At 65.1% G+C, this 57,671-nt stretch carries 50 protein-coding genes and 1 pseudogene (1 of these 51 running past the window's edge); 9 read left to right on the top strand and 42 right to left on the bottom strand.

Translation table 11 applies throughout. From position 1 onward, the window contains the following. From H162_RS0117535 to flgB, 7 genes are all read right to left on the bottom strand, one after another. Nucleotides 1-75, bottom strand: the 5' end (the start) of a protein-coding gene (locus tag H162_RS0117535) for a flagellar basal body L-ring protein FlgH (protein ID WP_026354783.1). Its footprint begins 576 nt before the window's first position; the window shows 75 of its 651 coding nt (coding positions 1-75); its start codon is at nt 73-75; its stop codon lies off the left edge, out of view. Beyond that, nucleotides 72-854, bottom strand: a complete 783-nt coding sequence (gene flgG / locus H162_RS0117530) for a flagellar basal-body rod protein FlgG (protein WP_020654794.1) — start codon at nt 852-854, stop codon at nt 72-74. The genes H162_RS0117535 and flgG overlap by 4 nt, the downstream gene beginning before the upstream one ends. Nucleotides 855-918: 64 nt before the next feature. Further along, complete coding sequence (flgF, locus tag H162_RS0117525) at nt 919-1,659, bottom strand: flagellar basal-body rod protein FlgF (protein ID WP_020654793.1); 741 nt, start codon at nt 1,657-1,659, stop codon at nt 919-921. 133 nt (nt 1,660-1,792) lie between these two features. Beyond that, nucleotides 1,793-3,328, bottom strand: a complete 1,536-nt coding sequence (locus H162_RS0117520) for a flagellar hook protein FlgE (protein WP_026354782.1) — start codon at nt 3,326-3,328, stop codon at nt 1,793-1,795. A 36-nt stretch (nt 3,329-3,364) separates the two neighbouring features. Next, nucleotides 3,365-4,081, bottom strand: coding sequence for a flagellar hook assembly protein FlgD (locus tag H162_RS0117515; RefSeq protein WP_020654791.1), 717 nt, complete (start codon nt 4,079-4,081; stop codon nt 3,365-3,367). Nucleotides 4,082-4,097: 16 nt separating this feature from the next. Then, nucleotides 4,098-4,499, bottom strand: a complete 402-nt coding sequence (flgC, locus tag H162_RS0117510) for a flagellar basal body rod protein FlgC (RefSeq protein ID WP_020654790.1) — start codon at nt 4,497-4,499, stop codon at nt 4,098-4,100. Nucleotides 4,500-4,501: 2 nt separating this feature from the next. Then, nucleotides 4,502-4,921, bottom strand: coding sequence for a flagellar basal body rod protein FlgB (gene flgB, locus H162_RS0117505; protein WP_020654789.1), 420 nt, complete (start codon nt 4,919-4,921; stop codon nt 4,502-4,504). A 159-nt stretch (nt 4,922-5,080) separates the two neighbouring features. On the opposite strand from flgB, the gene flgA reads away from it, so the two are divergent. The 3 genes from flgA (at nt 5,081) to H162_RS0117490 (ending at nt 6,669) form a co-directional block, all read left to right on the top strand. Then, nucleotides 5,081-5,776 (top strand): flagellar basal body P-ring formation chaperone FlgA, encoded by a 696-nt coding sequence (gene flgA / locus H162_RS0117500; RefSeq protein WP_020654788.1) that lies wholly within the window; start codon nt 5,081-5,083, stop codon nt 5,774-5,776. 107 nt (nt 5,777-5,883) lie between these two features. Continuing rightward, nucleotides 5,884-6,195, top strand: coding sequence for a flagellar biosynthesis anti-sigma factor FlgM (gene flgM / locus H162_RS0117495; protein ID WP_020654787.1), 312 nt, complete (start codon nt 5,884-5,886; stop codon nt 6,193-6,195). A 3-nt stretch (nt 6,196-6,198) separates the two neighbouring features. Further along, a complete protein-coding gene (locus H162_RS0117490; RefSeq protein ID WP_020654786.1) occupies nt 6,199-6,669 on the top strand; it encodes a flagella synthesis protein FlgN in 471 nt (156 codons plus the stop codon). Between the two features lie 72 nt (nt 6,670-6,741). Here H162_RS0117490 and H162_RS34135 read toward each other — a convergent pair whose 3' ends face one another. Further along, a complete protein-coding gene (locus tag H162_RS34135; protein WP_156885670.1) occupies nt 6,742-7,011 on the bottom strand; it encodes a hypothetical protein in 270 nt (89 codons plus the stop codon). Nucleotides 7,012-7,124: 113 nt separating this feature from the next. Between H162_RS34135 and infA the strand changes: the two genes are divergently transcribed. Further along, entirely contained in the window at nt 7,125-7,388 is a 264-nt protein-coding gene (gene infA, locus H162_RS0117485) for a translation initiation factor IF-1 (RefSeq protein WP_020654785.1), read from the top strand. Between the two features lie 46 nt (nt 7,389-7,434). Here infA and H162_RS0117480 read toward each other — a convergent pair whose 3' ends face one another. The 3 genes from H162_RS0117480 to H162_RS31175 all read right to left on the bottom strand — a co-directional run bounded on the left by H162_RS0117480 (nt 7,435) and on the right by H162_RS31175 (nt 10,756). Beyond that, nucleotides 7,435-7,884, bottom strand: coding sequence for a hypothetical protein (locus H162_RS0117480; protein WP_020654784.1), 450 nt, complete (start codon nt 7,882-7,884; stop codon nt 7,435-7,437). Between the two features lie 154 nt (nt 7,885-8,038). Continuing rightward, a complete protein-coding gene (locus H162_RS31180; protein ID WP_020654783.1) occupies nt 8,039-8,602 on the bottom strand; it encodes a diguanylate cyclase in 564 nt (187 codons plus the stop codon). A gap of 39 nt (nt 8,603-8,641) precedes the next feature. After that, the gene (locus H162_RS31175) at nt 8,642-10,756 is read right to left on the bottom strand and encodes a putative bifunctional diguanylate cyclase/phosphodiesterase (protein WP_020654782.1); all 2,115 of its coding nucleotides are present in this window, start codon (nt 10,754-10,756) and stop codon (nt 8,642-8,644) included. Between the two features lie 294 nt (nt 10,757-11,050). On the opposite strand from H162_RS31175, the gene H162_RS0117465 reads away from it, so the two are divergent. Beyond that, a complete protein-coding gene (locus H162_RS0117465) occupies nt 11,051-12,112 on the top strand; it encodes a M35 family metalloendopeptidase (protein ID WP_020654781.1) in 1,062 nt (353 codons plus the stop codon). A gap of 327 nt (nt 12,113-12,439) precedes the next feature. Beyond that, the gene (locus tag H162_RS0117460) at nt 12,440-13,525 is read left to right on the top strand and encodes a M35 family metalloendopeptidase (protein WP_026354781.1); all 1,086 of its coding nucleotides are present in this window, start codon (nt 12,440-12,442) and stop codon (nt 13,523-13,525) included. A gap of 49 nt (nt 13,526-13,574) precedes the next feature. On the opposite strand, the gene H162_RS31170 is transcribed toward H162_RS0117460, so the two are convergent. The 10 genes from H162_RS31170 to flhB form a co-directional block, all read right to left on the bottom strand. Then, complete coding sequence (locus H162_RS31170; protein ID WP_020654779.1) at nt 13,575-14,735, bottom strand: patatin-like phospholipase family protein; 1,161 nt, start codon at nt 14,733-14,735, stop codon at nt 13,575-13,577. Nucleotides 14,736-14,926: 191 nt separating this feature from the next. After that, the gene (locus tag H162_RS0117450; RefSeq protein WP_156885669.1) at nt 14,927-15,418 is read right to left on the bottom strand and encodes a hypothetical protein; all 492 of its coding nucleotides are present in this window, start codon (nt 15,416-15,418) and stop codon (nt 14,927-14,929) included. Between the two features lie 205 nt (nt 15,419-15,623). Continuing rightward, nucleotides 15,624-16,160 (bottom strand): REP-associated tyrosine transposase, encoded by a 537-nt coding sequence (locus tag H162_RS0117445; RefSeq protein ID WP_020654777.1) that lies wholly within the window; start codon nt 16,158-16,160, stop codon nt 15,624-15,626. A 161-nt stretch (nt 16,161-16,321) separates the two neighbouring features. After that, on the bottom strand, nt 16,322-17,047 hold the full coding sequence (motD, locus tag H162_RS0117440; protein WP_020654776.1) for a flagellar motor protein MotD: 726 nt from the start codon (nt 17,045-17,047) through the stop codon (nt 16,322-16,324). Between the two features lie 7 nt (nt 17,048-17,054). Continuing rightward, nucleotides 17,055-17,798 (bottom strand): flagellar motor protein, encoded by a 744-nt coding sequence (locus H162_RS0117435; RefSeq protein ID WP_020654775.1) that lies wholly within the window; start codon nt 17,796-17,798, stop codon nt 17,055-17,057. Beyond that, on the bottom strand, nt 17,780-18,508 hold the full coding sequence (locus H162_RS0117430; protein WP_026354780.1) for an RNA polymerase sigma factor FliA: 729 nt from the start codon (nt 18,506-18,508) through the stop codon (nt 17,780-17,782). The genes H162_RS0117435 and H162_RS0117430 overlap by 19 nt, the downstream gene beginning before the upstream one ends. A gap of 156 nt (nt 18,509-18,664) precedes the next feature. Then, a complete protein-coding gene (locus H162_RS31165; protein ID WP_020654773.1) occupies nt 18,665-19,486 on the bottom strand; it encodes a MinD/ParA family ATP-binding protein in 822 nt (273 codons plus the stop codon). Next, nucleotides 19,479-20,954: a flagellar biosynthesis GTPase FlhF gene (gene flhF, locus H162_RS0117420; protein ID WP_020654772.1), complete on the bottom strand. Its 1,476-nt coding sequence runs from the start codon at nt 20,952-20,954 to the stop codon at nt 19,479-19,481. The genes H162_RS31165 and flhF overlap by 8 nt, the downstream gene beginning before the upstream one ends. A 125-nt stretch (nt 20,955-21,079) precedes the next feature. Further along, the gene (gene flhA, locus H162_RS0117415; protein ID WP_020654771.1) at nt 21,080-23,191 is read right to left on the bottom strand and encodes a flagellar biosynthesis protein FlhA; all 2,112 of its coding nucleotides are present in this window, start codon (nt 23,189-23,191) and stop codon (nt 21,080-21,082) included. After that, nucleotides 23,188-24,366, bottom strand: a complete 1,179-nt coding sequence (flhB, locus tag H162_RS0117410; RefSeq protein WP_026354779.1) for a flagellar biosynthesis protein FlhB — start codon at nt 24,364-24,366, stop codon at nt 23,188-23,190. Before flhB ends, flhA begins: the two co-directional genes overlap by 4 nt. Nucleotides 24,367-24,770: 404 nt before the next feature. On the opposite strand from flhB, the gene H162_RS31160 reads away from it, so the two are divergent. Further along, nucleotides 24,771-25,313: a hypothetical protein gene (locus H162_RS31160; protein WP_020654769.1), complete on the top strand. Its 543-nt coding sequence runs from the start codon at nt 24,771-24,773 to the stop codon at nt 25,311-25,313. A gap of 205 nt (nt 25,314-25,518) precedes the next feature. Here the strand turns inward: H162_RS31160 and H162_RS31155 are convergent, their stop codons facing one another. The 21 genes from H162_RS31155 to H162_RS31140 all read right to left on the bottom strand — a co-directional run bounded on the left by H162_RS31155 (nt 25,519) and on the right by H162_RS31140 (nt 55,891). Beyond that, nucleotides 25,519-26,895, bottom strand: coding sequence for a capsule polysaccharide biogenesis protein (locus tag H162_RS31155; protein WP_020654768.1), 1,377 nt, complete (start codon nt 26,893-26,895; stop codon nt 25,519-25,521). A 103-nt stretch (nt 26,896-26,998) separates the two neighbouring features. Beyond that, complete coding sequence (locus tag H162_RS0117395) at nt 26,999-29,020, bottom strand: capsule polysaccharide biogenesis protein (RefSeq protein WP_229452122.1); 2,022 nt, start codon at nt 29,018-29,020, stop codon at nt 26,999-27,001. Nucleotides 29,021-29,082: 62 nt separating this feature from the next. Then, on the bottom strand, nt 29,083-30,117 hold the full coding sequence (locus H162_RS0117390) for a glycosyltransferase (RefSeq protein WP_026354777.1): 1,035 nt from the start codon (nt 30,115-30,117) through the stop codon (nt 29,083-29,085). Beyond that, nucleotides 30,111-31,442 (bottom strand): alginate O-acetyltransferase AlgX-related protein, encoded by a 1,332-nt coding sequence (locus tag H162_RS0117385; protein ID WP_020654765.1) that lies wholly within the window; start codon nt 31,440-31,442, stop codon nt 30,111-30,113. The genes H162_RS0117390 and H162_RS0117385 overlap by 7 nt, the downstream gene beginning before the upstream one ends. A gap of 32 nt (nt 31,443-31,474) precedes the next feature. Further along, on the bottom strand, nt 31,475-32,176 hold the full coding sequence (locus tag H162_RS0117380; protein WP_020654764.1) for an HAD family hydrolase: 702 nt from the start codon (nt 32,174-32,176) through the stop codon (nt 31,475-31,477). Next, entirely contained in the window at nt 32,173-32,904 is a 732-nt protein-coding gene (locus H162_RS0117375; RefSeq protein WP_026354775.1) for a 3-deoxy-manno-octulosonate cytidylyltransferase, read from the bottom strand. Before H162_RS0117375 ends, H162_RS0117380 begins: the two co-directional genes overlap by 4 nt. Before the next feature lie 9 nt (nt 32,905-32,913). Next, on the bottom strand, nt 32,914-34,524 hold the full coding sequence (locus H162_RS0117370) for an aldolase catalytic domain-containing protein (protein ID WP_020654762.1): 1,611 nt from the start codon (nt 34,522-34,524) through the stop codon (nt 32,914-32,916). Then, entirely contained in the window at nt 34,517-38,314 is a 3,798-nt protein-coding gene (locus tag H162_RS0117365; protein ID WP_156885668.1) for a glycosyltransferase, read from the bottom strand. The genes H162_RS0117370 and H162_RS0117365 overlap by 8 nt, the downstream gene beginning before the upstream one ends. After that, nucleotides 38,275-41,691: a class I SAM-dependent methyltransferase gene (locus H162_RS34995; protein ID WP_211223715.1), complete on the bottom strand. Its 3,417-nt coding sequence runs from the start codon at nt 41,689-41,691 to the stop codon at nt 38,275-38,277. The genes H162_RS0117365 and H162_RS34995 overlap by 40 nt, the downstream gene beginning before the upstream one ends. Nucleotides 41,692-41,734: 43 nt before the next feature. Next, nucleotides 41,735-42,328, bottom strand: coding sequence for an SGNH/GDSL hydrolase family protein (locus tag H162_RS0117355; protein ID WP_229452124.1), 594 nt, complete (start codon nt 42,326-42,328; stop codon nt 41,735-41,737). Between the two features lie 169 nt (nt 42,329-42,497). Next, complete coding sequence (locus tag H162_RS31145) at nt 42,498-43,871, bottom strand: alginate O-acetyltransferase AlgX-related protein (RefSeq protein ID WP_020654758.1); 1,374 nt, start codon at nt 43,869-43,871, stop codon at nt 42,498-42,500. 1 nt (nt 43,872) lies between these two features. After that, on the bottom strand, nt 43,873-46,077 hold the full coding sequence (locus tag H162_RS0117345) for a glycosyltransferase family 2 protein (RefSeq protein ID WP_020654757.1): 2,205 nt from the start codon (nt 46,075-46,077) through the stop codon (nt 43,873-43,875). Between the two features lie 92 nt (nt 46,078-46,169). Next, complete coding sequence (gene rfbC, locus H162_RS0117340) at nt 46,170-46,715, bottom strand: dTDP-4-dehydrorhamnose 3,5-epimerase (RefSeq protein WP_020654756.1); 546 nt, start codon at nt 46,713-46,715, stop codon at nt 46,170-46,172. Next, the gene (rfbA, locus tag H162_RS0117335; protein WP_020654755.1) at nt 46,716-47,597 is read right to left on the bottom strand and encodes a glucose-1-phosphate thymidylyltransferase RfbA; all 882 of its coding nucleotides are present in this window, start codon (nt 47,595-47,597) and stop codon (nt 46,716-46,718) included. Continuing rightward, nucleotides 47,594-48,499: a dTDP-4-dehydrorhamnose reductase gene (rfbD, locus tag H162_RS0117330; RefSeq protein ID WP_020654754.1), complete on the bottom strand. Its 906-nt coding sequence runs from the start codon at nt 48,497-48,499 to the stop codon at nt 47,594-47,596. The genes rfbA and rfbD overlap by 4 nt, the downstream gene beginning before the upstream one ends. Then, complete coding sequence (rfbB, locus tag H162_RS0117325; RefSeq protein WP_020654753.1) at nt 48,496-49,557, bottom strand: dTDP-glucose 4,6-dehydratase; 1,062 nt, start codon at nt 49,555-49,557, stop codon at nt 48,496-48,498. The genes rfbD and rfbB overlap by 4 nt, the downstream gene beginning before the upstream one ends. 74 nt (nt 49,558-49,631) lie before the next feature. Beyond that, nucleotides 49,632-51,350: a polysaccharide biosynthesis/export family protein gene (locus H162_RS0117320; protein WP_020654752.1), complete on the bottom strand. Its 1,719-nt coding sequence runs from the start codon at nt 51,348-51,350 to the stop codon at nt 49,632-49,634. Nucleotides 51,351-51,356: 6 nt separating this feature from the next. Continuing rightward, complete coding sequence (locus H162_RS0117315; RefSeq protein WP_020654751.1) at nt 51,357-52,532, bottom strand: KpsE/RkpR family capsule polysaccharide export protein; 1,176 nt, start codon at nt 52,530-52,532, stop codon at nt 51,357-51,359. Next, on the bottom strand, nt 52,529-53,194 hold the full coding sequence (locus H162_RS0117310; protein ID WP_020654750.1) for an ABC transporter ATP-binding protein: 666 nt from the start codon (nt 53,192-53,194) through the stop codon (nt 52,529-52,531). Before H162_RS0117310 ends, H162_RS0117315 begins: the two co-directional genes overlap by 4 nt. Continuing rightward, nucleotides 53,191-53,979, bottom strand: coding sequence for an ABC transporter permease (locus H162_RS0117305; RefSeq protein WP_020654749.1), 789 nt, complete (start codon nt 53,977-53,979; stop codon nt 53,191-53,193). The genes H162_RS0117310 and H162_RS0117305 overlap by 4 nt, the downstream gene beginning before the upstream one ends. Nucleotides 53,980-54,745: 766 nt before the next feature. Then, a complete protein-coding gene (locus H162_RS31140; protein ID WP_020654748.1) occupies nt 54,746-55,891 on the bottom strand; it encodes an MraY family glycosyltransferase in 1,146 nt (381 codons plus the stop codon). Nucleotides 55,892-56,212: 321 nt separating this feature from the next. Between H162_RS31140 and H162_RS0117295 the strand changes: the two genes are divergently transcribed. After that, entirely contained in the window at nt 56,213-57,349 is a 1,137-nt protein-coding gene (locus H162_RS0117295; protein ID WP_020654747.1) for a hypothetical protein, read from the top strand. Between the two features lie 117 nt (nt 57,350-57,466). Continuing rightward, nucleotides 57,467-57,671 (top strand): annotated as a pseudogene (locus H162_RS0117290) (helix-turn-helix domain-containing protein); the annotation flags it as partial.

Raw genomic sequence — 57,671 nt, 5'->3', positions numbered from 1 at the left:
CACGATCGAGCTGGGCGCGGTCGCGCAGCCGGCCAGGACCAGCAGCGCGGCGACGGACAAGAGAAGCGTTTTCATAACTGGGCCAGCTTTTGCAGCATCTGGTCGGAGGTGGTGATCGCCTTGCTGTTGATCTCGTAGGCGCGCTGGGTCTGGATCATGTTGACCATTTCCTCGACCACGTTGACGTTCGAGGATTCGACATAGCCCTGCAACAGGTCGCCGGCGCCATTCGTGCCCGGCACGTTGAGGTTCGGATTGCCCGAGGCGCCGGTCTCGACGTACAGGTTCTCGCCGCGCGACTCCAGGCCGGCCGGGTTGACGAAGGTGGCCAGCTGGATGGAGCCGACCTGGGTGGTGGCGACCACGCCCGGCAGCTTGACCGAGACCACGCCGTCCTTGCCGACGGTAATCCCTTCGGCGTTCGGCGGAATGGTGATGGCGGGCTGGATCACGTAGCCGCTGGAGGTGACCAGCTGGCCGTTCTGGTCGGTCTTGAACGAACCGTCGCGGGTATAGGCCTGGGTGCCGTCCGGCAGCAGGACCGGGAAGAAGCCCGCGCCGTCGACCATCAGGTCGCGCGTGTTGCCGGTCGCCTGCGGGTTACCCTGGGTGAAGATGCGTTCGGTGGCGACGGTGCGCACGCCGGTGCCGACCTGCAGGCCCGACGGCAGGTTGGTCTGTTGCGAGGACTGGGCGCCGGGCTGGCGCACGTTCTGGTACAGCAGGTCCTCGAACACGGCGCGCGAACGCTTGAAACCATTCGTGCTGACGTTGGCGAGGTTGTTCGAAATGACGTCGAGGTTGGTCTGCTGCGCTTCCAGGCCGGTCTTGGCAATAAACAGCGAACGAATCATGGTGTTCTCCTATTGGCGGCAGACGGAACCCGCCACGCACCATAGAATTATGCTGGAGCAACACTCAATTCAAAGCGAGGATCTGGGTAGCTTTCGCAGCGTTATTCTCGGCGTTCTTCAACAGGCTCATTTGGGTGTCGAAGGAGCGCGCCAGGGCGATCATGTCGACCATCGCATCGACCGCGCTGACGTTGCTGCCTTCCAGGGCGCCGCCGGCCACCGCCACCGCCGGATCGAGCGGCGCGGCGCTGCCGTCCTTCAGGCGGAACAGGCCGTCGTCGCCGCGCACCAGGTCAGCTTCCGGCGGATTGACCAGCTTCAGGCGGCCGAGCACGGCCGGCGCGGCCGGCTGCTCGGTGGTCGAGATGGTCGAGATGGTGCCGTCGCCGCCGACCGTCACGGTGGCGTCGGGCGGGATGGTGATCGGACCGCCCTCGCCCGCGATCGTGTTGCCGGACGCGGTCTGCAGCAGGCCGTTCGGGCTCATCTGGAGCGCACCGTTGCGGGTGTAGGCTTCGCTGCCGTCCGCCATCTGGACCGCGATCCAGCCCTTGCCCTTGATCGCCACGTCGAGGTCGCGGCCGGTGACCTGCAGCGGGCCCGACGAGAAGTCGTGGCCGGCGGTCGAGTCGACCACGAAGGCGCGCGTCGGCAAGCCCTCGCCCTGCACCGGCGCCGCGCGGAAGATGTCGAGCTGGGCGCGGAAGCCCGTGGTGCCGACGTTCGCCAGGTTGTTCGCGGTCGTGGCCTGCTGTTCCAGGATGTGCTTGGCCCCGGAGGCGGCGGTGTAGATCAGGCGGTCCATTCGTTGTTCCTTGTTGTGTTGCAGTGACGCGAAGCTTGCTTGGACGCGTGGGCAGCAAAGCTGCCCACCCTACATGTGGCATGCGCCGTAGGGTGGGCGGGTTTCCCGCCCACGCGCTCAACTCACGCCGGCATCAGCGCAGGTTCACCAGCGTCTGCAGCACCGAGTCCTGGGTCTTGATGGTCTGCGCATTGGCCTGGTAGACCCGCTGCGCCGTGATCATGTTGACCAGCTCGGCGGTCAGGTCGACGCTCGAGGCTTCGGTCGCCCCCGCGTTCAGCACGCCGAGGCCGCCCGAGTCCGGGGTGCCGATCATCGGCCCGCCCGAGTCGGAGGTTTCGGCCCAGGCGTTGTTGCCCAGCGGCTCGAGGCCGTTCGGGTTGGTGAAGTTGGCCAGCACGACCTGGCCCAGCGGCCTGGTTTCGCCGTTGTCGTACTGTCCCAGGATCACGCCGTCGCCGCCGGTCGTGAAGCGCTGCAGGACGCCGGCCTTGAAGCCGTCGGCCTTGGTCGTCTTCTCGTTGGTCGTCGTGCCGTACTGGGTGGAACCGTTGAAGTCGATCGTTACCGGCAGGGTCAGCTCGGCGCCGGTCGACGGGAACAGCGGCAGGGTGACGTCGAACTTGCCGGCGGTGCCGGTCAGGGTCTTGTTGAGCGAGCCATTGGTGTCGAACGCCAGCTTGCCGATCGCGACCGGCGGCACCTTGATCGCGCCGGCCATCGCGGCGTCGACCTCGCCCGGGGTGGCGCCCGGGATCGCGGCGGCGGCGGCGGCGGCGGCGGCGATCTCGGTCTGGTTGGCGGCCGTGCCGCCGGCGGCGCCGGCCGCTGCCGTCACCATGGCCGAGGCGGCGGTGGCATAGGCAGCCAGGGCGGCGGTGATGTCGGCCTGCACCGGCGGCACCACCTTGGTCGCGGCTTCCCAGGCGGTGCGCGCGGCGTTCACCGCGGCGAAGGGGGCGCCGGTGCCGGTGGCGGCGGCCGCCACCTTCTGCTTGGTGATCTCGCCGGTATCGCTGGTGGCGTACACGTCCCACTGGCCCGGGCCGGTCTTGACATAGTAGGCCGACACCGCATGGGAGTTGCCGAGCGTGTCGTACACGGTCAGCGGGCTCTGGTAGTTGTAGGTATCCGAGTCGTTCGGATCGAAGGGCGTATTCGGCGGCACCGTGCTGCGCGAATCGAGCTGGATCTCGAACTTGATGTTCTTGCTCGCCTTGGGCGCGAGGTCGGAGGTGTCGATCTTCAAGGGCCCCGGGGAGCCCGCCACGATCTGGCCATTCGCATTCACGCCATAGCCGGTCAGCTTGGCGCTCTGTGCGTTGATGATGTAGCCATCCTTGTCGACCGAGAACTGGCCGTTGCGCGAGTACTGCACCACGCCCGCCGCCTCGACGCGGAAGAAGCCGGCGCCGTTGATGGCGATGTCGAGCGGGTTGTTCGACGCTTCGACGTTCCCCTGGACAAACTGCTGGGCGATGGCCGCCACCTTGGTGCCGATGCCGGGCGAATTGCCGCCCGCGCCGTTGAGCGACTTGGCGTACACGTCGGCGAACTGGGCGGTCGAGCCCTTGAAGCCGACCGTGCTCGCGTTGGCGATGTTGTTACCGATGACATCCAGCGATTTCGCTGCGCCGTTCAAGCCGCTCAGTCCTTGTTGAAATGACATATATTTCTCCTGATACGAGGTGGGTAAGCGGCTTGCTTACAGGATTTGCTTGATGTCGGACATCGTCACCGTGCCCTTGTTGGCCAGGTTCAGCTTGACGCCGGTCTTGGGGTCGATCGTGATGCTGCCCACGCTGTCGAAGGACAGTGTCTTGAAGTCGGTGAGCTTTTCGCCGCCGCGGGTGACCTCGGCCCGGAAGGTGTACTGGCCGTTCGGCAGGATCACCTGCGTCGAGGGCGCGTTCGGGTCCGCCGGGTCGGGCGCGCCGTCCCAGCCGATCGGCAGGATGCCCGCTTCCTGCGCGCCCATGTCGATCGTCGCCACGTCCTTGCCGGTGGCCGGATCGGTGATGATGATCTTGACCTTGTCGGCCGGGGTCCCCAGTTCCAGGCCGAAAACCGCCGCGCCATCCGTCAGGTAGGTGGTATCGCCTTCGACCAGCACGGTCTTTTCGATCAGGTTGGCCGCCTGCATCGATTCCGCGGTCTGGTAACTCCCCTTCAGCGATTCCAGCGTGGTATTCAGCTTGTTCACCCCGGTCACGGTCGACAGCTGGGCCAGCTGGCTGGTCACCTGGGCGTTGTCGAGCGGATTCAGCGGATCCTGATTCTTCAGCTGGGTGACCAGGAGTTTCATGAACTTGTCGGTATCGGCCTGGACGCTGTCGGCCGGAGCCGTCGGCTTCGGGTTCATGCTGTCCATGATGTTATCGATGGACGAACGGGTGTTGGCGCTGTTGATGGTGGTGGACATGAGGACTTATTCTTGATTATTGGCCGATGGTCAGGGTCTTGAGCAGCATGGTCTTGGCCGCGTTCATGGTCTCGACGTTGGTCTGGTAGGAACGCGAGGCCGACAGCATGTTCACCATCTCGTCGACCACGTTCACGTTCGGCATCGTCACATAGCCCTTGTCGTCGGCCAGCGGGTGGTTCGGTTCGTAGACCTGCTTCTGCGGGGACGGATCCTCGACCACTTCGCGCACCCGCACGCCGGTGGCGCCGGAGGCGCTCGGCACCGCTTCGAACACGACCGCCTTGGCGCGGTAGGCTTCGCCGGTGGAACTGGTGGCGCTGTCGGCGTTGGCGAGGTTGCTGGCCGTGGTATTCAGGCGCTGGGCCTGGGCGCTCATGGCCGAGCCCGAGACATTGAAGATATTAAAGAGCGACATGATTACTGGCCCTGGATGGCCGCCAGCAGGCCCTTGATCTGGCTGTTGATCATCGTGATCCCGGCTTCGTAGCGCAGCGCGTTGTCGGCGAACTGGTTGCGCTCGACGTCCATGTCGACCGTGTTGCCGTCGACGCTGCCCTGCACCACGCCGCGGTACAGCACCGGGGTGCCATCCGGCAGCGTGTCGCCGGCCGGCGCGCCGCGCGCGATGTGGCCCTGGCTGGTGGCGGCAAGCGCGCCGCCGGCCTGGCCGCCGCGCGCCAGCGCGCCCTGCAGGGCGCTGGAAAAGTCGATGTCGCGCGCCTTGTAGTTCGGGGTGTCGGCGTTGGCGATGTTCGACGCCAGCAGTTCCTGGCGCTGCGAGCGCAGGGACAACACCGTTTCGTTAAAGCGCATATAGCTGTCGAGTTTGCCGATCATGCCGCCTCCAGGCAGATTCTTGTTGGGACAGCATCGATCATACGGACCTCCGTCTCCACCCAATCGAAGGAGCAGGACGGGCAAAACCCGGTTATTCATAGTTTCGCTACGGAAACCCTTCTTCTAAGATGGCAGTATTCCGGTTCCCACGAGCTTGTCATGAAACCTGCCGTCCTGCTGTTCCTCGCCCTGCCCTTTGCCTGCGCACAGGCGCAGCAGGCTCCTTCGCAGCGCCAGAGCCCGGGCGCCCTGAAGGGCGTGGTCGAGCAATACCTGCAGACCCAGAGCGCGGGCCTGCCCGGCCAGGTGAGCATCAAGGTCGGCGCCATCGACCAGCGCATGAGCCTGGCCGCCTGCCCGGCGCCGGAAGCCTTCCAGCAGCCGGGCGCGCGGGCGTGGGGGAAAACCACGGTGGGCGTGCGCTGCACGGCGCCGACGGCGTGGACCGTGTATATCCAGGCCCAGGTGAGCGTGGTCGCCGACTATGTCGCGGCCGCCGTGCCGCTGGCCCAGGGCCAGCCGATCGAACAGGCGCAGCTGGTCCTGATGAAAGGCGACATCGCGGCCATGCCGAACGGCATCATTACCGACATGGCGCAGGCGCTTGGCCGCACGCCGACCGTGTCGCTGCCGGCAGGCATGGCCCTGCGCCTCGACACCCTGAAATCGAAACCGGTGGTCCAGCAGGGCCAGGCCGTGCGGCTGGTGTCGCGCGGCGCCAATTTCTCCGTGTCGGCCGAGGCGAAGGCGATCGGCACCGCCGGCGAAGGCCAGGTGGTGCAGGTGCGCACGCAGTCCGGGACGGTGGTCAGCGGCACCGCCAGGGCGGGCGGCCAGGTCGAGGTCGTGCTGTAAATAAATGAAATGCCGAAAGCCCTTTTCTGCGCTAAAGTTTGCGGGGTTCGTGCCGTTAATCCAGGCAGATCCCGGAGTTTCCGCTCCGAACAGAGAAGGATGATGCTGTGAAAATCAACGATACTCTCAAGGGCAATCCAGGCCTTCAGCCGACCACGACGCCGGCCAACAACACGCGCGCCGCCGACAAGGCCACGACCGCTGCGCCGACTGCGGCGCAGACCGACAGCGTACGCCTGTCCTCGCAGGGCCAGGCGATGGCCAATGCGGTGGGCGGCAACAACCAGGTGTTCGACAGCAAGAAAGTCGAACGCATCAAGGCGGCCATCGCCGATGGCCAATTCCAAGTCAATTCCGAGAAAGTCGCGGACGGCCTGCTCGAGACCGTGCGCGACTTGCTGCATTCACGCAAACGCTAACCCATGACGACCAGCCCGCACCAGACGCTTCCCACCGAACACCAGCACCTCGCCTCCCTCGTGGAGTTGATGAAAGAGGAACAGCAGTTATTGGTGGCAATTAATGCCGACGGGCTGGCCGAGCTGACACCAAAGAAGAACGCGCTGCTGCAGGAGCTGGTGGCCCTGTCGAAGGGGCGCCATGCGGCGCTGGCGGCGGCGGGATGCGAAGGCTCGGAAGCGGGCATGGAACCGTGGCTGGCCGTGGCCGGCACTCCGGCACTGCGTGCGCAGTGGGAAGCCCTGCTGGACCTGACGCGCGAAGCGAAAGAACTGAACCGCGTCAACGGCATGCTGATCAACAAGCAACTGGCGCACAACCAGGGCGTCCTCAACGCCCTGCGCACCCCGACCGGCGCCCAGACCGGCGCCATCTACGGCGCGACCGGGCAGACGCTGGGCGGCGGACCGTCGAAGCGCTTCGTGGTGGGCTGAGGCTTCCCGCTAATAAGTCGACAACAAGCGCACATACGCCATTTGTTTTTGTGCGCCGCACAAAAAAGCGTGCTACACTTCGTTCTTAGGAAATGCGCCTTTGGTTCTTTCCTTCCCCGTCATCACGGTACGCGATTCCGGGGCTGTCATTCCATATTCATTGGTTACAGACGGAGCATTACGCAGATAGCGTGAGCGTCCGGCGTTCCGCACCTTGCAGATAGCATGGGCTGGAACAGCGATCAGCGCATTGGCATCACATTGAAACGAAGCCCGCAGCATGCGGGCTTTTTTTTCCTCCACGAGCAGAACATGCTCGCCTTTGCAGCGCACGCCGTCCATGCGCCGCCATCTCACCCTTTTCGCGCCGCCGCACCACCGGGCCTTCCTGCCGGACATGCCGCTGCGTATCCCGGGCGCCTCCCTGCCCGACCTCACACCACCGGAGTCCATACATGGCAAAAGAAGAACTGATTGAAATGAACGGCGTCGTTACCGAGATCCTGCCGGATTCGCGCTTCCGCATCGATTGCGAAAATGGCCACAAGCTGATCGCCTATACGTCCGGCAAGATGCGCAAGAATCACATCCGCATCCTTGCAGGCGACCAGGTCAGCCTGGAACTGTCGCCCTATGACCTCAGCAAGGGGCGCATCACCTTCCGCTTCATCGAAAAGCGCGGCGGCCCGGCCAAGCCGGCTTATCGCGGACGTCGCTGACAGGCCGGCCCGGGCGGCGCCGCCTGGCACCCCGGCGCCCGGTTGTTCAATGCGCCGCCGGTCCCATCTTGCGCAGCAAGGCAATATTCGCCCGCTGCTCCCTGGTAAACGTCCCCATCATCTCGGCCGCCTTCTGCTTGTCCATCGAGGCTTCCAGCGCCACGAACATCCCCGCATGCACCATGGCATAGGTGCTCAGCGCGAATTCCTTCACTCCGATCCCGTGTTTGGCCAGCACCGCCTTCGCCCGCGGCTCGGCCTCGATCGCGCGCGCGAACTCGTCGACCGAGACATCGCCGTCGGTCTCGTCCTCCTTCCCCTCCTGCTCGCGCAGCTTTTCCAGCTTCTTGATGTCGGGCCCGGCCGCCTTGAGCTTCTGCACCAGCGCCGGCGTCAGCAGGAAATGCTCTTCCGGATCGGCGGCCCAGGCGGCGGCCCCCAGCAGCGAAAGAACCAGGACAAAAGCAGCGGTCGTTGCAAGGCGTGTGGCAGTCATGGCCGGTCCCCGTCGAGTTATCGTCCGGCGATTATAGGAGCCGCCATGGGCCGCGCAGCGGTCCCGCCGGCGAATCCCCCACGGATGGTGTGACGCGCCGTCCACAGGCCCGGCCTGGCGCCATCCCGGGCCAAGACCGCCGTCAGGGTGCGCTTCAAGCCCGGGCCGGGGCGGCGCCGTCGAAGATCCGGTCGCGCCCTTCCGCCTTGGCCCGGTAGAGCCGGCGGTCGACCAGGTCGAGGAAGCGCCCCAGGCTGTCGTCCGCGCCGGGAAGGATGGTGCCCACGCCCATGCTGGCCGTGATCACGCCGCCGAGGTCGGAGCGGGCATGCGGCAGCTGCTCGCACGCCAGCAGCTGGCGGCAGCGCCTGGCGATATCGCCGGCCGCCTGCGCGTCGGTCGCCGGCAGCACCAGCGCGAACACCTCGCCGCCGAAGCGCGCGCACAGGTCGCGCGGACGCTCGGCCGCCTGCGCGAACGTGGCGGCGATGCGCTGCAGGCACTGGTCGCCCTGCACATGGCCGTAGTAGTTGTTGTATTGCTTGAAGTAATCGACGTCGATGAAGATCAGCGACAGCGGCTCGCCCTGCGCGCACGCCCTGGCCCATTCGGCCTGGTAGATGGCGTCGAACAGGTGGCGGCTCGCGATGCCCGTCAGGCTGTCGCGATTCGACAGGGGGTCCAGGTCCTGCTGGAGCTGGAGGTCGGTCTGGATCATGATGGGGTCCCTGTGCCTGGATTCACGTCTGGCCCTATCCTACGCCGCCTTCGCGGCGCGCAGCAATGCCTCGATGCCCTGCGGCTCGACCGGGCGGCTGAAACAGTAGCCCTGCATCTGGTCGCAGCCGCGCGCCGACAGGAAAGCCAGCTGTTCCGAGGTCTCCACCCCTTCCGCGATCACGTTCAGCTTCATCGAGTGCGCCAGCGCGATCACGGCGTTGACGATCGCCGCGTCGTCCGCATCCCGGGTCAGGTCGCTGACGAAGGAGCGGTCGATCTTCAGGCTGTGGATCGGGAAGCGCTTCAGGCTGGCCAGGCTCGAGTAGCCGGTGCCGAAATCGTCGATCGCCAGCTGCACGCCCATCGCGGCCAGGCGCGCCATGGTCTCGGTGGCCGCCGCCGGGTTTTCCATCAGCACGCTCTCGGTGATTTCCAGGGTCAGGTAAGTCGGATCGCAGCCGGTGCGGGCCAGCAGCTCCGCCACCTGCTGGGCCACGTCCTGGCCCAGGAACTGGCGCGCCGACAGGTTCACGCTGATGCGCACCGGCGGCAGGCCCTGGCGGCGCCAGATGACCTGCTGCGCCATCGCGGTGGCCAGCACCCATTCGCCGATCGGCACGATCAGGCCGGTTTCCTCGGCCAGCGGGATGAAGTCGGACGGCGGCACCATCGGCTTGCCATGCGGCTGCCAGCGCAGCAGCGCCTCGACGCCGCTCACCGCGCCGCTGCCGATGTCCACCACCGGCTGGTAATGCAGCAGGAACTCGTCGCGCTGCAGCGCGCGCTGCAGCGCGCCTTCCATGCGCAGGTGCTCGTAGGCCTGGGCGCCCATGTCGGGCACGTAGAAGCAGTAGTGGTTGCCGCCCTTGCCCTTGGCGCGGTACATTGCGTTGTCGGCGCTCTTGAGCAGGGTCGCGCTGTCGGCGCCGTCGTGCGGGTACATGGCGATGCCGATCGAGGCGGCCGGGAAGACTTCCTGGCCGCACAGCACCAGCGGCTGGAACAGGTTGTCCAGCAGCTTCCGGGCCACGGTCGCCGCGTCGTCCGCCCCGTTCAGTTCCGGCAGCACGACCACGAACTCGTCGCCGCCCTGGCGCGCCACCGTGTCGCTCTCGCGCAGGCTGGCGGCGAGGCGGCGCGCGATCTCGATGATCATCTGGTCGCCGGCCTCGTGTCCGAGGCTGTCGTTGACGTGCTTGAAGCGGTCCAGGTCGATGAACATCACCGCCACCTCGGTGCTGGAGCGGTGCGCATGCACGATCGCCTGCGCCAGCCGGTCCCGCAGCAGCACGCGGTTGGGCAGGCCGGTCAGGGCGTCGTGGCTGGCCAGGCGCACCAGCGCTTCCTCGGCCTGCTTGCGGCGCGAAATGTCCTTCACCACCGAAATGAAGCGCCGGTTGCCGTTCGCGTCGCGCATCATCGAGACGCTGACGTTCACCCATACCGGGCTGCCGTCGCGCCGCAGCAGGCGCTTCTCGCGCTGGTAGTCGTTGATCTCGCCCGCCTTCAGGCGCTTGATCAGGGCCAGTTCGTCGGGCAGGTCGTCCTCGCAGGTCAGCTGCTGGAAGAAGCGCTGCAGCAGCTCGACTTCGCTGTAGCCGAGGATCTGCGCCATCTTGTTGTTCACCCGCAGCAGGCGCCCGTCGGCGGCGATCAGCACGATCCCGACCGCGACCTGGTTGAAGGTCAGGCGGAAGAATTCCTCGCTCTCCTGCAGGCGCAGGCGCGCCTTGCGGCGGAAGGTGACGTCCTGCCCGATCAGGAGCAGCAGCTGCTGCCCGCCCGCCGGCCCGGCGCGGCGGATGTTGAATTCGACGTGGCGCACGCCGTCGGCGCGCCCGTCCAGCGTGACCAGCACGTTGTCCTGCGGCGCGCCCGAGCGCAGCGCCTCGGCCACGCGTTCGCCCAGCCCCGGAGAGGGAATCAGCCCGGCGAGCGGGAGGCCGGCCGCGATCGCGCTATCCGGCGCGCCCAGCAGGTCCGCCATCATGCGGTTCATCGAGCGCACCCGGCAGTCGGCGTCGACCACCACCAGCCCGGCCGGCATGCCGTCGATGACCTGCTCGAGGAAGGCCTGGCGCGCCTCCGCTTCGCCGTCAGCCAGGCCGATCCCGCGCGCGATCATGTCGACCGTTCCCAGCAGCTTTTTCATGCCGGCCTCCGCGCGCTCGGGCAGCAGCGGATGGTGGAGGGGTCCGGCTATCGTTTGGGATGTCATCGGAGAGAAGCCCGCACCCGCAAGGGCCTGGCCATGGCTGAATGGATAGGATCGTTGCATCATAGCAAATGGATCACAATCCAATCTAGTGATCATTCAACAACTGTTGTTTATCCGCCTTATCGCCAGCATGATCATCACGCCCGACGCTGCAAACCGTTGAACTGGCGCAATACTTTATCGTCGCGGGCGGGCCAGAGTGAGTCGTGAACCTTTCAGGGAGGCATCATGACATCGTACCGCCGCGCCACTTCCGCAGTCCTTGTCCTTGGCTTCGCGCAGGCCGCCTGCGCTGCCGTCACGGTCGACCTGGCGCCGCTGCGCCCTGCGGTCGGCCGCGGCGACGACGTGCAGGTGAGGGTCACGCTCACCAATACCTCGAGCGTCGCCCAGCACGTGCTGCGCTGGCGCACGCCGCAGGGCGGCGTCGAGGCGCCGCTGTTCGAAGTCCGGCGCGACGGCGCGCCGGTGCGCTACCTGGGCATCCAGGTCAAGCGCGCGCCGCCCACGGCCGCCGACTACCTGCGCCTCGCGCCGAACGCCTCGGTCACCCAGACCGTCGAGCTGTCGGCGCTGTACGAGATGAACGTGACCGGGGCCTACACGGTACGTTACCACAGCCCCGCCGCGCCGCAGGGGCCGGCGGCCATGCAGGCGGTGGCCGGCGAACTGACCTCGGCGCCGGTCAGCATCTGGGTCGAGGGGCGGCTGCCGCGCGGCAGCAAGAGCGCGCCCGCGGCCGCCACCGCCGCCAGTCCCGGCCTGGCCTTCAGCAAGTGCTCCAACGCCCAGCAGGAACAGTTGGCCGCGGCCGTCGACGCCGGGCGGGCGATGGCCGCCGACAGCCATGCCTACCTGGCGACCCGCCAGCCCTATGGGGCGCGCTACCTGACCTGGTTCGGCGCCCAGGATGGGCAGCGCGGCGCGCAGGATGGGCAGCGCAGCGCGCAGGTGGGCGCCAGCTTCACGGCGATCAAGGACGCCTTCGAGACCAGGCCTTTGAGGATCGATTGCGGCTGCAATGCGCCCTACTACGCCTATGTCTATCCGGCCCAGCCCTACACGGTCTACGTGTGCAAGGCGTTCTGGGGGGCGCCGCTGACGGGAACCGATTCGCGCGGCGGCACCCTGGTGCATGAGCTCAGCCATTTCGACGTGGTGGCCGGGACCGACGACCATGTCTACGGCCAGTCCGGCGCGGCGGAACTGGCGCGCACCGCGCCGGCGCGCGCGGTCGACAATGCCGATTCGTACGAGTATTTCGGCGAGAATACGCCTCCGCTGCAGTAGGGTGGACGGCTATGCCGTCCACGCGGTGCTCGCCAAGGGTTCCGATATCGGGCTCGATGATCTCGCTTTCAACTATCACCGCGTGGGCGGAAATCCGCCCACCCTACTAGCACGCCTGGCAGCGATATGCCAGCGCACGATTGCGCCGGGCTTGGGTTCGTTGGCATTTTGCAAAAATTGTGTCGCCAGGTAGAAAAGTGATTGTCACATCCGTACGAATCCGTAAATATCGTCAACGAGTTTCCTTGCCGTCATTTCACGAGAGTGAGGGCGGGGCTCGATAAGGCTGCAGCACGGCCGCATAAAACTTTCATACGGAGAAAAGACATGAGCTTGAACGGACTCTGGAAGACGGCATTGGGCGCGGCGGCGCTCGCGATGGCATGCGGGGCCTCGGCCGCGCCCAAGGGCATCGCAGTGAGCGTGGTCCCCGAGAAGCATGCGCTTGGCCAGGAGGACGACGTGGTGGTCAGCGTCACGGTGACGAATACCTCGGACTCGCCGCAGTACCTGCTCAAGTGGCGCACCCCGTTCGAGGGCGTGGACGCGCCGCTGTTCGACGTGAAGCGCGACGGCGAGCCGGTGCCCTACCTCGGCGCCCTGGTCAAGCGCGGCGCGCCGAAACAGTCCGATTACTTCCTGCTCAAGCCGGGCGCCTCGCATACCGTGAAAGTCGAGCTCTCGGCGCTGTACGACATGAGCGTCACCGGCGACTACCAGATCAGCTACAAGACGGCCTCGCCCGACCTGTTCTGGAACGGCCATGGCAAGGACATGAGCGAGATGGCGTCCGAAGCCGCCACCGTCTGGGTCGACGGCCGCCTGCCGCGCGGCGCCACCCCGCAGGCCGTGCTCGACCTGGAGGCCATGAAGCGGGATGCGGCGAATCCCTCGCCCTCGGCCGGCAGCCTGTCGTTCAGCAAGTGCACGACCACCCAGCAGACCACGATCACGCAGGCGCTGTCGGCCGGCCTGAACATGGCCACCAACAGCGACGCCTACATGAGCAGCGGCGCGCCCGGACCGCGCTACACCAAGTGGTTCGGCGCCACCGACAGCGCGCGCGTCAACCGGGTCAAGGCGAACTTCGCGGCCATCAAGGATGCGTTTGCGAACAAGCCGGTGACGGTGGATTGCGGCTGCAAGAAGACCTATTACGCCTATGTGTATCCGACCCAGCCGTACACGATCTATGTCTGCAAGGCGTTCTGGTCGGCGCCGCTGACGGGCACCGACTCGAAGGGCGGGACCCTGCTGCACGAGATGAGCCACTTCAATGTGGTGGCGGGGACCGACGACCACGCGTACGGGCAGGCGGCGGCGGCCAACCTGGCGATCACCAATCCGGCGCTGGCGGTCGAGAACGCCGATTCGCACGAGTACTTCGGCGAGAACACGCCGGCGCTGCAGTAAGCCCTGATCGTCGGCCGCAGCGCCGACACGTCGTGACCGCCGCTGGCGGTCACGGCTTCCCGCGGCGTGCGCGCTCCACCGGCTCGTCGTGCGCGCCATACACCACCACGCCGGCATGCTCGGGCACGGGTTCCAGCCAGGCGGCGCGCTCGATCACCCGCAACCCATCCGCATAGCCCTGCCCCCAGCGCTCGCCGATGGCCAGCGATGAAAAGTCGGCGTCGCGGGTGGCGGTTTCCCACGGTTTGCCGCCGTAGCTGAGATGGACGATTTCCATGGTCGTGTGGCATCCCAGTGCGGCCAGCCGCCTGAGTTCCGGATCATGTCTTTGCGCTTCCGGCAAGGCCTTGTACAGAGCACGCACCGCGCGCCGCAGGTTGTGCTTCTCCTCGTAGTCGCGAATGCCGCGCTCGGACCGGTTTGCATACGAAATATCCTTGTGCCGCGCATACACGTCGGCAATGGAAGCCGGTTCCGGACCGATCGGGCTGAACAGGTCGACCATGAAACACAGGGTGTTCACGCGCGGCACATCGTCCAGCACCACTTCGAGCGGTGTGTTGGAGACGATGCCGCCATCCCAGTACAGTTCACCGTCCACCGGTACCGCCGGGAAGCTGGGCGGGAGCGCGCCGCTTGCCATGATGTGCTCCGGGCCGATGTGCTGGAACAGGCTGTCGAAGTAGCGCACCCTGGCGGTCTTCACATGGACGGCCCCAAGGCTCAGCCGCACTTCATGCCGGTTCAGGTAGTCGAAGTCCACCAGCCGCAACAAGGTGTCGTGCAGCGGCGCCGTGTCGTAGTAGCTGGGATGTTCCGGGACGCCCGGCAGGAAGCTTTGCCATGGAGTCTGCAGGCGCGGGACGAACATGCCCGGCAGCCCGCAAAGAATGGTGGTGGCGACGCCGCCCGCATCGCAGGCCTGGCGCACCGCCTTGGGCAAACCGGGACGATTCCAGGGATCGTCGCGCGCGACGGTGTCCCAGAAGCCGCGCAGGCGCGCCAGGCGCTGCTCGAAGGCATTGCCGGCGATGATGGCGGCATTGATCGCACCGATCGACGTCCCTGCGACCCAGTCGGGAGCAAAGCCCTTCTCGTGCAGCGCCTGGTAGACGCCGGCCTGGTAGGCGCCGAGCGCCCCGCCGCCCTGGAGGACAAGCGCGATGCGCTGGATATGCGCGCCTTTGGGAAATCCTGCGATGTCGGTCATGTCATCGGCTCCGTCATACCCATAGTCGGAGCGCCATGTTAGTGGCGCGCCACGACGAAAAGTACACATGAATCGATTCAGCGTTGCCGCCTTCGCACGAAGATAACTGGAAAACGTCCCGAGGGCCCACTCCTTACGCCGCATGCATGCGGGCGAGAACGCCGGTCGCGGGACCAGCGTGAGAACCTGGGCTAAGGCCGGTTGAAGGAAAACCGCACCGGCTCCGACGGGCTCTGCTTCTGCTCATCGAGCTTGCCGACGTCGAGCAGCCACGGTCCGGCATAGCGGACTTCATACCCGTGCCGCCCCTGCTTGAACGCATAGGCGCGGGTGATGTCGATGGTGTTCAGGTGCATGGTGTGCGGTTCCACCGCCAGGTAGTCGGCGGCCGTGTACGGCCCGCGCTTGACCATCGGCCCGACATAGTCCACCGCCTTGCCGCCCCTGGCCTCGCGCAGGTCGAAGCGGCGGCCGGTCAGTTCGTCCTCGGCGGCCACTTCGCGCGGCACCCAGATCGTCTGCTCGCCATGGTTTTCGATGGTGACGCGCACCAGCACCTTGCCGTTGCTGGTCTCCACCTCGAGCCGGTGGCGCACGTTCACGTCCGCCTCCACGGCGCCCACCGCACCGACCAGTCCTGCCAGGGCCAGCAGCAAGGCCGGCATGCTTCGTTTGACATGCATGTGCACTCCCTCGGCGCCCGGCCGCGTAAAAGTATTGCAATACACAGCCTACCACGAACAGTTCCGGTTGTAGGGTGGGCAGGGGAAATCAGTCCAGTGGACTGATTTCCGCCCACGCGGCGATCGTTACCGTCTCCTATACTGACCTCGATGGATCTCGCCTCCAGCTATCAACGCGTGGGCGGCAAAGCCGCCCACGCTACTTTCATTCGAAGCTCATTTCGCGCGCAAAATCCGTCCCACCCCAGTCCTTCGAATAAGCGCCAGCTTGAACATAACGCCAGAAGGTCGAATACGGCCACGTCCCAGCGTTGTCGGCCAATCCATGCTTGACCGGGTTGTAATGAATGTAATCGACATGCCGCTCCATGTCCTCCTCATTACGGATGGCGTGATCCCAGAAGCGGCGCTGCCAGATCGGGGACTCCCGTCTTCGGCGCTGCGCGGTTGTGACCATCCTGTTCCCGTACAAGTCCCGGCACGCATACGAGACCCGATGCTTGATTTGCGACCAGCGGGAGGAGTAATCGACATCGCCGTCGGGCAGTGTCCAGATGCAGTGCAGGTGGTCGGGCATCAGCGCTAGGGCGTCGACGATGAAGGGGAGACGGATGCGCGTGCGTACGAACGCATCGCGCAGGGCCAGGCGAACCGCGGCGTCGCACAGGATGGGCCGGCGACGATAGGCAACGACCGTGAAAAAGAATGTGGAGCCGAACCGGGGGCGGCGGAAATGGGACATGCCGCCATCGTATCGGGGCGGTGATGGTGGCCGATGAGGCATATCAATGTAGGGTGGGCGGGTCCTCCCGCCCACGCGTTCAACCATCGTGCGCGTCAACCCAAGGGCATTCCGGGCCATGCCGGCACGGGTTGAACGCGTGGGCGAGGAACTCGCCCACCCTACGGCGCCGCCAGGATCATCACGGCCACGCGCCGGTTGCGCGTCTGCCCTGCGGGGTCGGTGTTGGGTGCGACCGGGCGCGTCGCGGCGAAGCCGATCGCCGACAGGCGCGGCTCCGCCACGCCGCTGTCGATGAACAGGCGCACCACGCTGCTGGCGCGCGCGGCCGACAGTTCCCAGTTCGACGGATACTGCCGGCTGCCGATCGGCAGGTTGTCGGTATGCCCTTCCACCTCGATGCGGTGGGTGTCGTCCTTCAGCAGGCCGGCGACCGATTGCAGCACTTCGCGCGCGTCGCTGTGCAGCGCCGCCTGGCCCTGGTCGAACAGCACGCTGGCATTGATCTCGACGCCCACCCCGCGTGCGTTCTGCGTCACCCGCACCTGCCCCGACTTCACCAGGGGCAGCAGGGTCGCCGACAAATCGCGCGCCAGCACCGCCATGCGCTCGCGCTCGCGGCGCGCGGCTTCGTTGCGCTTGCGGTTGACGAGGTGCGACAGCGGCAGCACCGGCTCGACCTGGCTGTTGACCTGGGTGGCCGCGCCGCGTCCGCCGAAGGCGTCGCCCAGCGCGTCGGACAGCACCTTGTACTTGCCTTCGTTGACGATCGAGATCGCGTACATCACGACGAAGAAGGCGAACAGCAGCGTGATGAAGTCGGCGTACGAGATCAGCCAGCGCTCGTGGTGCTCGCTCGGGGAGTCGTCGTAGGGTTTGCGCGCCATGGCGGGCTCAGTGGCGCGCCAGCAGGCTGGCCACGCGCTCGTCGACCACGCGGCTATGGTCGCCGCTGGCGATGTCGTGGAAGACTTCGGTGAGGATCTCGTACTGCGACACCTTGTCCGCCACGATGGCCTTCAGCTTGATGCCGACCGGGTAGAAGAACAGGTTGGCCAGTCCCACGCCGTAGACGGTGGAGACGAAGGCCACCGCGATGCCGGAGCCGAGCCGCGACGGATCGGACAGGTTTTCCATCACGTGGATCAGGCCCAGCACGGCGCCCAGGATGCCGATCGTCGGCGCATAGCCGGCCGCCGATTCCCAGATGCGCGCCGCCTGGCGCTGGGCGAATTCGTAGCCGTTGATCTCGTGCTCGAGCAGGTTGCGCAGCTTGTCGGGCTGGATGCCGTCGATCACCAGGCGCAGGCCCTTCTGGATGAACTGGTCGCGCGTGCCCATGTACTGCTCCAGCGACAGCAGGCCGTCGCGGCGCGCCGACAGGCTCCACAGGGCGATCTCGCGCGAGAGCTTTTCGCGCTCGCCCCTGGGCGGCACGAACACCCAGCGCAGCATGCGCAGGCCGCGCAGGAAGGCGCGCCGCTCGCTTTGCAGCAGCACCGCGCCGCCGGTGCCGACCACCACGATGGCGAAGGCGGCCGGCTGGACGAGCGAGGCGAACCTGCCGCCATCGAGCGTGTGGCCGACGAAGATGCCGGCGATCGCCAGCACCAGCCCGGCTACGCTGGCCCAGTCCACAATTGCTCCCGCAGCGTCGCGCGCAGGCGCGCCACTGCCTGGGTGTGCAGCTGCGACACCCGCGATTCGCTGACGCCCATGACGGCGCCGATTTCCTTCAGGTTGAGTTCTTCCTCGTAGTACAGGCCCATCAGCAACTTCTCGCGCGGCGGCAAGTTGTCGATGGCGTCGATCACGGCCTGGCGGAAGTCGGTGTCGAGCAGGCTGCGCAGCGGATCGGCATCGTCCACCGCATAGCGGTCGAGGAAACTGTCGTTGCCGTCGTCGTCGTGGAAGTCCTCGTAGTAGACCAGCTGGTGGCCGCCGCCGTCGGCCAGCATGTCCTGGTAGTCGGCCAGCGACAGCTTGAGCGACTTGGCGACTTCGGATTCGCTCGGCGGACGGCCCAGGCGCTGCTGCAGCTCGTTCATCGCGGCCTCGACCTTGCGCATGTTCTGGCGCGTGCTGCGCGGCATCCAGTCGTTGTTGCGCAGCTCGTCGAGCATGGCGCCGCGGATGCGCAGCACCGCATAGGTCTCGAACTGGGCGCCGTGGTTGTCTTCGTAGCGGTTGATGGCGTCGAGCAGGCCGATCATGCCGGCCTGTACCAGGTCATCCACTTCCACCGAAGGCGGCAGCTTGGCCTTCATGTGGTGGGCAAGACGCTTTACCAACGGCATATGCTCCGTCAGTAAATGGTTCTTGTCCGCTTTCCCTTTGACCGTGTACATGCTGCGTTCTATCTACCTTGCTGTTTATTTTCCGATGTCGTGCTCGATGACCTTGCCTTTAACTATCACCGCGTGGGCGGGAAACCCGCCCACCCTACGAATAAATAGTAGGGTGGGCGGGTTTCCCGCCCACGCGGTGATCGTTATCGGCGCCAATTACGACGATCCAAAATGTGCACTGCCGCCCTGCCTGCCGAATTGCGGCATCGCATGCACGAACCTGCCGGCCAGCTGCCTGAATGCCACCGAGGCGCCAGCCAGCGGGAAGGCATCCACCACGGCCCGGCCCAGGCGCGCGGCCCGGTGCAGGTACTCGTCGGCCGGCACCGAGCCCATCGAACTGAGCTTGACAGCCAGGTAACGTGTTGCCGCGGCTGACATATTATCGTATACCACCTTCGCTTCCGCCTCCGTCGCGCCCGTGACCAGGATTCCGAACGGGCGGCGCCCGAGCTGCTGGGACAGGCGCTTGATCAGCGCATAGGCGTTGGTGATCGAGGTCGGGCTGGTCGAGACCTGCACCACGATCTCGGACGTGGCCATCAGCGGCACCGGGAAACTGCCGTCCGGCTTGAGTTCGCCGTCGACCATCACGATGCCGGCCTGCTGGGCCAGCACGCCGAAGGTCTTGGCCAGGCGCCGGGTGTCGTCGGCGCTGGAAGGCAGTCCCATCGGCACCACCGAGAAGCCCTGCGGCACCGGGTGCACCACCTGGTTCAGCGCGCATTCCTGGCGCGCCACCTGCAGCAGCGAGGCGCCGCGGTTCAGGCCGAGTCGGCGCGCCACGCCGTAGTCGACCTCGCAGGCGTCGACGATCAGGACTTCATGGCCGGCCTGGGCCAGCGAGGCGCCCAGGTTGACCAGCATGGCGCCCTTGTCGTCCTCGGGCGTGGCGGAAAGGAAGGTCACGATGCGCGGGCGCGGGCCCTGCAGCATGCGGCGCAGGCCTTCTGCCTGGTCGAAATCGAAACTAGCCAAGGGACACCTCGCGCAGGCCGCGGTCGTTGTTGAGGTTGGCGGTACCCGACATCATCAGCGGCAGGTCGTCGTCGCTGATCTGGCTTGCCGCGTCGCGGCGGGTGCGGAAGGCGCGGTCGACCAGCATCGCGCGGTCGGCCAGGTGCAGGTCTTCGGGTACCCGCTGGCCGGTCGAGATGTAGTGCAGGTTCAGCTTCTGGCGGATCACCACGTCGAGCACGTTGCCGATCGAGGCGGCTTCGTCGAGCTTGGTCATGATGCAGCCGGCCAGGCCGCTGCCCTGGTAGGCGCGCACCACTTCGTTCAGGGTTTCGTTGGTCGAGGTGGCGTTCAGGCACAGCAGGCGCTTCACGTCCGTGCCCGACTCCGACAGCATCGCCACCTGCTCGGTGACCATCTGGTCGCGCTGCGACATGCCGATGGTGTCGATCAGCACGGTGTGCTTGTTGCGCAGTTCCTTCAGGGCGATGCGCAGGTCGGCTTCGTCCTTCACCGAGTGCACCATCACGCCCAGGATCTTGCCGTAGATGCGCAGCTGTTCGTGGCCGCCGATACGGTAGGCGTCGGTGGTGATCAGGGCCAGCTTGTCCGGGCCGTGGCGCATCACGCAGCGCGCGGCCAGCTTGGCGGTGGTGGTGGTCTTGCCGACGCCGGTCGGGCCGACCAGGGCGAACACGCCGCCGCGGGACAGCAGGTCGTCTTCGTTGGCGATCGTGGTCAGGTTACGCGCCAGCACGGTCTTGACCCAGCGCAGCGCGTCGGCGGCATCCCTGGTGGCCGGCATCTTGTCGATCAGGTAGCGCGCCAGGGTGGCCGAGAAACCGGCGGCCAGCATCTCGCGCAGCACGGCGGTCTTCTGCGGCTCGCGCTGCTGGGTGGCGTTCCACGACAGTTCGGCCAGCTGGCTTTCCATCATGCCGCGCATGGCGCGGATCTCGCTCATCATGCCGCTCATCTCGGCGGCGGCCGATTCCTTGGCCTGGGCGATGGCGGCGCTCATCATCGAGGTCATGGCGGCCATGTCGAAGCTCGGCTCCGGGGCCGGGGCGCGGCGGTTGGCATAGGTCGGCGCGGCGGCTGCGAAGGCCGGGGCTTCCTCTTCGATGCGGCGCTGGGAGAAGACCGGGGTGTCTTCTTCCATGCGGCGCTGGGCGAAGACCGGAGCGGGTTCTTCCATGCGGCGCTGGGTGAAGGCCGGGGCCGGCTCGTCGAAGCGGCGCTGGGTGAAGCCTGGCGCGATCGGTTCCGGATCGGCGTGGAAGTGCTGCAGGTGCGGCTGCGGCTGGGCCATGCCGGATTCTTCGGAAGGCGAGGCCAGCGAGGCCACGTCGTCGTTGTCGAGCGCGAGGATTTCGACCACGCCGTCGACCGGGCGGTTGGAGAGGATGACGGCGTCCGGACCGAGGGCTTCGCGCACCTTGCGCAAGGCATCCCGGGAAGTCGCCGCTGTAAATTTCTTCACCTTCATCGTTATTCTCCGCACTTCATCTTTTAGCTTGCCGAGGGCGCAGTGGCCCTTCCATAGCAAGCATTATTGACGATGCTCTGAGGAAACGATCTGGGGAACAGGATGGGGAAATGGGGCTATTTCCCTTACATCGGCGCCCCGACCAGGCTGGTCACCCGAATCGTCTTGGTCTCCGGAATCTCCGCATGCGACAGCACCTTCAGCTGCGGCACCGCCCGGCGCAGGAAGCGCGACAGCAGCACCCGCAGCGGCGCCGGCACCAGCAGCACCGGGGTCAAGCCCATCTGTTCCTGCTGCTGGGCAGCATTGGCCGCCTGCTGAGCGATGGTATCGGCCAGCCCCGGCTCGATGCCGGTGCCGTCGCCGCCCGCCCCCATCGCCTGCATCAGCAGGCGTTCGAGGCGGTTGTCCAGGGTCATCACCGACAGTTCGTTCGAGCCCGGGAACAGCTGCTGCACGATCGCGCGGCCCAGCGCCACCCGCACCATCGCGGTCAGGTCGGCCGGATCCTGGGTCTGCACCGCGTATTCGGACAGCGATTCGACGATGGTGCGCATGTCGCGGATGTGCACGCCCTCGATCAGCAGGTTCTGCAGCACCTTTTGCAGGGTCGACAGCGACACGGTCTTCGGCACCAGCTCTTCGACCAGCTTCGGCGTTTCCTTGCCCAGGTGGTCGAGCAGCGCCTGCACTTCCATGCGGCCCAGCAGTTCCGACGCGTGCAGGGTGATCAGGTGGTTCAGGTGGGTCGCCACCACGGTGCCGGCGTCGACCACGGTGTAGCCCATGCTCTGCGCCTCGTCGCGCAGGCCGGCTTCGATCCAGACGGCCGGCAGGCCGAACGCCGGATCGGTGGTCACCAGGCCCGGCAGGTGGCCGCTGGCCATGCCCGGGTTGATCGCCAGGAACTGGCCGTTGAGCGCCTCGCCGGCGCCGACCTCGACGCCCTTGAGCGTGATGCGGTAGCCGGAGGGCTTCAGCTCCAGGTTGTCGCGGATGTGCACCGGCGGCGCCAGGAAGCCGACTTCCTGCGCGAACTTCTTGCGGATGCCCTTGATGCGCTTGAGCAGCTCCCCGCCCTGGGTCTTGTCGACCAGCGGGATCAGGCGATAGCCAACTTCCAGGCCCAGGGTGTCGACCGGCATCACGTCCTGCCAGGTCGCTTCTTCGGACTCGGCCGGGGCCTGGGTGGCCGCCGCCGCCGCATCCGCCGCCGCCGCGGCCGCTTCCTGGGCCGGCTGTACCTTGGCGCGCTTGGACAGCAGGTAGCCGCCGCCCAGCAGGGCCCCGCCCAGCAGCAGGAAGACCAGGTTCGGCATGCCGGGGATCAGGCCCAGGCCGGTGATGATGCCGCCCGTGATGTACAGCACTTCCGGGCGCGCGAACAGCTGCTTGGTCAGCTGCGAGCTGATGTCCTGGTCGTTTGCCACGCGCGACACGACCATACCGGCCGCGATCGAGATGATCAGGGAAGGCAGCTGCGCCACCAGGCCGTCACCGATCGCCAGCAGGGTGTACAGCTTGGTCGCTTCGCCGATGGCCAGGTCGTGCTGCACCACGCCGACGATCAGGCCGCCGATCACGTTAATCAGGGTAATCAGGATGCCGGCGACCGCGTCGCCCTTCACGTACTTGGACGCACCGTCCATCGCACCGTAGAACTCGGCTTCCTGTCCGACTTCCGCGCGCCGCTTGCGCGCGTCCGCCTCGCCGATCAGGCCAGCGTTCAGGTCGGCGTCGATCGCCATCTGCTTGCCCGGCATCGCGTCCAGGGCGAAGCGCGCGCCGACCTCGGCGATACGGCCAGCACCCTTGGTCACGACGCTGAAGTTAATGATGGTCAGGATGATGAACACGACGATACCGACCGTGTAATTGCCGCCGATCAGGAAGTGGCCGAAAGCTTCGATGACCTTGCCGGCCGCCGCGCCGCCGGTGTGGCCCTCGGTCAGCACGATACGCGTCGAGGCGACATTGAGCGCCAGGCGCAGCATGGTCGACACCAGCAGGATCGTCGGGAAGGCCATGAAGTCGAGCGGCTTGACCGTGTACAGCGCGGTCAGCAGCACGATCACCGACAGCGCGATGTTGAAGGTGAAGAACACGTCGAGCAGGAAGGCCGGCAGTGGCAGGATCATCATCGCCAGCAGCAGGATGATCAGCAGCGGCGCGGCGAGCGCGCTGCCGCCGCGGGCGCCGAGGCCGCTCATCCAGGCGGGCAGTTTCAGACTGTTCATTGCAGCACTCCGTTATTGGTGTCCGGCTTCTGTTGCGAAGCCGGGTTCAGCGGGTCCATCTCGGGCGGAACCGCCAGTTTGTTCGGACGATCCGGATACTCGCCCTCGCCCTTCTTGTAGGCGCGCAGCTGGTAGACATAGGCCAGCACTTCGGCCACGGCCGAGTACAGCTTTTCCGGGATTTCCTCGTCGATGTCGGTGTGCTTGTACAGCGCACGGGCCAGGGCCGGCGCTTCCAGCAGCGCGACCTTGTGCTCGGCGCCCAGTTCGCGGATCTTGGCCGCGATCTCGTCGATACCCTTGGCGACCACGCGCGGCGCGCCGCGCTGGCCGTCGGCGTACTTCAGCGCCACCGCATAGTGGGTCGGGTTGGTGACGATCACGTCGGCGGTCGGCACGTTCTGCATCATGCGGCCGCGCGCCATCTCGCGCTGCATCTGGCGGATCTTGCCCTTGATCTGCGGATTGCCGTCCGATTCCTTCGATTCCTGGATGACTTCCTGGCGCGTCATCTTCATCTTGTCGTGGTAGTGCCAGAGCTGGTACGGGCCATCGATCAGCGCGATCACGCCGAGCGCGCCGACGATCACCAGGAAAGCCTTGGCGATCATCGCGCCCGCGTGGGCGCTGCCGGCGTTGAGCGGCTCGACCGCCAGCCCCAGCATCGCTTCCTTCTGGCCCATGATGACGACCCAGGCCACGGCGCCGACCACCAGGGTCTTGGCGATCGCCTTCAGCAGTTCGATCAGGGAATTGGTCGAGAACATGTTGCCGATCCCCTTCATCGGGTTCAGCTTCATGAAATTCGGGGTGAAGGCCTTGGTCGAGAACAGCCAGCCGCCGATCAGGAGCGGCGAGGCGAGCGCGACCAGCATGATGGCGCCGGCGATCGGCAGGCAGGCCAGCATCACGTTGACGACGTCGTTGAAGATGCGTTCGAGCAGGACGTTCGGGTTGTAGACCTGCTCACGGTCGAGCGTCAGGCCGGACTGCAGGGTGGCGCCGAGACGGCCGACCAGCATGCCGCCGAATGCCCACAAGCAGGCGCCGGCCGTCATCAGGACGGTGAAGGTGGCGATTTCACGCGATCGGGGAACGTCGCCGTCTTCGCGCGCCTTCTCCAAGCGCCTGGGTGACGCTGGTTCCGTCCGTTCCGCGTCGCTGTCTTCCGCCATGCACCACTCCTGTTGATCACGTCCCCGATGACGTGTGCCGACATTATCGCGGCAATTGCCGTACGGCTATATCTCAAACAAGTGGAGAAACGGCCCTCTTATTTCGCCGTCCCGAAAATCATGACGTTAGGAATGTAAATTTATGCGTTTGAAATACGAAAAACCATTACTAAAAAATCTAGCCAAACGTGCAACGACATTTCAGCGCCTGCTCTACAATGAAATCGTCCAGCAGAGCTCAAAAAGCCCCAATGTTGTTGATTCCAAAGGGACACTTTCGCTGACAAGGGATGACTTGCCATGGCGGCGCTGCCGCCGCATTGGTCGATGCAATTCAGTCCGAGGGCTCTATGAGGAAGAATTTCCACGTAACAATCGGCACAATCGGCGGTATCGCGGCAAGCTTGGGCGCCCTGCTGGCGCAACCCGGCCTCGCCTACGCGGACGAGCCCTCAGCGGCCGAAAATCCTTTCGCCGCCGTGCTCACGGCGGAGGTGGAACAGCGCAAGGAAGTCACCTGGGATGTCTATCTATCGGGTTACGCCTACCACGACCGCGATACCTATTCCAGGAACCAGCTGCGCAAGATGAACGAAAACACCTGGGGCGGCGGCTTCGGGCGCACGCGGCGCACCGAGCGCGGCAACGACGAATCGTTCTACGTGCTCGGCATCAAGGATTCGAACGAGCGTCCCCAGTGGATGGCGGGCTACGCCTACCAGTGGATCTTCCCGATGATGCGCGACAAGGCCGAGCTGGGCGTGGGGGTGACCGGACTACTGATCCGCCGCCACGACTGGTTCGAAGGCCGGCCCTTCCCGGCGCTCCTCCCGATGGCCTCGATCGGGGGGCGCAACACCCAGCTGATCGCCACCTACGTGCCGCGCCTGTCGGTACGCAAGGCGAAGGGGAACATCGTGCTGCTGATGTTCAGGATGTCCCTCTAGGGTGTATCTGACCGAATCCAGGCAGAACATTGTTAATCCGGTAGGGTGGACGGCTCTGCCGTCCACGCGGTGATACGCGACGCCTGATCGATCATGCCCGCGCTGGTTGAACGCGTGGGCGGCAAAGCCGCCCACGCGTTCTGTCGGTACGCAAGGCGAAAGGGAACATCGTGCTGCTGATGCTGAAGATGTCCCTCCAGGCGGCTCAGGTGCCGTGGCGCAGGACGCGGACCAGGTCGATGTCGTCGGCGTCGTTGGCGGCGCCGGCCGTGTCGGGCGGCATCACCTTCAGCTGCAGCGGCGCCGACAGCGTGTGCTTGCACACCGGCGCGTCGTGGCCCAGCAGGTCCTGGAAATCGCGGCCGTAGAAAGCGCCGTTCAGCTGGGTCTGGGTGATCAGGTAGGCGCGGAAGCGGCGCCACAGGCTACGGTCGAAGCGCGTCACCGAGGTCCAGAACTGCGCCAGCTCGCCCTGGAAGGTCAGCCCATCCATGTCGTACAGCGCCCGGCCCATCAGCTTGAGCGGCTTGTAGTGGTACAGGGTCGACAGTCCGACGGTGCTGTTGATCGTGACCACCCCGCGCGAATGGCGCAGCAAGGTCGGCAGGTGGACGTCGTGCACGTAGTGCACGCGGCCGCTGACGCCATGTTCGGCGCACAGGCCCTCGATCAGGCGGCGGTAGTCGCGCTGCCCGCGGTCCATGGGATGGTGCTTGAACACGAGGTGATGGCTGGCGTCGGCATGCGCCGCGAACGAGGCCACCACTTCACGGATGAAGTCGCGCACGTCGGCATAGGGGCTGTGCGTGGTCACCTGGCTGTCGTTGTAGACCTGCAGCGCGACGGCGAAATACTTGCCGTCCTGTTCGCGCATCAGCTGTTCGAACACCGGCTTGTCGCGCCAGCGGTTCAGGTGCTTGCGCACCCACGAACGGCACCAGGCGCGCGCCTCGTAGCGGATCGAGAACTTCTTGTGGTGGCGGTACAGCGGATAGTGCGCCCGCAGCAGGCGGCCGGCGGCGTAATAGAACATCGACGACCACGCGGCGCGGCGGAAGTTCGGATGCGCAGCCTGGGGCTTGGGCACGTCCACGTCCGGCAGCGACAGGTAGAACGCCGGGCTGCGCGGTACGCGCGAGTTCACGTTGACGCCGCCGCACTCGAGCGTCACGTAGTCCGGACGCACATACCCTTCCTCAAACACGAAGAAGCGCATGCCCAGCTCTTCCACCACCGCCTTGGCCGCCTTGTGATAGTGGCGGCAGTCGCCGAAGCACAGCACGCCGTCGATGTCGTGCTCCACCAGGAAGGCGCGCAGGAATTCCGGAAAATCTTGCAGTGCACCACGGTAGTCCACCGCATCGAGATTGCGGTGAAACAGCCAGTCGCCGCCGTTGAAATTTATTTTCTTCACGGATACATGCTGCTCTTCCAGCCATGCCGCAACCCGGTTGAAGAAAGTTCCCATCGGCCCTTGCAACATCAGGACGCGGCGGCACTGGAGCAGGTTGTAGTAGCCAGGCACGGAAAAGTCGCCCTGCTGGTAGCGGGCCAGTTGCCTGGCGTCTAAGCGTGCATTCATGAGAAGAAGGGGAAATTTGTTGCGGCGCAATGATTATAGGAAAAATTTCCGCGCAAAAATTCAACCTTCGTAACAATCCGCGTAACAAATTGTTTCTGCGAGTCTATTTGTTGTGTGCAAGCCACTCGCTGCGCAACAGTTCGACAAGCGCCCTGCCTTTACGTGCTTTTCTGCTCAGCCAGCCGGTCTCGAGTCCGGCGCCGGCCCGGGCCGACTGTTCGGCCAGGCGGTGCATGACCTGCTCGGCCGAGGTGAAGCCCGGCACGCCCGGCAGGACGTAGCGCGGATAGGCGAGCATGACGGCGTGGACCAGCGCATCGAGGCTGACCTTACGCTGCCGCTGGGGAAGCGCGAAATGGTCAATCGTCAGGCCCCAGCCGGCGTAGAACGGACCGCCGTAGCAGTGGACGATGCGGCCGTGAAGCAAGGCTTCGAAACCCGACAGCGAGGTCATCGTGTGCACTTCGTCGGCGGCCAGGATGCAGTCGATGATGTTCGCCTCGTTTACGCACTGGTCGGCCAGCCGCGCCAGCTCGTCCGGCGGCACGGCGCCGCGGCGGTTGCCGGCGACCACGTCCGGGTGCGCCTTGTACAGGATGCAGGCATCCGGATTGGCCGCGCGCACCGTGCGCAGCAGCTCGAGGTTGCTGCGCACGGCGGGCGAGCCGCGCATGATCGAGGCGTCGTCCTCGACCTGGCCCGGCACCAGCAGCACGCGGCGGCCTCGCGCGTCGATCTTCAGCGGTGTCGGCGTCAGGTTGTACTTACTCATGCGCATGGTTACGTAGGCCTGGCGGAACCGGGCGGCGCGCGCCAGCTCGCCGGCATCGAGTTCCTGCGTGGCCAGCATGCGCTCGAGCGCGCTGCCGGAGGCGGGATCGTAGTACATGCCGGACGTGTCGAGCACCAGCGAGACCGGGCGGAACAGGTCCGAGCCGAGACCGACCGAACGCAGGAAGCCGTCTTCCATGCGCCACAGCGGCACCTGGCGCGCGGCGGCCAGCGCGGTCAGGCGCGCCTCCTGCTGCACGCCCCACATCACGATGCGTGCATCCGGCACCAGCGTCTGGCGCTCCAGCGCGTCGACCGAACGGATGAAGCGCAGGCGGGTCGATGGTCCCTCCAGGAAGGGGCGCACGATGGCGCGCTTCCACATGCTCATGCCGACGCAGTACAGGGTGCCGCGCGTGAGGTCGTTGGCGTTCTTGTTCCGCGCCAGCCAGTCGATGACGTCGAAGATGTCGCCGGGCGCCCCCGTATCCGGGTTCACATAGCGGGCGTAGTGCAGGTAGGCGGCTTCGAACAGCTGTTCCAGCGTACGGGAGACATTGCGGCGCGCGCGCAGTTGCGGCATGCCGGCATGGCGGTCGTCCGTCAGGCCCCAGCCGGCGTACCAGGGCTGGCCGAAGCAGACCACGGGCTTGTGCAGCATCAGGGCCTCGAAGCCCATCTGGGACGTGACGACGTAGACCTTGTCGACCTGCTCCAGCAGGCCGATCGGCGAAACGTCGTCGGCCAGCAGGTGCAGGCGCAAGTCGGGATGGCGCGTCAGGTCGGCGGCCGGCAGGTAGCCCTGTTTCTTGCCGCTCAGAACGTCGGGATGGGTCTTGACCCAGATCTCGGCCTGCGGGTTCTCGGCCAGGGCGGCATCGAGCATGGCGGCGAAGCTGGCATGGTCGGCGCCGCCGAGGCGGACCGATACGTCGCCCATTGTCTGGTCGATCACCAGCACGCGCGCCACATGGGGGGCCGCCATCGCCGGCAAGCGCTTCTCGGGCGCGTGGTTGTATTTCGACAGGCGGTGGCGGCGGATCAGGTCGAGCGCACTCCGCGCCCTCTCCTGCAGGCCGGCGTCGGGCGCCAGGCTGGCGATCATCGCTTCCAGGCGGGATGGCTGGGTGGCGTCGTAGTAGATGCCGAGGTCGTCGACGACCAGCGACAGCGGGGCGGCGCCGGCGACGCCAAGGCCGACCGAGCGCAGGAAGCCATCTTCGAGGGCGAGGAATGGCAAGCCGTGGCGCCGCGCGAACACTCGCGCCCGCTCGGCGGTGGAACGCCGCCCCCAGCCAGCTACCGCCTTCAGGTCAGCGATGCCGCGCCAGGACAGCGCATGCTCCCGCCGCAAGGGCTCCCCGAGAAAACACGTCAGGTTGGGAATGTTCCAAATACCCGCAGAAAAAATTCCGATCACAATGCTACCCTTGCCACTGTCAATGCCTGCACCCTGTCCTGCGCGGCCCGCGCCAGCCGTTTGCGGCGCGCCACGTCCGCAACCAGCTCGACGATCGTATCGACCCAGAGCTGCGCATCATTCGGCAGGAGCACGCCATCCTCCCCGGGGCGAACGAACCCGCGATAAGGAGCGACGTCGGTATACACGCCGACCGCACCCATCCGGGAAAAATCGAAGAACTTGGTGGGTCCCCGCGCGGCGTTGAATGGACCGGGCAACAAGGGCGCGAGCGCAATATCATGCTGCACTGCCGCCGTGTACGCCTGGTAGTTCTGCCAGCTCATCGGATGAAGCACCGACACCCGCGGCAGATCGCGATACTGGCGGTTGGCCGCATGGTTGCCGAACACTTCAAAGCGGGCATTGTGCGCCTTCGCCAGCACCCGGTCGATGATATCGACCAACCAGGCGAGTTCCGCCTGGTGGGAAGCCGTGCCGTGGTAGCAGATCGACACGCTGTCCTGCAGGCTTTTCTGGCTATTGCCTGGAAGTGCAGGAAGCACCTGCGGATGCCAGGCACGGTACTTGTCCGCCAGGTAGGGGGACGAGACCAGGAACTCGTCGCAGTGCGCTTCGATGAATCCCCGTTGCCGGGTGGCGTGCGCATCAATCCTGCGCGCGTAATCCGACGGCAGGGCGGCGATCACCTCCCGGTCCATCAGGTCGTCGTCCATGAAGTAGACGATCCGGCCGCCGGCATGGCGGAAGCGTGCGAGCGGCCCGGTCCATTCCGGCGGAAGATAGCGCACGATGACCACGACGCGGCAAGCCGGATAGGGGATATCGGCCGGAGCCTGGGACCGGGTATCGATCAGCACCGCCGCCTTGCCCTGCGCCGCAAGCCATGGCTCGATGAAATAGCTGACCGATGCATTGCTGCCGTTCGTCAGCAACAGGTACTCGGCTGCCTGCAGATCCGGTACACCCTTGGTCCGGCCGCGCAACCATCCCTTGAGCTGGCGAATCCGCCGACTTCCCAGGTTCAGCACATCAGTTCACCCTTCTCTGCAGAATACAGCGCATCGAGTATCCAGCCCTTGTAGGCCACGTCTGGCTGACGGGAAATGTGTTCCTCGAGCGCAGCCCGTTCCTGTGCGGAGAATCCGCCGATCTTTTCCCGCACGACGTTGCGACTGTCGAGGTCGAACACCGCCGGACTCACGACGAAGCGGGCATTGGTCTGTGCGATGACGTAATCCGGGTTCTCGACCTCCAGCACTTCCGGATCGACCGAGGCCGCGGAATGCACCAGGACGATGCGCCTGAACACCAGGCTCAGCCAACGCACCATGTTGACCGAGAACGAGTCGCCGAAGAGCACGGCGCGTGCGTCGACCGGTGCCTCGGTATTTTCGTACGCGAGGATCTTTCCATGATTGGTGATCCCGTTGTCGAACACCAGCCGTGCCGGGGTTTGCCCGAAACCGGCCACGTACATCGGATAGCGTACCGGGGGGTTCAGCTTGCTGCCCAAGTCGCCGGTCCGCATCTCCAGGCGGTAGCGCACACTATCGTCGAGCTGCGTGTCGAGGCCGAGCGCCTGGCAGACCTGGCGCGCGGCGATCGACGCACCGTAATCCGTCCAGTGCGTATCGCTTTTCGGGTAGCTGAGTTCGCGATGGGCTTCGAACTCGTCCCATGCACACAGGATTTCGTGCTCGAAGCGGGCGAAGCGCTGCCGGAACTGGTCCACTGGCGTCGATTCGGCGCGCTGGAACGGGTAATACTCCGGAAAGAGGTATTCCTTTCCAGGGGCGACCATCAAGGTCCAGCGAAAGAACCTGTCCTCCTTCGTGCGCACCATGCTGGCAAAATACTGATCCCAACGTTCGAGGTTGCGCTCGGTGATAGGAAAATTTCCCTCGAACTGGTCGACGCTGCGATTCGAGTCGTTCGCAAGGAACAGATAACCCTTTTCGCCTTGCAGGACCTTGAGCACTTTCTTCAGCTTGATTGTGCGAATCCAGTGCGCCACGCCATCGACCTCGAATCCGAGCTGGACCGGGCTGGTGTCCATGCGGATCTGCAGATCGAATCCGCAGACGAGTTGCGGACACTCTTCGGGGTTGCCGCCGATGACGGTCCGGATGACATCAGGACGTGCCCGGTTCAGCGGCTCGCGCACGGTCGAACCCGGGCTCTTCAGCAACAGGACGACCTGGGCTGCTTCCTTCGTCAGCACCCAGCCCCGAATCCTGACCATTCCTGGCTTGTCCAGGGATTCGGTGCCTTTCGGGAGGTCGAGGTTCCACTTCGTGATCAGGCGCTCGAAGTCGCTGCACTTGAGTGGTTCTAGTTCAAATTGATAACTCATCCGAGTCGTTTCACGAATAAAAAATACGACACTTACATCTGCGGACCGGGCACGGCCGCAGCCGACAGCCAATCGGCGACGGCGGCGATACAGGTCAGATGGGGCAAGCCCCGATGCGAGCAATAGCTGGTCCAGTCGGCGAATTCGGTCCACTGGTGCAGAAACACGAAATCCAGTCCCGCACCATGGGCAGCCTGGTGATCGTAACGGCTGTCACCCAGGAACAGCGCCGGCCGCTCCAGGTTGCCCGCGTCGAGTTCACGCTGGAGGATGTCATCTTTGGTGGTCGGACTGCCGTAGATGCCCGCATCGAACAACTCGGCAAGTCCACGATTGGTCAGTACGCGCCGCAACTGCGCCTGGTCGCCGCCGGACACCACCATCCAGCGGCTGCCAGCCGTCGCCTTGCGCAACTCTGGCAAGCCGGGCGCCACCGCGCAGGTCAGCAGATTCTCCTCGACATACTCGCCGTAGGCGTCCGCCAGCGCCTGCACCTCCTCCGCACCAGCCGGAAGATGGAGGATATTGGCCAGCAAGTGCTCGAACTTGCGGTAACGCGAAATGCCGCCATGCTGCACGTGATACTGGACCAGCGCCTCGGCCGCTTCCGCCCCGAACCGTCCCGCGACCGCCCGGAAACCCTCAGTCTTGATGCGATTCGAATCGAGCAGGACGCCGTCGCAGTCGAAGACGAAGGTCGTATAGCGGACAATGCCTGCAGGCTGCCCCATCATGCGGTCTCCGCGCGTATCGCCGCTTCCGCCCGGATCACGTCTTCCGGGTGATCCACCGCGACCGAGCATTCGCTCATCGGAATCATCCGCACTTCCCTTCCCAGTTCCAGGAAGCGCAGGATCTCGATGTCCTCGATCGCCTCGAGCGGCGTCTTGGCGCCCAGTTCGGCGAACGCCAGCAGCGCGTCGCGCGGGAAGGCATAGGCGCACACCTGCCGCCAGCCCGCTTCGAAGCCGTTCTTCTTGTTGCACGGGACCGATCCGCGCGACATGTACAGAAGACGTCCGTCCGGCCGCATCACAACCTTCGGGATGCTCGTGCTGCGGAACTGCTCCTCGTCCCGGATGGCGCAGAAACCATTGATGACCTCGTCAGGATGCGCATGCACGGTGTCGACCAGCAGGCGCAGGTCGTCCGGGTTGAACACCGGTTCGTCGCCCTGAACGTTGATATACACGTCGGCCTCGACCTGCCGGGCCACCTCGGCGACACGATCGGTCCCCGTCTGGCACGACGACGACGTCATCACGACCTTGATGCCTTCCGCCTCGCACACCGCGCGGATCCGCTCGTCGTCGGTCGCGACGTAGACGAGGTCCGCGTCGACGGCCTTGATGCACTGGCGATAGGTACGCACGATCATCGGTACGCCGCACAGGCTGACCAGCGGCTTGCCCGGGAGACGCGAGGACTCGTACCGGGCTGGAATGACAACGACAAACTTCATGATAGTGACTTAAAGGGCGTAGACAGAGGTGGACGAAATCTTGAAGCGGGTTGGCGTCACCGACAGCAGTGGCAATGCACCCGAGCTCTTCTGGTAAGCAGCCAGCAGCTCTTCCACTTCCGCCATGCGCGGATCGTCGGCGGCATAACCGTCGAAGCCGGCCAGCAGGATGCGGCTTGCCTTCCCGCTCGTGGCCAGGGCGAGTGCATAGGCCACCACCAGCGACGAGGGCACGACGGCGAAGCGCTCATGGAATTCGAACACGCCTGGCTTGACCGACATGCCGAAGTCGCGCTGGTTCGGCGCGAACGGTGCATCGCCCAGCAGGTCGGTCAGGCGCGATGCCGGGACCACCACCGGTTGCGGCAGCGTGCGGTACACCTCACGGTCCGCCAGCAGGCGGAACGGGTGGCAGGCCGCGCGTACATCGATCAGGTCGGCATCGATGCCGGTCTGCGTATTGAGAGCGATGACGAACAGGTTCTTCTCGCGTGCGACGCGTTCCAGCGCAGCGCGATGGGCCGCGACGCCGGGGCCCGCGCCGATGATGAGCACGTCACGCGACTGGATGTCCTCCGCCGGCGCCCAGGTGCCGTCGAGTTCCCCGCCGTAGAGCTGGCGGCCGGCGTCCATCACCTTCGCGCTGAACTTCTTGCCACCGACCGTGCGCAGGTATTCGATGACGGACAGGATTTCCGCTTCACCATAACGCGGGTCGCTTTGCATCTCCTGGATATAGGTCGGGTGCAGGCCGTACTGTCCGGCGATGTAGTAATAAGGATTGGCACCCCAGCCGTAGTGCGCCTTCATCGGGCCGAAATGCTCGCGGATCAGCGCCAGCAGCGGGCTCATGTTCACCTTGGTGCCGCGCAGCTTCTCGAGTTCGATCACGACGTATTCCGTCTGGGCATTGCCCGGGCCACGGCCCATGCCGGTGACGGTACTGTCGACCCAGGTCACGCCTTCCTCGATCGCACGCAGGGTGTTCGCGATCGCCTTGCCCATGTTGTCATGGGTATGGATACCGAGCGCGCCTTTCCAGTGACGGCGCAGCGTGCGCACGATGTAGGCGGTCTGTGCGGGATCCATGCTGCCCAGGCTGTCGGCGAAATACAGGGCGTCGAGCGGATAGTCGTTTGCCAACAATGCCAGCTGCTCGATCTCGGCCTCGGTGCGGTCGGCGATCTGCATCAGGTTGATGCCCACGGTGTAGCCAACGCTCTTGAGCCATGCGCAAACAGGCAGGGTCTTCTCGATTTCATGGAAGTGACAAGCGAAGCGCACCAGCGTCACCGGCGATTCGGCGGCAGGAACGAACAGCAGCTTGGCAGCGTCGACGGGACCGGCAGGATGATTGACCAACTCCGCCGCATTCATCATGACGCCGATCTTCATTCCGGCCGGGATGTCCAGGCTGCGGATGAAGCTGTCGGTCGTGTACGCACAGGCGCCACGGAAGCCATTCGAGGTCTCGAACGAACGGAAGCCGAGCTCGACATAATCGACTGCCGCCGCAGCCATGGCGCGCAGGTAATCCCTGATCAGGTCCTGGGAGAAATCCCAGTTGTTGTAGTAGCCGCCATCGCGGAGGGTGCAGTCGATCAGTTTGATATCACTCATAATTCCTATACTCCTTCAATGGATCCGTTGCCAAAAATTTGCTAATTTCGGAGAAATACGTAGGGTATCGCTCCTGGATAATTCGCCGCGCCGCGATCTTTCGCGTATTTGCCGTATCGGCGAAGCTGACACCGCCAACGTGCCCGACATAGACGTCGGTCCCGCAGACATTCGTAAAGCCGGCCTGCCGCGCGCGCAGGCAAAAATCGACCTCCTCGCTGTAGCCGCGGCCGAAGGTGAGTTCGTCGAAATACCCCACCGACCGGATGCATGCGCGCTTGATGTACATGCAGAAGCCATGGCCGACCGGCACCTCGACGGTGTCCGGCCGGCGCTGGCCGAACAGCTCGTTGATGCGTTTCACTTCGGCAAGGCCGCCGGGCAGCTCGGCGCCTTGCGGATGATTCCTGCAACTGAAGATCGACGCGTTGTTCGACATCGGCGTGACGGTCGCGACATCGATCCCGCTGAATGCATGCGCCTGCAGTCTTTCGACCCACCCTTTCGCCACCAGGGTGTCGCTGTTCAGGACGATGACGTCCGCGTCGTCGGAGAACGCCATCCCGCGGTTCGCGGTTCCCGGATAACCGAGGTTGATCTCATTGTGCAGAACGACGACATCCGGCCGGTCCGCATACGAATCGACCACTTCGACGACATCCGGGAACGGGCTCTTGTCGCTGACGATGATCAACCTGAATGGGATGCTCTGCTTCGACGCCAGTACGCTGTCGATACATTCTTTGGTGACCGTCGCATCGCCATATACCGGGATCACCACGTCGACCGGATGGTGGTAAGGCAGGAGCGCCTCCCGCGACGGGCGCTGGTACGCTTCCTGGTAATAGACGCTCTTGCGCGGGTTATCGCTTGCGCGCAAGGCGCTGCCGATATCGCTGTAATGCCTGTGTTCCAGCGGCGCATAGGCGGCGATGCGCTTCACCAGGAAAGCACTGAAGTCGGCGATCCGGAAGTTCGTCGGAACGTCCGCGTCGATGCCGACCAGTTGCTCGTCGAACAGGTATTCAAGATAGACCGCCGCCTTGTCATTCATCGCCCCGAAGTTCTCGCGGATGAGTGCGGAGCGCAGCATCACGGGCAGATCGGTCGGCGAATGGCATTCGTAGGTCAGGCCTTTCATGCTCAGGTCAGACAGGCCGAGCGAAACGATCGGCGTGGACTCGACCAGTGCGCGCGCCAGCGCCGTCGTGGACATCGCCACGCAGGCATCCACCAGGCCGATCAGCTTGTTGATATCCCAGTCTTTCGCCAGGATGACGCTGTCGGACTGCTCGCGCTGGTAGTCGTGCCTGTCGGACGGATGCGGCTTGATGATCAGGACCGCCGTCGGGTCGATCGCTTCGATCGCCTTCCGGGTGGCGCGGAATGCCTCGAGTGACGAGTTGTACAGCAGTGCGTGCCGCTCCGCGATATCGCCGTAGGCGTAGGCGCTGCCCGAACCCAGGTCATTGACGCCGATGAAGAGGACGATCCTGCGGCCAGCGTTCCGATAGCCGTCGAGGACCGTCTCGATGTCCTGGTACTGGTTGCTCTTCGCGTAAGCCACTTCGTTGCAATTGCGTACCCAATCGATGCAGGCAGCGGCACGGACGGCCGTCTGCTCGCCCGGCGCCAGTTGGGACGCGTGCGGCTTGAGGTTGACGCCGCCGTAGGCGAACTGTCCCAGCAGGTCGACCGAGAAGCAGCGCGCAAAATGTCCACGCTCCAGGACCAGCGTCGGGATCGAGAGCTCCTGGCAGAGGCGCAGGTGAAGTTTGCTCAGCGGCGCGGTGCTTCCCCAGACCAGCATGAATTCGGGCCGCGACTGCTCCAGCACCGACTTCCAGTATGCGTAGGCCTTGCGTACGGTGCGCGCCAGGGCAGCCGGATGGCGCTTCTCATCCGGTGCGCCGGCGGTTTCCAGCCAGCGCAACTCGATCGCGGCGATTTCGGCAAGCCACGACGGGAAGCATGCCGGCAGCTCCGGTCCGGTCACGTCGCAATCGCTCAACAGGAAGCTCGACGCAAGGACACTCAGCTGGGGATTCTGGATCAGGGGTCGCGCATTCGTCACGAAGATCGGATTCACGCCCTGCTGGCGCAGGCGCTCCGCGAGTTCCGCCAGCCCGTCGTGCAGCGATTCCTTGTTCTTGAGCCAGCACGAAATGAAGACCCGTACCCCGCGATCCTTTTGCGGGTGCGCCGCGGCAGCGAAGGTGTCGCGCTGCGCGTCGCGGCCGAAACGCAGGTAATGCACCAGCGGGTTGAGCGTCGACGTCGCCACGTCGGGGTAATACCGGAGATAGCGCTTGCCGTCGAATTCCGCCGAGGGCTCGTAGCCGAAGTCTTCGCCGAACCGCAGGTAGTGAAGCGCCGGATCTCCCTCGCTCCAGTGGTCCGCCTTCATCTGCGCCAGATAGAAGGCGCGATCGAACAGGGGACTGTCGGCAAGCAGGGCCAGATCGGCGGCCATCCGCTGTTCCTGCACCAGGGTGCGCTCGAGGCTCTTGCGGTACGGATTGCCGGCCGAATCGATGATTTCAAGGAACACCGTCTCGTCACCGAGGGTGGCCGCATGCACGACGGCGGTCTGCATCCGGGCCAGGCGCGGCAGCAGGCCGACGATCGCGTCGAATCCGCTTCCGGCCTGCTCGCCCGCGCCATCGGCGGCGTCCGCCTGTTCCTGCTGGAGGGCGTCCGGCAAGACCGCGAACATGTCGAGGCGCGCCCAGAACATGCCGCCGGCGAACGAACTCCACTCCGCATCGCATGGCGAGGCATGCGCACTTCCGGAGAGCGCGCGGACGAGCGCGGACTCGCGCAGCGATCGCGGCAGGCTCGCCGGCTTGTAGAAGACGGCCGGGCCCACCAGGCCCAGGTTCGCATTGGTCTCGAATGCCTCCAGGATGCGGCGGGTGCCGCCTGCATTTCCCAGCAATTGCGAGAGGCTGCGCTTGAACCACAACTGGCGCAGCTTGGGGGTCAGCCAGCCGGCATCTCCCAGGCCCTGCGAAGACGCAAGGAAGCACACCAGCTGGATGCCGTCCGCGCGCATCTGGCGCAAGGCCCGGATCGGCGCCTGATCTCCGCTGCCGGCTTCCGGCAACAGAACCAGCTCGACAGGAGAAAAGTGGCGTCCGATCGTCCGCTTGAGCTCATCCAGGTTGTCGGCGCCGGCGCTGACGTACAACGCATACTTCGAAGCCAGGCGCGCCAGCGCGGCACGCACGTCGGCCATGTCGTTCCTGATCGCGGCTGCCGGCAGGTACACGCCCACGCGCAGCGACGCACCGGCGCCCGCCGGGCGGGCTTTCGCAGGCTGCTTCCTGACCGCCACCGGCGCAGCCGGCTTGGCCGCCACCGTTGCGGCAGGCTTGACCGCCACCGGCGCGGCGGGCTTGGCCGCCACCGCACCAGTCGGCACCAAGGCCTCCTTGAGCAGGGCGATGTCGGTCACGCCGGCCTTGCCGGGCGCTTGCGCCAGGCGTTGTTCCTTCTGCCCGAATGCAATGAAATGGACGAGAGGATTGATCTGCGCCTGCGCGACGTCCGGATACGACCGCAAATAAAAGGCGGTATCGAATTTCGGGCCCGGATTCCTGAGCAGCTTCGCGCCGATCCGTAGGTAGTGGGCCACCGGATCCATGCCGAGGCGGACGACGTCCGGATACTGGGCCAGGTACCAGGGACGATCGAACAGTCCCGAGCCACCAATCAGTTCAATGTGTTGTTGTAGGTCTTCCATACAGTTCAATCGTCCACGCAGCGAATGTTTCGGCCTTCCTTGCATCCATGCTTCAAGTAGTGAAGCAGCGGATTCATTTTTGACTCCGACACGTCCGGATACTCGCTCAAGTAAGCGCGCGCATCGAAGAGCGGTCCGGGATCGCGTCCTTCCGCCGAGCCGAACTTCAGGTAATGGACGAGTGGATCGAATTTGCTGTCCCTGACATCCGGGTATCTGTCGAGATACCAGTCAGGATCGAACAGCCCCGAGCAGCGCACCAGTCCGGTGAGCCGCGACAGCTTTCTTTCGGCCTTCATGGCCGTCTTCGCCTTCGGATTCAGGGGGAGGAATGCAGCGATCCTGAACGGCTTGTCCTCGTCACGCTGCGCTTCCTGAACCTGCGCCTGCATCGTGTGGCGCACCACGTGCTGGAGCGCCGCTTCCCTGCGCGCCAGCGAAGCGTAGGAGGCGTCCAGCGTCGCCACCTGCGCCTCGTTCCTGGAGCGCTCGGCCGCGATTCGCTGCTCGAGCTCGCGGCGCACCGCCTCGCCCTTGCGCTGCGATTCCTGCTCGGTCTCGATGAGCTGTCGCTTGAGCCCTTCGATCTCCTGCTCCCGCGAGTCCATCGCGGTCGTCGCGGACTCCAGCATCCTGGTCAGCTCGGCCAGCTCGAAGAAGCGCTCGTCGATCGCACGCTTCGAGCGCTCGATCTCGTCCTGGAGCTCGCGCTTCTCGCCGCCCAGCTTCTTGATCTCGCCTTCCTGCAAGGCGATCGTGGCGCGCCGCTCCTTGTCGCCCGCGGCGACGCGTCGCAAGGTTCGCAGCTCCTCGTCGGCTGTGGCCAGCTTCTTGTTCAGCAAAGCGACCTGCCGGTCGGCCGTTTCCTGCCGCTCGTCCAGCGTCTGCGCCAGCTCCGCAAGCTGTTTGTCCCTGGCGCTCACGGTGTCGCCCAGGCTCGCGACCGTGCCTTCGAGTTCGCTCCGGTGACGCTCCAGCATGCCGAGCTGTTCGGCTTTCTCGCCGAGTGCGGTATCCAGACCGGTCAGCTGCGAGTCGCGGTCGCGCAGGGCCGCCTGCAAAGCATCGCGCTGATCCGCCAGCACGGTCTCCTGCCGGCGACGCTCGTCGAGCATGCGTTCCATCTCGCCCAGTTTCGCATCGCGATCGCGCAGGTCCGCCTGCACGGCGTCGCGTTGCTCCTCCAGCACGGTTTCCTGCCGGCGACGCTCGTCGAGCATGCGCTCCATCTCGCCCAGCTTCGCATCGCGTTCGCGCAGGCCCGCCTGCAGGGCGTCGCGCTGCTCCTCCAGCACGGTTTCCTGCCGGCGACGCTCGTCGAGCATGCGCTCCATCTCGCCCAGCTTCGCATCGCGTTCGCGCAGGCCCGCCTGCAGGGCGTCGCGCTGCTCCTCCAGCACGGTTTCCTGCCGGCGACGCTCGTCGAGCATGCGCTCCATCTCGCCCAGCTTCGCATCGCGTTCGCGCAGGCCCGCCTGCAGGGCGTCGCGCTGCTCCTCCAGCACGGTTTCCTGCCGGCGACGCTCGTCGAGCATGCGCTCCATCTCGCCCAGCTTCGCATCGCGTTCGCGCAGGCCCGCCTGCAGGGCGTCGCGCTGCTCCTCCAGCACGGTTTCCTGCCGGCGACGCTCGTCGAGCATGCGTTCCATGTCGCCCAGCTTCGCATCGCGATCGCGCAGGTCCGCCTGAAAGGCGTCGCGCTGCTCCTCCAGCACGGTTTCCTGCCGGCGACGCTCGTCGAGCATGCGTTCCATGTCGCCCAGCTTCGCATCGCGATCACGCAGGTCGGCCTGCAAGGCGTCGCGCTGCTCCGCCAGCACGGTTTCCTGCCGGCGACGCTCGTCGAGCATGCGTTCCATGTCGCCCAGCTTCGCATCGCGATCACGCAGGTCGGCCTGCAAGGCGTCGCGCTGCTCCGCCAGCACGGTTTCCTGCCGGCGACGCTCGTCGAGCATGCGTTCCATGTCGCCCAGCTTCGCATCGCGATCACGCAGGTCGGCCTGCAAGGCGTCGCGCTGCTCCGCCAGCACGCTTTCCTGCCGGCGACGCTCGTCGAGCATGTGCGCCATCTCGCCGAGCTTCGCATCGCGCTCGCGCAGATCCGCCTGCAGGGTCTCGACCTGCTTGGCGAGAGCGCGTTGCCGCGCCTGGGCCGTGTCGAGCTGCTGCTTGTGCTGCGCGACATCGGCCTCCGCCGACGTCAACTGGTCGCGCAATTGGACTTCGCGCTGCCGCAGCACGGCAATCTGGGCGTTCTGCTGCTTCAGTTCCTGGATGCGCGCGTCGCGCTCCTTGACCAGTTGCGCAAAGGTCTGCACCTGTTGCTGGCTAGCCTGGTTCAGTTCGACGAGGCGCACGGCTTCCGTAGCGCTGCGGTCACGTTCGGCGGCGAGGTCCCGCATTGCCGCCTGCAAGCGGCCGAGATCCTCCTTCTGCTCGTTGTACAGGCTCTGGAACAGCGATGCCCGTTCACGCAACTGTCCCCGCTCGGCCGTATGCCGCTCGCTTGCCTCCGACAGGCCGGTTTCCGCCTGGGCCAGCGCCTTCGATCGGGACTGGAGATCGCCCTTGTTTTTTTCCAGGAGGCCTTTGAGTTCCTCGGTCCGCTCACGCAATTTCTTCACTTCCGCGAAGAACTTGTCTGCCCGCTCCAGCTGATCGACCGCCGTGAACGCATCCGCGCATGCGCGCCCCATGCGCGAAAACAATTCCTGGATTTCCGGCTTGTCTGCCGCGTCATCGTTCGCACGGTAGAGGCGCGCCAGCCTGTCGCACTGCCGACTGCCGACGCCGACGATTCCCAAGCCATGGCCATGCAGGAATTCGAAGGTCGGATAGGTTTTTTGAAGCTGTTCGAACAGGCGGTAGACACCGAAGTCGCGTTCGCGGACATTGGAGTCGTGCATGATCACCACCGCGCGCTCGGAGAGCTTGGGCAGCCAGTTCTCGAAGTCGTGGCGTACTTCTTCGTAGGTGTGGAAGCCGTCGATATGCAGCAGGTCGATGCTCCCGTCGCGGAAATGTTCCAGCGCATCGTCGAAGGTCGTACGCACCAGCCTGGAGAATCCCGAATACTGCGTGTCGTTGTACTGCTTTACCTTCGTATAAACCTGTTCTTCGTAGAAGCCGGCATGCTCGTCGCCTTTCCAGGTATCGACGGCGAAGCACTGGGTGTCCAGGGACAGGCGCTCCACCGCCTGGCAGAACGCGAAGTACGACGCGCCATAGTAGGAGCCCAGTTCGACGACGACCTTGGGCTTGAGCGTGGCCATCAGCCAGAATGCGAACGGAATGTGCTCCAGCCAGGACGATTGCGCGAGATACTTGGGACGCCACAGCAAAGGGCTGGCAGTACCTTGTTCGACAAGCTCGGCTGTCGTCAATGGGATAGCCCCCGGATTGTTTTTGTCGATTGTATTCATGGGTTACCGTTAATAGTCCGAGAATTGAGAAGGCCCGGCATGTTCAGTTCGCGCCGAGGCGCACGCAACTGCCGCCGTCGAGCAGCGCTTTGACCTGGGTCGCGATCACCTGATGGCCGGCCTCGTTCGGGTGGACGCCGTCACCGGCGTCGTAGCCCGGCGCCAGCTTCCCGTCGGGTCCGGCGAGCAGCGCGCGCACCTGGACGAAACAGGGGCCGACCCGTGCGGCGAGTTGCTCGTCAATGGACTGGAGCTGGGCCAGTTGGGCGGCGTTCAGCGCCCTTGGCTGGGTCGAGAGCAGCACGACTGGCACCGCCTTGGCCAGGGCCTGCGAACGGATCGACAGCAGGTTCGACACCGTCTCCTCGGTGCTGTAGCCCAGCGCGGTATCGTTGGTGGGATACGACACGATCAACAATACCGGCTTGTGCGCCAGGGCCGCGTCCACGTTGGCGGCGGGATCGACAGCCGGCCGGCCGCGGACCGGAGCGGCTGAAGAGCTCACGCCGTGATAGGTCGTGCTCCCTCCAACCGCGATATTGACCAGCTTTGCACGGTCCGCGAATGCGCCTTGCACCAGCCCGGTCCAGGTCTTGCCGGCGGACGCGCCCGCCCCAGCGGCGGTGGACGATCCCATGACGACCCAGAACCCGGCCGGCACCGCAGGAATGCTTGCGGACGGTGGTGCCGGCGGCGTCGCGCTTGTCGCTCCGTTGCCCCCTCCGCCACACCCGGCCAGGCCGGCGGCGAGCGAGACCGCGAATGCGATCGCACAGCTTCTGTCAGCGATTCGGCTCGCCGCTTGCTTATACGTTTTCTTCATCTTTTAGCATGTGCAAATAAAGCAGGTTGCGGGCGTCGTCGACACCGTCCCGGGCGCGCGCCAGGGTTTTCTCGCGCAAGGCCTGGTCCGCGTTCTTCAATTTCTTCCTGATGGCGCCGGTGACATCGAAGCTTGTGTCCGGCGCTTCGATCATGAAGCGCGCCGTGGTCTGCATGATCAGGAAATCGGGCCGCTCATGGCGCACGATGTCGACGTCGACATTGCCTGCGCTGTGCACGAACACAATCCGCCTGAACAGGCGCCTCAGGTACTTCAACATCGGGTAGGACGATGAAGCGCCAAACAGCAGCAGGCTTCCCCATTGCGCGCCAGCGCAATCGAACACCAGCACGCGGCCGATGTTCGGCAAGTGGTTGTCGAACACCGCTTCCCTGGCTGCCGGAGGCGCCTGAAGAAATTCAGTAGGTTCGGACACCGGCGGTACGAGCTTGATACCGAGGTCACCTGCGAACTGGCTTGTGTAGTAGACGTCATCCGACCAGCATCGACGCGCAATATCCGCGTCAAGGCCAAGTAGCGTGATCAACCCGAGCGCAGCGTGCATGGCCCCACGCTCGGTCCAGTGCGTATCGGTCTTGATAAAACATTCCGTCCTGTCGGCACGTGCACGCAGCAACGCGACGGTGTCGAGCACCTTGTGTTCCGGACGGCTCAGGCCCAGCACCTGTTCGTGTACCGTCAGCGCGCCTTTCACGTGCGGGTAGTGTTCCGACAGTACCTGCTCCTTGGAAGCCGCAATCAACAGCGCATGGCGCGCCGCCACGCCGGCGGCAAGCGATACGCAGGCATCGAGGTAGGTCTGCCAATGTCCCAGCCCTTCGGCCTCCAGCAACAGGCGCCCGGTGTACTGGTCGACGCTGCGATTGGTGTCATTATCCAGGAACAGCCAGCCGCCGGTACCACGAATAACCTGCGTTTCCGCCTGCTTATTCTCGGTATTCACGACTGGCTCACTTTCTGTCAACTGCACCTCGCACAGCCAGACCGTTTCGTCGCCCTGTCTGACGCCCAGGGTAAAGGATTGGGGAATTTCCTTCAGATATGCCATGAAACCGCAGCGCAGTTGCGCATGGCCGGCTGGCGCGTCACCCAGCACCCGCTGGATCACGTCCGGACGCCCGTTGTTGAAAGGGATGTCCTGGAGCCGCTCGCCCTCTTTGGAGCGGGTACGCACGACCAGCCCCATGCAAACGGAGCCTTGATGGCCAAGCGCCCAGCCCTGCAGGTACAAACCGCGCTCGCTGACGCGCGCGGCCGCGTCGGCCTGGGGAAAGTCCAGGGCCCAGGCATGCAACGCGGTGGTCGCAAACTTGCGAATCGATGCGAACTGCGTCATCTCAGGTCTCGGTCTCCACTTCCAGCGAATAGTCTTCGCGCTGGAGCGTCAGGTTCGGGTTGTAATACGGGTCGCGCGCCAGGACGTCAGGCCAGCGCGCCTGCATCACGGCAACCTCACGCTGGAAACGTGCGCGCTTTTCGGGCGCCTCGTCAGTGCCGCGGCTGACGGATTCGTGGTGGTACAGCTCCGCGAACGGTGTCCACAGGTTGCGGTAGCCAGCCTTCATTACTTTTAGGCACAAGTCGACATCATTAAAGGCGACGTGCAACTCGACCTCGTCCAGGCCGCCGACCTGCTCGAATACCTCACGGCGCAGCAGCAGGACTGCCGCGGTGACCGCACTCGTGTTATGGACGATGCGCATGCGCGAGAAGTAGCCGTCCGCGTCCCGGGGCTGGTACTTGTGCGAATGTCCGGCCACGCCGCCAATGCCGCAGATTACGCCACCATGCTGGATCGTGTCGTTCGGGTAGTACAACTTGGCGCCGACGCAGCCGATCTCCGCACGCACGGCATGACTCACCATCTCGGTCAGCCACTCCGCACCGATTACCTCAATGTCGTTGTTGACGAGGCCGATGATGCTGCCACGCGCGTGTTGAGCAGCGAAGTTGTTAATCGCAGCATAATTGAACGGCAAGTCATAGCGCAGCACGCGTGCTTTGCCGGCCGCGTCGAGTTCGGCCATGTAGGCCAAGGTGCTCGGACAGGTGCTACCGTTGTCGACGATCAGAATTTCGTAGTTGCCGTAGCTGGTATACTGCAAGATCGAGTCGACGCAGGTCTTGAGCAGGTCATGACAATCGCGCGTGGGTATGATCAGGCTGACCTGCGGTGCCTGCTCCGGGATCGCCCAGTGCTGGCGATACAAGCCCGGCGCAATGACGCTGACTGTCACTGGTTGATTTCCGCTGTCAAAGTGGTCTTGCAGCGCGCGACGCGCGGCTTCGGTCGTGTACGATTTCTGCTCCTGTCCGCTGGCCGTTGAGCCTTCGGCCATGCGCCAGTGATACAACACCTGCGGAATATGGACGATATCGCGGCAATCCTTGATCCGCGCCACGCATCGCAGCGCCAGGTCATAGTCCTGACTGCCTTCATAGCCAGCGCGGAAGCCGCCGATCGCTTCGACCAGTTCGCGGCGGTACACGCCGAGGTGCGAAAAGTAGTTCTGCGAATACAGCAGGTCGGGCGCGAAGTCCGGCTTGAAGTACGGACTGCAGCGTCTGCCCTCCTTGTCCAGCTTGTCCTCGTCCGAGTACAGCAGTTGCGCGGTCGGCCGGTCCTGTAAGGCCTGCGCCACGGTGAACAGCGCGTGCGATGGCAGCACATCGTCATGGTCGAGCAAGGCAACGAACTCGCCGCTCGCCAGCGCCAGGGCGCTGTTGCTGGCCTCCACGATGTGCCCATTGCTGGTCCGAAAATCGACCTTGATGCGCGTGTCGCGCCGCATGTACTCCGTCAGGATCTCGCGCACGTGCGGCTTGGTCGAGGCGTCGTCAGCAATGCACAGTTCCCAGTGCGGATATCCCTGCGCCAGCACGCTGTCCAAGCAGGCGCGCAGCATCGCAGCGTCGGTGTCATAGGTCGGCACCACGACCGACAGGGTCGGCGTCCAGGTCCAGCCAGAGATCGCAGCATGCTGCGCGGCACGGCCGGGCACCCGCGAACGTTCGCGGTGCGCGATCCAGTCCTCATACGGCACCAGCTCGGAACCGGCTTCGAACAGCTTGCAGTAGTCCGCCCACAGCTCGGCATCGGCCAGCGCCGTCCCGGCTGCCGCGGCACGGTGCGCGTACAGCGGGTGGTTCGTCGCCAGCTTCTCGTTCATGCGCTTGCGCGCAAACCCTGCCCTCACCTTCACCAGGCGGAAGTGCTGTACATCGATGCGTCCTGGTGCCGACAATGGATCGAAGCGCAGCCGCGCCGCGGCCGGCAGATGGATCAATCGCTTGCTCATGCGCTCGGTGCGCACCCGCATCGGCAGGGCCAGCGCTTCCGACTCGCCGGCACCGGTGTCCAGATAGATCTTGGCGTCCGCCCAGGCCGACGGCAGGCGCAGCTTCATCTCGACCATGTACCAGCCGGCCGACACCGTATGCGCCAGCCGAAAATGCGGATCCGAGCCGTACGAGTCGAACGCACGGCTGCCGCCGGCCGGACGCAGTTGGTGCGCAGGAAGCCAGTCGCCGAGGCCGTACACGGGCCAGGCCTTGCGTAAGAGAGGAAGCGCATGGCGAGCCAGGCGTCGCCCGACTCGCGCCATGCGCTTCCTCGCTGACTTCACGAGCGACATCAGGCAAATACCTCTGCCGCTTCGAAGCGCAGGCCGCGGTCGTCCTTCACCGACACGGACGGCGCGGATGCGATCGGCCAGTCGATGGCCAGGGTCGGGTCATTCCATGCGATGCAGCGCTCGTGTTCGGGCGAGTAGTAATCGGTGGTCTTGTACAGGAACTCGGCCGACTCGGACAGCACAACGAAACCGTGAGCGAAGCCTTCCGGCACCCACAGCTGCTTCTTGTTCTCGGCGCTCAGGATCTCGCCGACCCATTGGCCGAAGGTCGGCGAACCCTTGCGAAGGTCGACGGCCACGTCGAAGACGCTGCCTTCGACCACGCGCACCAGCTTGCCCTGCGCCTGCTTGATCTGGTAGTGCAGGCCGCGCAGCACGTTGAACGCGGAACGCGAGTGGTTGTCCTGGACGAAGCTGACCTGGTGGCCCACCGCTTCCTCGAAGCGGCGGTGGTTGAAGCTCTCGAAGAAGAAGCCGCGTTCGTCGCCGAACACGCGCGGCTCGAACAGGATCACTTCAGGAATGGCAAGGCGAATTGCGTTCATTTAGAAAACCGTCTCTTTCAGGATGCGCAGCAGGTACTGGCCGTAGCCGTTCTTCTTCATCGGGAGGGCGAGCGTCTCGAGCTGTTCCGAGGTGATCCAGCCCTTGCGGAATGCGATCTCTTCCAGGCAGGCGACCTTCAGGCCCTGGCGGTGTTCCAGGGTCGCGATGAAGTGGCCGGCCTCGAGCAGCGACTGGTGGGTACCGGTATCGAGCCAGGCATAGCCGCGGCCCATGATCTCGACGTCCAGCTTGCCGAGGTCCATGTAGATGCGGTTCAGGTCCGTGATCTCGAGTTCGCCGCGCGCCGATGGCTTGAGCGAGCGGGCGAGTTCGACCACGTTGCTGTCGTAGAAATACAGCCCGGTCACCGCATAGTTCGAGCGCGGCGCGGCCGGCTTTTCTTCCAGGCTGAGCGCCTTGCCCTGCGCGTCGAAATCGACCACGCCATAACGCTCGGGATCCTGCACGTGGTAGGCGAACACGCTGGCGCCATCGAGGCGCGCGTTGGCACGTTCCAGCAGGTGGTTGAAGTCGTGGCCGTGGAACAGGTTGTCGCCCAGGATCAGCGCCGACGGGCTGCCATCCAGGAAATTTGCGCCGATCGTGAATGCCTGCGGCAAGCCCTCCGGCGCCTCCTGTACCGCATACGAGAGGTTCAGGCCCAGGTAGGCGCCGTCGCCGAGCAGCTGCTGGAAGCGCGGAACGTCCTGCGGAGTCGAGATGATCAGGATGTCGCGGATCCCGGCCAGCATCAGGGTGCTGAGCGGGTAGTAGATCATCGGCTTGTCGAACACCGGCAGCAACTGCTTCGACATGGCCAGCGTGGCCGGATACAGGCGGGTACCGCTGCCGCCGGCGAGAATGATGCCCTTGCGTTTCATAGGTTTCCTTGCGCCGCCAGTTCGGCAATCAAACGGTTCACGTAATGGCGCCAATCCGGCAACTGGAGGCCGAACTCTGCGCAGAATCGATCGGTGTCCAGGCGCGAATTGCGCGGACGCGCCGCCAGGGTCGGATACGCCTCGGTAGCGATTGCATTCACCTGTTGCGGCAGGGCTTTCAGCGCCGCGCCGTGTTCCAGCGCCTGCGCCAGTACATGCTGTGCATAGCCATGCCAGGTGGTGGCGCCAGCCGCGGCCAGGTGGTAGGTGCCGGACAGCGTCTGCGCCGTGTCGCCAAGAGAGGCGATGCGATGCAGCGCCAGCGCCGTGGCATCGGCCAGCAATTCCGCGCTGGTCGGCGCGCCATGCTGGTCGGCGATGACGTTGAGCTGCTCGCGCTCCTTCGCCAGCCGCAACATGGTCTTGGCAAAATTGCCCCCGCGCGCCGCGAACACCCAGCTGGTGCGCAGGATCAGGTGGCGCGCGCCGCTGGCGCGAATGCCTTCCTCGCCTTCGCACTTGGTGCGGCCGTACACCGACAGCGGATTGGTCGCATCCGTCTCGACATAGGCGCCGTCCTTGGCGCCGTCGAACACGTAGTCGGTCGAGTAGTGCACCAGCCAGGCGCCGCAGGCGGCCGCTTCCTGCGCCAGGACCGCCGGCGCCACGGCGTTCACATTGCGCGCGGTCTCGGCATCGCTTTCGGCCTTGTCGACCGCCGTGTAGGCGGCCGCATTGACGATGACATCGGGGACGAAGGCGCGGACGCAGTCGCGCAGCGACTCGGGATGCGTGAAGTCGGCCTGCGCGCGCCCCAGGGCGCGCAGTTCACCCAGCGGCGCGAGCGCGCGCTGCAGTTCCCAGCCAACCTGGCCATCCTTGCCCAACAGGAGGATCTTCATGCCGCGTACTGCCTTTCCGTCCATTCGCGGTAGGCGCCGCTGGTGACGTTGCCAACCCATTTCTGGTTCGCCAGGTACCATTCCACCGTCTTGCGGATTCCGCTGTCGAAGGTTTCGGCAGGACGCCAGCCGAGCTCGCGCTCCAGCTTGCCCGCGTCGATCGCGTAGCGGCGGTCGTGGCCGGGGCGGTCCTTCACGAACGTCATCTGCGACGCGTACGGCTGGCCGTCGGCGCGCGGCTGCAGTTCGTCGAGCAGCGCGCACAGCGTACGCACGACCTCGATGTTGGCCTTCTCGTTCCAGCCGCCGACGTTGTAGGTCTCGCCCAGGCGGCCGGCTTCGAGCACGCGGCGGATCGCGCTGCAGTGGTCGGTCACGTAGAGCCAGTCGCGGATCTGCTGGCCGTCGCCGTAGATCGGCAGCGCCTTGCCGGCCAGCGCGTTGTGGATCACCAGCGGAATCAGCTTTTCCGGGAAGTGGTACGGGCCGTAGTTGTTCGAGCAGTTGGTGGTCAGGACCGGCAGGCCATAGGTGTGGTGGTAGGCGCGCACCAGGTGGTCCGAAGCCGCCTTGCTGGCCGAGTACGGGCTGTTCGGCTCGTAGCGGTGGGTCTCGCTGAAGGCCGGCGCGTCGCTTTCCAGCGAGCCGTACACCTCGTCGGTCGACACGTGCAGGAAGCGGAACGCCGCGCGCTCGTCCTGCGGCAGGCCGCTCCAGTAGGCGCGCACCGCTTCGAGCAGGTTGAAGGTGCCGACGATGTTGGTCTGGATGAAGGCGCCCGGGCCTTCGATCGAGCGGTCGACGTGGCTTTCGGCGGCGAAGTTCAACACCGCGCGCACCTTGTGCTCGGCGAGCAGGCGCGCGACCAGCGCCGTGTCGCCGATGTCGCCATGGACGAAGACATGGCGCGCGTCGCCCTCTAGGCTGACCAGGTTCTGCAGGTTGCCCGCATAGGTCAGCTTGTCCAGGTTCACCACGGTCTCGCCGCTGTGAGCGAGCCAGTCGAGGACAAAGTTGGCCCCGATGAAACCGGCGCCGCCGGTAACCAGAATAGTCATGCTTAACAGTTCCCTAGTTTTCTTGAATGCTGATGTGTCATCGCCGCCCGCGCCATCCGCGGGCGTACGTCCGCTTACAGGCCCAGTACAACCTTCGCCGCGATGGCGATCTGGTAAATAATTTGCGTCATGTCCTTGAAGATCTGGCGCGACTTGACGTCGACCTTCGGCAGTACCAGGACTTCGTCTCCCGGGCGCAGCGTGGCATTGCCGCCCTCTTCGAAGCTGCCGTCGCGGTGCGCGACCACGATCTTCGAGCTCTCGGCGTTCTGGGTATAGCCGCCGGCGCGTGCGATGTAGTCGCCCACCTTCAGCGTGCGCTCGAAGGCGACCGCGTTCGGGAACATCACCTCGCCGCTCACCAGCACCAGGCCGTCGCGCGTCGGGATACGGATCACGTCGCCGTTCTCGAGCAGCAGGCTGTCGCGCCCGGCGCTCGATGCGATCTGCACCTGGCCGCTCGGCTCGATCTTCTTCGCGCGTTCTACCCATTGCAGGATCAGGTCCGACTCCTGCTTGCGCAGGACGGCTTCGTCGCTGGTGCCGCTGCGCGCGGTGAGCACCGCCGACTCGAGGCTGCGCATCGAGGTCTGCAGCATGGCGCGCTGGCGCTCACGCACGCTGACGCGGTACAACTGGATGCTGCCAGCGTCCGACAGCGGCGTCATGCGCACCTGGCCGAGCAGTGCGCCGATGCGCGAGCCGTACGGCAGCACGTATTCCTGCTGTCCCTGGTGCTCGCCTTCGACGCGCACGGTGATCGTGCCGGGCTTCTTGTCGGCCGTGAACTCGACGTCGTCGCCGTTGCCGACGCGGACCGCGCGGGCGTCGGCCAGCGCGTAGTAATCGGTGTTGCGCACCACGCCGGTGTTGCGCACCACGCGCACGTGGGTCGCGGCCGCGGACGGCTTGGCCAGGCGCGCCAGTTCCTCGATCGTCATCCCGGCGCCGGTGAATTCGAAGCGCTTGGCGTTGGCGGCCAGGCCGCTCACGCGCACGGTGCTCTGGCGCGGCGCCACGAAGATCACGTCGCCGTCGCTCAGCTGGATCTGCGGAATGGTCCCATCGAGCAGGAAGTCATACAGGTTGATCGTGGCGCGCACCTGCTGGCCGCGCTTGACCTGCACCGTCAGGAAGCTGCCGCGATCGGGGTCGATGCCGCCCGCCTGGTCGAGGTAGTTGAGCAGGCTGTCCATGCTGGTGCCGTTGTACATGCCGGGACGGTTGACGAAACCGCCGACGAAGATCCGCACCGGCTGCGCCGCCGCCAGGCTGGCATAGCCCGACACGTTGGCGCGGAACACCCGGCGCATTGCCGCCTCCAGGGTGCGCTGCAGGTCGCGGTTGCTCACGCCGGCCAGCTTGACCGGGCCGACCTGCGGTACGAACAGGTTGCCCTGCGGGTCCACCACCAGGATGCCGTCGAACGAGAAGCCGCCCCAGATCCGTACCTGGATGCGGTCGCCGATCGCGACCAGGTAGTCGGGATTGAACTGGGTCGCGCCGCCGAGCGCGAAGCTGCCCGAGAACAGCGCGGCGCCGAACACGTCGGTGGCGCGGTTGGCGCTGTAGTCGTAGCGCTGCGGCGCCTGCATCGGCACCTCGGCCGGCAGCGGCTGCGCGCCGGCCTGCGGCTGCTGGGCGGCGGCCTGCGCCGCGGCGGCGCGCTCGGCCAGCAGGTTGCCGGTCAGGGCCGCGGTTGCCGTGGTCGGCGTGGCCGGCGCGGCCAGCGCGGCGGCGCAGGCGGACAGCAGCGCGACGGCGAAAGAACGGGAAACAAAACGACGAATCATGCTGAATTAATCCTTGTGGTCGCGGACGATCGCGGCGAGCAGGTGGACGACACCGGCCAGCAGCAGCGTGACCAGTACCGACACGATGATGTTGTAGACGCGGCGCGGCTCGAGCGCCTGCTGCGGCAAGGTCGGGCTCTGCACCACCGAAACCTTCTTCATGTTGCGCGTGGCTTCGACCCGGCCTTTTTCCAGCGCCACCAGCGCCGTCTTGTAGACGTCGTTGGCGAAGCCGGCTTCCATTTCCAGGCGCTGGTATTCCTCGACGGTGCTGTTCAGCGCCTTGCCGTTGCTCGAGGTCAGGCGCGCCTCTTCCTGCACCACCTGCTTCTCGATCGCCTCGATCTGCAGGTCGATCTCGACCACCGCGGCGGCGGTCGGCTCGAGGTAGCCCAGCAGCGCGGTACGGCGCGTCTGCAGCTCGGTGCGCTGCGCCTGCAGGCGTTCGACGACGCCGTTCAGCTGCTCGGCGCGGCTTTGCGGCGACACCAGTCCGTGCTTGTTCTGGAAGCGGATCACCGCCTGGCGCGTCTGCTGGAAGCGGTCGGCCATCAGCGCCACCTGCTTCTCGACGAAGGCCACCTGCTCGCGCGCCAGCTGGTGCGCCATCTCGTTCATGGCGCGCTCGCCTTCCTGCACCAGCACGGTCGTGATGGCCTGCGCGGTGCGGGCGTCGAAGCCCTGCGCCTTGATGACCAGCACGCCCGAATACTCGTCCAGCTCGACGCTGACACGGCTCAGGTAGTACTGGAGGAACCATTCGTCGGACACGTCCTTCGACCACATGCGCGACAAGGGGTCGCGCCCGCTGTCGCTGAAGTGCGCACGCAGGTGCAGCTTCGCATCCAGCTTCCTGAGCATGTCCATCGACAGCAGGTAGTTGCGCAGCAGGAGCTCGTCGCTGCGGCTGCCGTTGACGCCTCCCAGCAGCGAGCTGAAGTCCATCGTGTGACTACCGGCCATGTCGGTGCGCTGGACGATCACGTTGGCTTGCGAGACATAGCGGTCGGACGCGATCACGCCCCAGTACAGGGCGGCGGCCACGCAGACCATGCCGGCGATGCCGAACACGCCGCGCTTGCGCACCGGCGCAGCCATGCGGAGCGCGCGCTGGCGCAGGCGCGCCAGCTTCGATGCCGGCACCGGGCCGGCGATCAGCTCTTCCTTGATACGGTCATTCATACAGCAATGCTTTCCTTGTAGTGTTTCAGGGCGTCGCCGATATCGTCGAACCAGTGCGCCTTGCCCTCGTGCAGCCAGATGCCGGCGGTGCAGAACTCACGCAGCGTGCTGTCGCTGTGCGACACCATGATCAGGCTGGCGCGATCGGCCAGGCCCTTGAAGGCCTTGTTGGCCTTGCTGCGGAAGGCGGCGTCGCCGGTCGAGGTGACTTCGTCGGAGATGTACACGTCGAAGTCGAAGGCCATCGACATCGCGAACTGCAGGCGCGACTTCATGCCGGAGGAATAGGTCTTCACAGGTTCGTCGAACGACGCGCCGATCTCGGCGAAGTCCTGCATGAAGGCGAGGCGGTCGGCCATGTCTTCTTCGCGGCCATGGATGCGGCAGACGAACTTGGCGTTCTGGCGCCCGGTCAGCGAACCCTGCAGGCCGCCGCCGAATCCCATCGGCCAGGACACATTGCAGTGCCGCTCCACCCGGCCGCGGCTCGGCGTGTCGATCCCGCCCACCAGGCGCAGCAGGGTCGACTTGCCGGCGCCGTTGCGGCCCACCAGGCCGACGCTGACATTCTTCGGAATCGTGAACGAGACGCCCTGCAGCACCCAGCGGCCGGGGCCGCGCTCGGTGCGGTAGCGCTTGTGCACATCGTCGACGATGATCATTGGCTCACCATGCGGTTGGCAAAGCGCACGTGCAGCGCCAGTCCGAAGAAGACCAGCACCAGGGCCCAGCCGTACAGGTAGGCCAGGCTCAGGTCGGTCAGGGTGTGGTAGTAAGGCGCGAACGCCAGGCGCGCCGATTCCAGGCCATGCACCAGCGGGTTCAGCGACAGAAAGCCGCGGTAGGGCTCGGGGATCGCGCCGATCTGGACCATGACGCCCGAGGCGATGTAAGCCGGCATCATGATGATGTTCACCAGCTTGCCCATCTCGGGGATCAGTTCGACGGCCACCGAGGTAATGAGGCCAAACCCCAGGCCGAACAGCCATAGTCCGAGCAGTGCGCCCAGCAGGGCCAGCGGATCGGCCGGGCCGACCTGGTGCCCGAGCAGGGCCAGGATCAGGACCGACAGCACGACCACGAGCAGCATCAGGAAGCCTTCGCAGGCGGCGCGCACCAGCACCGTGTCCACCGGCTTCACCTGGCGGTACGTGAACAGCGCGCGATTGGCGCTGATCGCATTCGTGCACTGGTTCGCGGTGCGGCGGAACAGGAAGAACGACAGCATGCCGATGGTCAGCCAGACAGTGGCGTCGATGCCGCCGACCGAGGTGACGCGCACCATCGTGAACAGCGCCAGCATGACAAACACGTGGATCAGTGGCTCGACCAGCAGCCAGACCCAGGCCGCACGTCCGCTCGCCAGACGGTTGACCGTCTCGCGCAGCAGCAGTGCCTTCCAGGTAGCAGCAGTGATAGATAGTCCTGAACGGGAAGCCGTGATCATGCGAGTTTTCTCAATTGACAAAACGCTACCAATATAAGTCCCCTCAGCTTTCTATGAAAGCAATGTATTGACGTCCCGACAGAGGGAGGCACCGTTGCGGAAGGGAGGCGGACCACTAATGGCCGAGGAATAAATCGATGGACCTAAACTTAACTTCGAGAATTGTAGTCCATAGGGAAAATTTGCTCTAGACCTAGCCTGACCACCTGTTTATCGGTGTAAATACAATTTTTGAGCGAAAAATATGGACAAATTGCGGCTGTCAATTGTGTTCGTCGAAAAAATTTAACAATTGCGACAGTCTTTGTGGAAATTAACTAACAGCTTGGTGACATTCGGCGACAATCTCACAAGAATGGTGATCATCTTTGAATGCTGAATAAACAGCGCTATTTCCATACGGAAACTAAAAATAATTTGGGACTTCCCTTGATGTGTGGCGTAGAAGCAACGAATTTTACTGCTAAACCAATGAAAGGGAATTAGGACGACGCACTGGAATAGCAGTGAGACAAGGAAATGAAGCACCTACATGCAAGCAAAATGGCATGTGGCGGCATTGACAAAAGCGCGGAAGCTGGTTAGTAGGCCGCGATGACCTGCTCGAGGTCGTTTTTTGTAAAAAATGTTCAGCCACCGTCAGGACGACGGCAGATCAATAGTGACATGGCGGGTGCGCGAACCTGGCGAGGCCGGCGCCGCATGGTGGGAAGAAAAAGCCTTGCAACCACTCCAGGCCGGCAGAAGTCGCTGCCGGGATGGATGCTTACTTGGCGAGGGGCGCCTCGGTCCCCTCCAGCTCGAACTCCTCGACGGAGCGCAGCGATTCGATGCGGCGGCGTGCGCGCCGGCGGCCTGCGGAGGCGACGCAGGCATAGGTGGCCAGGTACAGGGCAAAGCTGAAGAAGGCGGCGTTCAGCAGCAGTGCCGGAATGTAGGCGAACTGCACGGCGAGCAGCGCTGGCACCAGGGCGACAGCCCACAGGAAGGGCGACACGCAGGCGTTGCGCAGGGGCGCGGGAAGCGCACGGAAATAGCGCATGGCGATCGCCACCTTGATCAGGCTGTGCAGGTGCCAGCTGTCCGGTTCGCCCGGATGGCGGCGGCACCACAGGCGGCGCAGGATGGTGAACAGGGTCTCGAACACCGGGTAGCCGCAGGCCAGCAGCGGCGCCCAGGCCGACACCGAGGGATTGCGCGACACCAGCATGACCGACATCCAGGCCAGCAGGAAACCGAGCAGGTAGGCGCCGCCATCGCCGAGGAAAAGCTTGCCGAACGGGAAATTCACCAGGAAGAAACCGGCGGTCACGGCGCAGATGACGAAGCATAGCTGGGCCAGGTGGATGTCGCCGGCGTCCATGGCGATCAGGCCGAGCGCGCCCATGCTGATCAGGACGGCGCCGCTGGCCAGGCCATTGAAGCCATCGATGATGTTGACGGCATTCGCCACCCCGCCCACCGCGAAGGCGGTGAACACGACCGAGAACGGCAGCCAGGACAGCATGGCGTCGAGCGGCGCCAGGCCGCTGTACTGCAGGCTGATGTCGGTCAGGCTCCAGCAAACCACGCCGCTGGCCATGGTCGCGAGCAGGCGCGCGCGCACCGAGACATTGCGGGTGAGATCCTCGGCCAGGCCGAAGACGAAGGCCGGCAGCGCAGCCACCAGCACCGGCAGCAGCAGTTCCTGCTGCGGCTGCGGCAGGGCGCACAGGGCCAGCCACAGACCGATCATGATCGCGGCGCCGCCGATGCGTGGCGTCGGCGTGTTGTGAAATTTTTGCACCCCGTGGGTGGCGTCGAGCGAATAGCGGCCGTGCCAGCGCGTCGTCAGTACCAGCAGTAGCGAGCAAATGAGCGAGGCGGCAAAGCCGAGTTCGAGACTGGCGAATGGCAGGTTAATAATACTCATAGAACCACTTTGTTAACTCGTCAATTCTATCGCATTTCTATTACGCCAACGACCAATCGTGCACTGCAGCACTTCTGCACGGCCTTCTCGCAAGCCCTTGATTGTTCAGGAACAATCGGAAGATTCTATTAAGTTTGCGCTACTTCAAGCAATCCGCCTGAAACTTCTCCTAATATTTATCGACAATTTGTTACACTTTTCTTTTCGGCAATTGGATGGAGAAGCATCCTCACCGGCGGTTTTATTGCAGATTCCACAATGGCAAGCAATTGGGATTATCCACGAAGCATTATTTGCTTACTTGCGGCTACATTGTTGCTAATGCCCTGCCCTGTTCCGGCCCAGCCGGCGAGCGACCTGGCCGAGGCGCGGGCGCGGCTGCTGGAGGCGGAAACGCGCCAGGCGATCGCCGAGGCCGAGCGCGCCGAACTGCTGGCGCGCCTGCCGCCGGCCCAGTCGAAACCGCTCGCAGGCAGGGTCGACACCCGCGAGTTCGGCGCGGCCGGCCTGGCGCGCGCCTTCGACCTGGCGCTCCAGCTGGCCTCTGAGGTATGCGCCGTGCTGCCGCCCGACCGCACGACGGTCGTGTACGATCCGGCCACGGCCCAGGGCGTGGTGGCCGCCCGCAGCGTCGACGCCGCGCTGTTCCGGCTGGCGGACGAGCTGGCGGCGCGCAACCGCGAACTGGCGCGCTATATAGAATCCCATACCCCGCCCGGCTCCAGCGCCGGCGCCCTGCCGCTGGCTTGGCTGGCGACGCCGCCGGCCACCCTGCGTGCGGTGGCCGACCTGGCGGCGCTGTTCAAGGGCGATGTGTCGGCGGCCGGGATCGGCTATGGCGAGGGCGCGCGCGCCCTGTTCGCCAGTGCGCTGGCGCGCGCCTGCCCGGAGCGGCTGGCGGGACTCGGCGGCGGCTATCTCGGTGAGCTCGACTGGACCCGCCACGAGCGCCTGCTGGGCCGGGTGCGCGCGCTGGGCGGGCACCGGGCGAACCTGGCCCAGCACATCGCCACCCTCGACCGGCTGGCGGCCGGGGCCAAGGGAGACCTGAAGAAGGAACTGGCGGCGGTCGGCAATGCGGCCGAAGCCCAGCTGAAGGCGGTCGACACCTTCATCGAGTCGCTCAAGGCCGGCGAAGCCAGCGAAAAAAGTCCCCTGTTCACCGCCGCGCGCTACCTGGGCCAGGCCGAACGCAGCCTCGACGCCCTGGTGCTGGACGCCGACCTGCGCCTGGAGGGCATGAGCATCGTGCGCGACAACCTGTTTACCGGGCAGCGGCTGGGGCTGTCGGGAGTGGCGTTTCTCTGGTACCGGCTGCACGAGACCGATGGGCGGCTGGTGCGCGCCGATGCGCTGCGGCGGATCAGCGCGCCGATCGAGGTGGACCTGCGCGGCGGCGAGGCTGGCGATGGCTTCTGGAGCGGCGCCAGTGGCCAGAGTCGGAGTCTGCCTGATTAAGTGCGGTAGGGTGGACAGCTTGCTGTCCACGCGGCGATAGGGAAACTAGTGGAGCGGCTACCCACAATTTTCTCCAAAAGGTCTAACCTGACGGGTAAACCCTGTCAGGAGGCCATCGTGAACAAGAAGTATGTTGTGAAGCTGACAGCTGAAGAGCGCGCGCAGTTTGAACGCATTGCCCATACAGGCAAGTCGGCAGCGTGGAAGATTCTGCACGCCCAGGTGCTGCTCAAATTGGATGAGGGTGAACATGGCCCTGGCTGGGAGACCGCACAGATTGCCGAAGCGTTCGGCGTGACGATGCGCAGTATCGACAATTGGC

It is taken from the genome of Massilia niastensis DSM 21313 (assembly GCF_000382345.1).
Classification (GTDB): domain Bacteria; phylum Pseudomonadota; class Gammaproteobacteria; order Burkholderiales; family Burkholderiaceae_D; genus Telluria; species Telluria niastensis.
This window is presented reverse-complemented; position numbering and strand designations above follow the sequence as displayed.

What these genes read in the sequence shown, in the direction of transcription:
- flgG (WP_020654794.1), bottom strand. Translation starts at nt 854, where the DNA reads ATGATTCGTTCGCTGTTTATTGCCAAGACCGGCCTGGAAGCGCAGCAG.
- flgF (WP_020654793.1), bottom strand. Translation starts at nt 1,659, where the DNA reads ATGGACCGCCTGATCTACACCGCCGCCTCCGGGGCCAAGCACATCCTG.
- H162_RS0117520 (WP_026354782.1), bottom strand. Translation starts at nt 3,328, where the DNA reads ATGTCATTTCAACAAGGACTGAGCGGCTTGAACGGCGCAGCGAAATCG.
- H162_RS0117515 (WP_020654791.1), bottom strand. Translation starts at nt 4,081, where the DNA reads ATGTCCACCACCATCAACAGCGCCAACACCCGTTCGTCCATCGATAAC.
- flgC (WP_020654790.1), bottom strand. Translation starts at nt 4,499, where the DNA reads ATGTCGCTCTTTAATATCTTCAATGTCTCGGGCTCGGCCATGAGCGCC.
- flgB (WP_020654789.1), bottom strand. Translation starts at nt 4,921, where the DNA reads ATGATCGGCAAACTCGACAGCTATATGCGCTTTAACGAAACGGTGTTG.
- flgA (WP_020654788.1), top strand. Translation starts at nt 5,081, where the DNA reads ATGAAACCTGCCGTCCTGCTGTTCCTCGCCCTGCCCTTTGCCTGCGCA.
- H162_RS0117490 (WP_020654786.1), top strand. Translation starts at nt 6,199, where the DNA reads ATGACGACCAGCCCGCACCAGACGCTTCCCACCGAACACCAGCACCTC.
- H162_RS34135 (WP_156885670.1), bottom strand. Translation starts at nt 7,011, where the DNA reads ATGGACGGCGTGCGCTGCAAAGGCGAGCATGTTCTGCTCGTGGAGGAA.
- infA (WP_020654785.1), top strand. Translation starts at nt 7,125, where the DNA reads ATGGCAAAAGAAGAACTGATTGAAATGAACGGCGTCGTTACCGAGATC.
- H162_RS0117480 (WP_020654784.1), bottom strand. Translation starts at nt 7,884, where the DNA reads ATGACTGCCACACGCCTTGCAACGACCGCTGCTTTTGTCCTGGTTCTT.
- H162_RS31180 (WP_020654783.1), bottom strand. Translation starts at nt 8,602, where the DNA reads ATGATCCAGACCGACCTCCAGCTCCAGCAGGACCTGGACCCCCTGTCG.
- H162_RS31175 (WP_020654782.1), bottom strand. Translation starts at nt 10,756, where the DNA reads ATGAAAAAGCTGCTGGGAACGGTCGACATGATCGCGCGCGGGATCGGC.
- H162_RS0117465 (WP_020654781.1), top strand. Translation starts at nt 11,051, where the DNA reads ATGACATCGTACCGCCGCGCCACTTCCGCAGTCCTTGTCCTTGGCTTC.
- H162_RS0117460 (WP_026354781.1), top strand. Translation starts at nt 12,440, where the DNA reads ATGAGCTTGAACGGACTCTGGAAGACGGCATTGGGCGCGGCGGCGCTC.
- H162_RS31170 (WP_020654779.1), bottom strand. Translation starts at nt 14,735, where the DNA reads ATGACCGACATCGCAGGATTTCCCAAAGGCGCGCATATCCAGCGCATC.
- H162_RS0117450 (WP_156885669.1), bottom strand. Translation starts at nt 15,418, where the DNA reads ATGCATGTCAAACGAAGCATGCCGGCCTTGCTGCTGGCCCTGGCAGGA.
- H162_RS0117445 (WP_020654777.1), bottom strand. Translation starts at nt 16,160, where the DNA reads ATGTCCCATTTCCGCCGCCCCCGGTTCGGCTCCACATTCTTTTTCACG.
- motD (WP_020654776.1), bottom strand. Translation starts at nt 17,047, where the DNA reads ATGGCGCGCAAACCCTACGACGACTCCCCGAGCGAGCACCACGAGCGC.
- H162_RS0117430 (WP_026354780.1), bottom strand. Translation starts at nt 18,508, where the DNA reads ATGTACACGGTCAAAGGGAAAGCGGACAAGAACCATTTACTGACGGAG.
- flhF (WP_020654772.1), bottom strand. Translation starts at nt 20,954, where the DNA reads ATGAAGGTGAAGAAATTTACAGCGGCGACTTCCCGGGATGCCTTGCGC.
- flhA (WP_020654771.1), bottom strand. Translation starts at nt 23,191, where the DNA reads ATGAACAGTCTGAAACTGCCCGCCTGGATGAGCGGCCTCGGCGCCCGC.
- flhB (WP_026354779.1), bottom strand. Translation starts at nt 24,366, where the DNA reads ATGGCGGAAGACAGCGACGCGGAACGGACGGAACCAGCGTCACCCAGG.
- H162_RS31155 (WP_020654768.1), bottom strand. Translation starts at nt 26,895, where the DNA reads ATGAATGCACGCTTAGACGCCAGGCAACTGGCCCGCTACCAGCAGGGC.
- H162_RS0117385 (WP_020654765.1), bottom strand. Translation starts at nt 31,442, where the DNA reads ATGAGTTATCAATTTGAACTAGAACCACTCAAGTGCAGCGACTTCGAG.
- H162_RS0117380 (WP_020654764.1), bottom strand. Translation starts at nt 32,176, where the DNA reads ATGATGGGGCAGCCTGCAGGCATTGTCCGCTATACGACCTTCGTCTTC.
- H162_RS0117375 (WP_026354775.1), bottom strand. Translation starts at nt 32,904, where the DNA reads ATGAAGTTTGTCGTTGTCATTCCAGCCCGGTACGAGTCCTCGCGTCTC.
- H162_RS0117370 (WP_020654762.1), bottom strand. Translation starts at nt 34,524, where the DNA reads ATGAGTGATATCAAACTGATCGACTGCACCCTCCGCGATGGCGGCTAC.
- H162_RS0117365 (WP_156885668.1), bottom strand. Translation starts at nt 38,314, where the DNA reads ATGCAAGGAAGGCCGAAACATTCGCTGCGTGGACGATTGAACTGTATG.
- H162_RS34995 (WP_211223715.1), bottom strand. Translation starts at nt 41,691, where the DNA reads ATGAATACAATCGACAAAAACAATCCGGGGGCTATCCCATTGACGACA.
- H162_RS0117355 (WP_229452124.1), bottom strand. Translation starts at nt 42,328, where the DNA reads ATGGGATCGTCCACCGCCGCTGGGGCGGGCGCGTCCGCCGGCAAGACC.
- H162_RS31145 (WP_020654758.1), bottom strand. Translation starts at nt 43,871, where the DNA reads ATGACGCAGTTCGCATCGATTCGCAAGTTTGCGACCACCGCGTTGCAT.
- rfbC (WP_020654756.1), bottom strand. Translation starts at nt 46,715, where the DNA reads ATGAACGCAATTCGCCTTGCCATTCCTGAAGTGATCCTGTTCGAGCCG.
- rfbA (WP_020654755.1), bottom strand. Translation starts at nt 47,597, where the DNA reads ATGAAACGCAAGGGCATCATTCTCGCCGGCGGCAGCGGTACCCGCCTG.
- rfbD (WP_020654754.1), bottom strand. Translation starts at nt 48,499, where the DNA reads ATGAAGATCCTCCTGTTGGGCAAGGATGGCCAGGTTGGCTGGGAACTG.
- rfbB (WP_020654753.1), bottom strand. Translation starts at nt 49,557, where the DNA reads ATGACTATTCTGGTTACCGGCGGCGCCGGTTTCATCGGGGCCAACTTT.
- H162_RS0117320 (WP_020654752.1), bottom strand. Translation starts at nt 51,350, where the DNA reads ATGATTCGTCGTTTTGTTTCCCGTTCTTTCGCCGTCGCGCTGCTGTCC.
- H162_RS0117315 (WP_020654751.1), bottom strand. Translation starts at nt 52,532, where the DNA reads ATGAATGACCGTATCAAGGAAGAGCTGATCGCCGGCCCGGTGCCGGCA.
- H162_RS0117310 (WP_020654750.1), bottom strand. Translation starts at nt 53,194, where the DNA reads ATGATCATCGTCGACGATGTGCACAAGCGCTACCGCACCGAGCGCGGC.
- H162_RS0117305 (WP_020654749.1), bottom strand. Translation starts at nt 53,979, where the DNA reads ATGATCACGGCTTCCCGTTCAGGACTATCTATCACTGCTGCTACCTGG.
- H162_RS31140 (WP_020654748.1), bottom strand. Translation starts at nt 55,891, where the DNA reads ATGAGTATTATTAACCTGCCATTCGCCAGTCTCGAACTCGGCTTTGCC.
- H162_RS0117295 (WP_020654747.1), top strand. Translation starts at nt 56,213, where the DNA reads ATGCCCTGCCCTGTTCCGGCCCAGCCGGCGAGCGACCTGGCCGAGGCG.